The organism is Mesorhizobium sp. P2_D6 (genome assembly GCF_056404315.1).
The window spans coordinates 166,364-224,034 of the sequence record NZ_JBFUEG010000006.1; the positions used below are offsets into that span (position 1 = coordinate 166,364).

The 57,671-nt window shown below is 61.8% G+C and carries 48 protein-coding genes and 1 tRNA gene (2 of these 49 running past the window's edge); 35 read left to right on the plus strand and 14 right to left on the minus strand.

Features of this window, described 5'->3' with window-relative positions:
• On the minus strand, window positions 1-527 hold the 5' portion of the coding sequence (locus tag AC1D1L_RS15190) for a LacI family DNA-binding transcriptional regulator (RefSeq protein WP_477342412.1). It extends 487 nt beyond the left edge of the window; the window shows 527 of its 1,014 coding nt (coding positions 1-527); the start codon lies at window positions 525-527; its stop codon lies beyond the left edge, outside the window.
• Window positions 528-723: 196 nt separating this feature from the next.
• Here AC1D1L_RS15190 and AC1D1L_RS15195 point away from each other — a divergent pair, with 196 nt between their 5' ends.
• Genes AC1D1L_RS15195 through AC1D1L_RS15215 form a run of 5 tightly spaced genes read left to right on the plus strand, consistent with a single transcriptional unit; the run spans window position 724 to window position 5,435 of the window.
• Window positions 724-1,767, plus strand: coding sequence for an ABC transporter substrate-binding protein (locus AC1D1L_RS15195; RefSeq protein ID WP_477342413.1), 1,044 nt, complete (start codon window positions 724-726; stop codon window positions 1,765-1,767).
• Window positions 1,768-1,794: 27 nt separating this feature from the next.
• Window positions 1,795-2,832 (plus strand): ABC transporter ATP-binding protein, encoded by a 1,038-nt coding sequence (locus tag AC1D1L_RS15200; RefSeq protein ID WP_477342564.1) that lies wholly within the window; start codon window positions 1,795-1,797, stop codon window positions 2,830-2,832.
• The gene (locus tag AC1D1L_RS15205; protein ID WP_477342414.1) at window positions 2,829-3,716 is read left to right on the plus strand and encodes an ABC transporter permease; all 888 of its coding nucleotides are present in this window, start codon (window positions 2,829-2,831) and stop codon (window positions 3,714-3,716) included. The genes AC1D1L_RS15200 and AC1D1L_RS15205 overlap by 4 nt, the downstream gene beginning before the upstream one ends.
• On the plus strand, window positions 3,709-4,500 hold the full coding sequence (locus AC1D1L_RS15210; RefSeq protein WP_192256411.1) for an ABC transporter permease: 792 nt from the start codon (window positions 3,709-3,711) through the stop codon (window positions 4,498-4,500). The genes AC1D1L_RS15205 and AC1D1L_RS15210 overlap by 8 nt, the downstream gene beginning before the upstream one ends.
• Entirely contained in the window at window positions 4,443-5,435 is a 993-nt protein-coding gene (locus tag AC1D1L_RS15215) for a phosphorylase family protein (RefSeq protein ID WP_477342415.1), read from the plus strand. The genes AC1D1L_RS15210 and AC1D1L_RS15215 overlap by 58 nt, the downstream gene beginning before the upstream one ends.
• Window positions 5,436-5,533: 98 nt before the next feature.
• Here AC1D1L_RS15215 and AC1D1L_RS15220 read toward each other — a convergent pair whose 3' ends face one another.
• Complete coding sequence (locus AC1D1L_RS15220) at window positions 5,534-6,442, minus strand: MBL fold metallo-hydrolase (RefSeq protein WP_477342416.1); 909 nt, start codon at window positions 6,440-6,442, stop codon at window positions 5,534-5,536.
• 114 nt (window positions 6,443-6,556) lie between these two features.
• On the opposite strand from AC1D1L_RS15220, the gene AC1D1L_RS15225 reads away from it, so the two are divergent.
• Window positions 6,557-7,150: a biotin transporter BioY gene (locus AC1D1L_RS15225; RefSeq protein ID WP_112564008.1), complete on the plus strand. Its 594-nt coding sequence runs from the start codon at window positions 6,557-6,559 to the stop codon at window positions 7,148-7,150.
• A gap of 53 nt (window positions 7,151-7,203) precedes the next feature.
• Here the strand turns inward: AC1D1L_RS15225 and AC1D1L_RS15230 are convergent, their stop codons facing one another.
• A complete protein-coding gene (locus AC1D1L_RS15230; protein ID WP_477342417.1) occupies window positions 7,204-8,145 on the minus strand; it encodes a UDP-glucuronic acid decarboxylase family protein in 942 nt (313 codons plus the stop codon).
• A gap of 322 nt (window positions 8,146-8,467) precedes the next feature.
• Between AC1D1L_RS15230 and rfbA the strand changes: the two genes are divergently transcribed.
• The 10 genes from rfbA (at window position 8,468) to AC1D1L_RS15280 (ending at window position 19,094) form a co-directional block, all read left to right on the plus strand.
• A complete protein-coding gene (gene rfbA, locus AC1D1L_RS15235; RefSeq protein ID WP_477342418.1) occupies window positions 8,468-9,349 on the plus strand; it encodes a glucose-1-phosphate thymidylyltransferase RfbA in 882 nt (293 codons plus the stop codon).
• Between the two features lies 1 nt (window position 9,350).
• Window positions 9,351-9,905 (plus strand): dTDP-4-dehydrorhamnose 3,5-epimerase, encoded by a 555-nt coding sequence (gene rfbC, locus AC1D1L_RS15240; protein ID WP_477342419.1) that lies wholly within the window; start codon window positions 9,351-9,353, stop codon window positions 9,903-9,905.
• A gap of 25 nt (window positions 9,906-9,930) precedes the next feature.
• Window positions 9,931-11,055 (plus strand): dTDP-glucose 4,6-dehydratase, encoded by a 1,125-nt coding sequence (rfbB, locus tag AC1D1L_RS15245; protein ID WP_477342420.1) that lies wholly within the window; start codon window positions 9,931-9,933, stop codon window positions 11,053-11,055.
• A gap of 246 nt (window positions 11,056-11,301) precedes the next feature.
• Window positions 11,302-12,168: an SDR family oxidoreductase gene (locus tag AC1D1L_RS15250; protein WP_477342421.1), complete on the plus strand. Its 867-nt coding sequence runs from the start codon at window positions 11,302-11,304 to the stop codon at window positions 12,166-12,168.
• An 11-nt stretch (window positions 12,169-12,179) separates the two neighbouring features.
• The gene (locus AC1D1L_RS15255) at window positions 12,180-13,469 is read left to right on the plus strand and encodes a rhamnosyltransferase WsaF family glycosyltransferase (RefSeq protein WP_477342422.1); all 1,290 of its coding nucleotides are present in this window, start codon (window positions 12,180-12,182) and stop codon (window positions 13,467-13,469) included.
• 24 nt (window positions 13,470-13,493) lie between these two features.
• On the plus strand, window positions 13,494-14,279 hold the full coding sequence (locus AC1D1L_RS15260; protein WP_477342423.1) for an ABC transporter permease: 786 nt from the start codon (window positions 13,494-13,496) through the stop codon (window positions 14,277-14,279).
• 2 nt (window positions 14,280-14,281) lie between these two features.
• On the plus strand, window positions 14,282-15,001 hold the full coding sequence (locus tag AC1D1L_RS15265; protein WP_477342424.1) for an ABC transporter ATP-binding protein: 720 nt from the start codon (window positions 14,282-14,284) through the stop codon (window positions 14,999-15,001).
• 531 nt (window positions 15,002-15,532) lie between these two features.
• Window positions 15,533-17,521, plus strand: coding sequence for an SDR family NAD(P)-dependent oxidoreductase (locus AC1D1L_RS15270; RefSeq protein ID WP_477342425.1), 1,989 nt, complete (start codon window positions 15,533-15,535; stop codon window positions 17,519-17,521).
• A gap of 80 nt (window positions 17,522-17,601) precedes the next feature.
• Complete coding sequence (locus AC1D1L_RS15275; protein WP_477342426.1) at window positions 17,602-18,534, plus strand: glycosyltransferase family 2 protein; 933 nt, start codon at window positions 17,602-17,604, stop codon at window positions 18,532-18,534.
• A gap of 17 nt (window positions 18,535-18,551) precedes the next feature.
• Window positions 18,552-19,094 (plus strand): sugar transferase, encoded by a 543-nt coding sequence (locus AC1D1L_RS15280; RefSeq protein ID WP_477342427.1) that lies wholly within the window; start codon window positions 18,552-18,554, stop codon window positions 19,092-19,094.
• Here the strand turns inward: AC1D1L_RS15280 and AC1D1L_RS15285 are convergent.
• Both AC1D1L_RS15285 and AC1D1L_RS15290 read right to left on the minus strand, forming a co-directional pair.
• Window positions 19,082-20,035 carry an NAD-dependent epimerase/dehydratase family protein gene (locus AC1D1L_RS15285; protein WP_477342428.1) on the minus strand — a complete coding sequence of 318 codons (954 nt, stop codon included), beginning with the start codon at window positions 20,033-20,035 and terminating at the stop codon, window positions 19,082-19,084. The two genes, AC1D1L_RS15280 and AC1D1L_RS15285, sit on opposite strands and share 13 nt — an antisense overlap.
• Window positions 20,032-21,315 carry an O-antigen ligase family protein gene (locus tag AC1D1L_RS15290; RefSeq protein WP_477342429.1) on the minus strand — a complete coding sequence of 428 codons (1,284 nt, stop codon included), beginning with the start codon at window positions 21,313-21,315 and terminating at the stop codon, window positions 20,032-20,034. Before AC1D1L_RS15290 ends, AC1D1L_RS15285 begins: the two co-directional genes overlap by 4 nt.
• Before the next feature lie 476 nt (window positions 21,316-21,791).
• On the opposite strand from AC1D1L_RS15290, the gene cysD reads away from it, so the two are divergent.
• The 3 genes from cysD to cysQ are packed head-to-tail and all read left to right on the plus strand — an operon-like array spanning window position 21,792 to window position 25,439.
• Window positions 21,792-22,697 carry a sulfate adenylyltransferase subunit CysD gene (gene cysD / locus AC1D1L_RS15295; protein WP_112564045.1) on the plus strand — a complete coding sequence of 302 codons (906 nt, stop codon included), beginning with the start codon at window positions 21,792-21,794 and terminating at the stop codon, window positions 22,695-22,697.
• 2 nt (window positions 22,698-22,699) lie between these two features.
• Window positions 22,700-24,637: a sulfate adenylyltransferase subunit CysN gene (gene cysN, locus AC1D1L_RS15300; RefSeq protein WP_477342430.1), complete on the plus strand. Its 1,938-nt coding sequence runs from the start codon at window positions 22,700-22,702 to the stop codon at window positions 24,635-24,637.
• 10 nt (window positions 24,638-24,647) lie between these two features.
• Entirely contained in the window at window positions 24,648-25,439 is a 792-nt protein-coding gene (cysQ, locus tag AC1D1L_RS15305; RefSeq protein ID WP_477342565.1) for a 3'(2'),5'-bisphosphate nucleotidase CysQ, read from the plus strand.
• A gap of 158 nt (window positions 25,440-25,597) precedes the next feature.
• On the opposite strand, the gene AC1D1L_RS15310 is transcribed toward cysQ, so the two are convergent.
• The 4 genes from AC1D1L_RS15310 to AC1D1L_RS15325 all read right to left on the minus strand — a co-directional run bounded on the left by AC1D1L_RS15310 (window position 25,598) and on the right by AC1D1L_RS15325 (window position 29,627).
• Window positions 25,598-26,740, minus strand: coding sequence for a DegT/DnrJ/EryC1/StrS family aminotransferase (locus tag AC1D1L_RS15310; RefSeq protein ID WP_477342431.1), 1,143 nt, complete (start codon window positions 26,738-26,740; stop codon window positions 25,598-25,600).
• Between the two features lie 293 nt (window positions 26,741-27,033).
• Window positions 27,034-27,957, minus strand: a complete 924-nt coding sequence (locus tag AC1D1L_RS15315; protein ID WP_477342432.1) for a carbohydrate kinase family protein — start codon at window positions 27,955-27,957, stop codon at window positions 27,034-27,036.
• Window positions 27,954-28,400, minus strand: a complete 447-nt coding sequence (locus AC1D1L_RS15320) for an RbsD/FucU family protein (protein WP_192256452.1) — start codon at window positions 28,398-28,400, stop codon at window positions 27,954-27,956. Before AC1D1L_RS15320 ends, AC1D1L_RS15315 begins: the two co-directional genes overlap by 4 nt.
• Window positions 28,401-29,627 carry an ROK family transcriptional regulator gene (locus AC1D1L_RS15325; protein WP_112564057.1) on the minus strand — a complete coding sequence of 409 codons (1,227 nt, stop codon included), beginning with the start codon at window positions 29,625-29,627 and terminating at the stop codon, window positions 28,401-28,403.
• Between the two features lie 263 nt (window positions 29,628-29,890).
• Here AC1D1L_RS15325 and AC1D1L_RS15330 point away from each other — a divergent pair, with 263 nt between their 5' ends.
• The 10 genes from AC1D1L_RS15330 to bglA all read left to right on the plus strand — a co-directional run bounded on the left by AC1D1L_RS15330 (window position 29,891) and on the right by bglA (window position 46,077).
• Window positions 29,891-30,868 carry a sugar ABC transporter substrate-binding protein gene (locus AC1D1L_RS15330; protein ID WP_434221238.1) on the plus strand — a complete coding sequence of 326 codons (978 nt, stop codon included), beginning with the start codon at window positions 29,891-29,893 and terminating at the stop codon, window positions 30,866-30,868.
• Between the two features lie 159 nt (window positions 30,869-31,027).
• Window positions 31,028-32,089: an ABC transporter permease gene (locus tag AC1D1L_RS15335; protein ID WP_477342433.1), complete on the plus strand. Its 1,062-nt coding sequence runs from the start codon at window positions 31,028-31,030 to the stop codon at window positions 32,087-32,089.
• Between the two features lie 2 nt (window positions 32,090-32,091).
• On the plus strand, window positions 32,092-32,874 hold the full coding sequence (locus AC1D1L_RS15340) for an ATP-binding cassette domain-containing protein (RefSeq protein ID WP_477285648.1): 783 nt from the start codon (window positions 32,092-32,094) through the stop codon (window positions 32,872-32,874).
• Window positions 32,875-33,015: 141 nt separating this feature from the next.
• A complete protein-coding gene (locus AC1D1L_RS15345) occupies window positions 33,016-35,478 on the plus strand; it encodes a glycogen/starch/alpha-glucan phosphorylase (RefSeq protein ID WP_477342434.1) in 2,463 nt (820 codons plus the stop codon).
• 58 nt (window positions 35,479-35,536) lie between these two features.
• Complete coding sequence (gene glgB, locus AC1D1L_RS15350; protein ID WP_477342435.1) at window positions 35,537-37,750, plus strand: 1,4-alpha-glucan branching protein GlgB; 2,214 nt, start codon at window positions 35,537-35,539, stop codon at window positions 37,748-37,750.
• 57 nt (window positions 37,751-37,807) lie between these two features.
• Entirely contained in the window at window positions 37,808-39,073 is a 1,266-nt protein-coding gene (gene glgC / locus AC1D1L_RS15355) for a glucose-1-phosphate adenylyltransferase (RefSeq protein ID WP_112564064.1), read from the plus strand.
• An 80-nt stretch (window positions 39,074-39,153) separates the two neighbouring features.
• On the plus strand, window positions 39,154-40,599 hold the full coding sequence (gene glgA, locus AC1D1L_RS15360) for a glycogen synthase GlgA (protein ID WP_352559959.1): 1,446 nt from the start codon (window positions 39,154-39,156) through the stop codon (window positions 40,597-40,599).
• Window positions 40,600-40,602: 3 nt separating this feature from the next.
• The gene (locus tag AC1D1L_RS15365; RefSeq protein WP_477342436.1) at window positions 40,603-42,231 is read left to right on the plus strand and encodes an alpha-D-glucose phosphate-specific phosphoglucomutase; all 1,629 of its coding nucleotides are present in this window, start codon (window positions 40,603-40,605) and stop codon (window positions 42,229-42,231) included.
• A gap of 199 nt (window positions 42,232-42,430) precedes the next feature.
• A complete protein-coding gene (glgX, locus tag AC1D1L_RS15370) occupies window positions 42,431-44,431 on the plus strand; it encodes a glycogen debranching protein GlgX (RefSeq protein WP_477342437.1) in 2,001 nt (666 codons plus the stop codon).
• A complete protein-coding gene (gene bglA / locus AC1D1L_RS15375; protein WP_477342438.1) occupies window positions 44,431-46,077 on the plus strand; it encodes a beta-galactosidase BglA in 1,647 nt (548 codons plus the stop codon). Before glgX ends, bglA begins: the two co-directional genes overlap by 1 nt.
• Before the next feature lie 18 nt (window positions 46,078-46,095).
• On the opposite strand, the gene AC1D1L_RS15380 is transcribed toward bglA, so the two are convergent.
• Both AC1D1L_RS15380 and AC1D1L_RS15385 read right to left on the minus strand, forming a co-directional pair.
• Window positions 46,096-47,865 (minus strand): pilus assembly protein TadG-related protein, encoded by a 1,770-nt coding sequence (locus AC1D1L_RS15380; RefSeq protein ID WP_477342439.1) that lies wholly within the window; start codon window positions 47,863-47,865, stop codon window positions 46,096-46,098.
• Window positions 47,865-48,227, minus strand: coding sequence for a TadE/TadG family type IV pilus assembly protein (locus tag AC1D1L_RS15385; protein WP_477342440.1), 363 nt, complete (start codon window positions 48,225-48,227; stop codon window positions 47,865-47,867). The genes AC1D1L_RS15380 and AC1D1L_RS15385 overlap by 1 nt, the downstream gene beginning before the upstream one ends.
• 372 nt (window positions 48,228-48,599) lie before the next feature.
• Between AC1D1L_RS15385 and AC1D1L_RS15390 the strand changes: the two genes are divergently transcribed.
• The 4 genes from AC1D1L_RS15390 (at window position 48,600) to AC1D1L_RS15405 (ending at window position 54,047) form a co-directional block, all read left to right on the plus strand.
• Window positions 48,600-50,192 carry a peptide ABC transporter substrate-binding protein gene (locus AC1D1L_RS15390; protein ID WP_477342441.1) on the plus strand — a complete coding sequence of 531 codons (1,593 nt, stop codon included), beginning with the start codon at window positions 48,600-48,602 and terminating at the stop codon, window positions 50,190-50,192.
• Window positions 50,193-50,366: 174 nt separating this feature from the next.
• The gene (locus AC1D1L_RS15395; RefSeq protein ID WP_023684574.1) at window positions 50,367-51,290 is read left to right on the plus strand and encodes an ABC transporter permease subunit; all 924 of its coding nucleotides are present in this window, start codon (window positions 50,367-50,369) and stop codon (window positions 51,288-51,290) included.
• Entirely contained in the window at window positions 51,283-52,410 is a 1,128-nt protein-coding gene (locus AC1D1L_RS15400; RefSeq protein ID WP_477342442.1) for an ABC transporter permease, read from the plus strand. Before AC1D1L_RS15395 ends, AC1D1L_RS15400 begins: the two co-directional genes overlap by 8 nt.
• Window positions 52,411-52,427: 17 nt before the next feature.
• Entirely contained in the window at window positions 52,428-54,047 is a 1,620-nt protein-coding gene (locus AC1D1L_RS15405; RefSeq protein WP_477342443.1) for an ABC transporter ATP-binding protein, read from the plus strand.
• A 41-nt stretch (window positions 54,048-54,088) separates the two neighbouring features.
• On the opposite strand, the gene AC1D1L_RS15410 is transcribed toward AC1D1L_RS15405, so the two are convergent.
• Complete coding sequence (locus AC1D1L_RS15410; RefSeq protein ID WP_477342444.1) at window positions 54,089-54,433, minus strand: hypothetical protein; 345 nt, start codon at window positions 54,431-54,433, stop codon at window positions 54,089-54,091.
• A 176-nt stretch (window positions 54,434-54,609) separates the two neighbouring features.
• Window positions 54,610-54,686: transfer RNA gene (locus tag AC1D1L_RS15415), tRNA-Pro, on the minus strand.
• 200 nt (window positions 54,687-54,886) lie between these two features.
• Here AC1D1L_RS15415 and AC1D1L_RS15420 point away from each other — a divergent pair.
• Complete coding sequence (locus AC1D1L_RS15420; RefSeq protein WP_477342445.1) at window positions 54,887-56,407, plus strand: phosphomannomutase/phosphoglucomutase; 1,521 nt, start codon at window positions 54,887-54,889, stop codon at window positions 56,405-56,407.
• A 30-nt stretch (window positions 56,408-56,437) separates the two neighbouring features.
• Here AC1D1L_RS15420 and AC1D1L_RS15425 read toward each other — a convergent pair whose 3' ends face one another.
• Complete coding sequence (locus tag AC1D1L_RS15425) at window positions 56,438-57,325, minus strand: NmrA/HSCARG family protein (RefSeq protein WP_477342446.1); 888 nt, start codon at window positions 57,323-57,325, stop codon at window positions 56,438-56,440.
• 98 nt (window positions 57,326-57,423) lie between these two features.
• Here AC1D1L_RS15425 and AC1D1L_RS15430 point away from each other — a divergent pair, with 98 nt between their 5' ends.
• Window positions 57,424-57,671: the 5' portion of a LysR family transcriptional regulator gene (locus AC1D1L_RS15430; RefSeq protein ID WP_477342447.1), read on the plus strand. Its footprint extends 652 nt past the window's final position; 248 of the gene's 900 nt are visible here — the first part of the coding sequence; the start codon lies at window positions 57,424-57,426; its stop codon lies off the right edge, out of view.

Consider the following 57,671-nt stretch of genomic DNA (forward strand, 5'->3'; position numbering starts at 1 on the left):
TCGTAGGCAATCTGCTCATTGTCGATATCGACATAGGGATACGCGATGTCCAGGTCGGTTCTTCCAAACGCCACGAACGGGATGCGTTGATCCAGCAGCAACTTGACGCGCGGATCACCCGAGACCATGCGCGTGATGATCAGGCCGTCCGCGCTGCGCGCGTCGAGCAGGCGCTGTACGCTTTCGACGGGATCGTCATCGGGCGTGGTCGAATAGATGGACAGACTGTAGCCTGCTTGCCGCGCCGCCAGCGTCATGCCTTCGATCAAGGGAAGCTTCGCCAGATCGGACAGGTAGTCGCGTGTCTCCATCGGCAGCACTGCCGTCAGCGTCAGGGTTCGTCCGGTTTTGAGCGCGCGACCGTGATGATTGGGAACATACCCGACCCGCTTCGCCACTTCCTTGACGCGGGCTATGGTCGACGGCTGCACTTCCGGCCCATCCTTCAGAGCGCGGGACACCGTGGTCACCGAAAGGGAAAGTTCTGCCGCGATCTGTTTTAAATTGGCCATATCGCCCGACTTCATTTGCGAAAGCGCCGGCTGATCCTGCTGGGCATCGCAACGTTACCGGATTCGACCTGAGGGTCAAATCCAGGCCTCCAGCCTGAACGGAGCTGCCGGCGTCAGCTTGACTATAGGGCGATTTTCGGTAATCGTAACGTTACGATTGTTAAAAAAGCTATCTTTTCGGCATTTTGATAAATCCGGAGGAGGAGAAATCATGTCCCGGTTACTACGCATTTCCCTGGCAGCGATCGCAGTCTCGGCGGCCTTGCCCGTCTATGCCCAAACAGTCACCATCACCACGGCGGGCGGCGACTATGGCAACGCCATAAAGGAGGCCATGTGGGCTCCCGCTGCAAAAGAGCTCGGCTATGATGTCCGCGAGGAGACGCAAAGCGACGGCCTGGCTGCCCTCAAGATGCAGGTAACCTCGGGTGCGGTTACGACCGACATCATCCACCTCGGCTCACCGGAAGGCGCGCAGGCAGCCGCACAGTCGCTGCTGGAGCCGCTCGACTACAAGATCATCGATCCCAACTCCGTGCCGGCCGGCGCAAAGTCCGACTACTGCTATCCGTTCGACTCCTATGGCACCGTCATGTCGTGGAACACCAAGACCTATGGCGACAATCCACCAAAGACCTGGGCGGAGTTCTGGGACGTCGCCAAATTCCCGGGCCGTCGCGCGCTGCGCGCCAATGCGCAGGACTTGATCGAGATCGCGCTGCTCTCGGACGGCGTGGCACCGGCGGACGTCTATCCCGTGCTCAGCACGCCGGAGGGTTTGGAGCGCGCCATCAAGCGGCTTGACGCGATCAAACCAAATGTCTCGGTGTGGTGGACCTCCGGAGCGCAGTCGGCGCAATTGCTGAAAGACGGCGAGGCGGATCTGGTCGTCACCTGGAATGGGCGAGCCCAGACGGTGAAGACGGATGGCGGCGCGATCGACTATACGTTCAAGGGTTCCGTCATCGGCACGGACTGCCTTGCGGTGCCGAAGGGGGCGCCGAACAAGGAAGCTGCCATGAAGCTCATCGCGGCGATGACGCAGCCCGCACGGGTGGCGAAGCTGACCGACTTCATCGCCTATGGTCCGGTCAATCCTGCCGGCTATGAGGGTGGTCTTATCCCCAAGGATCGCCTCAAGACCCTGGCGACGGCGCCTGAAAATGCCGGCACTTCGGTGTTTTCGAACGCCGACTGGTGGGTCAAGAACGGCGAGGCCGCCCAAAAAGCTTTCGATGAGATGATGACCCGCTGAGTTTCAGCTCTAAGGCTGAAGCACATGATGAAGTCGCTCCCGATCACCATCGACAGCGTGCGCAAGACCTATGGATCTTACGTCGCGCTGGACGATGTCTCGCTCGACATTCAGGCTGGCGAATTCCTCACGCTGCTCGGGCCCTCCGGTTCGGGCAAGACCACGCTGCTCATGGCTCTGGCCGGTTTTGTCCGGCCCGATTCCGGTAAACTCCTGTTGGATGATCGCGACATTACCCGCCTGGCCCCCAACAAGCGGGACATCGGCATAGTGTTCCAGAACTACGCCCTGTTTCCCCACATGAACGTTCTGGCAAATGTCGAGTATCCGTTGATGCTGCGCAAGACGCCGAGAGCGGAGGCGCGTCAGCGGGCGCTTGACACCTTGGCCCGCGTGAAGCTGGAGGGTTTGGCGGAGCGCAACATTGCCGCATTGTCCGGCGGCCAGCGCCAGCGGGTGGCGCTGGCACGGGCAATCGTCTTCGAGCCACGCGTGATGCTGATGGACGAGCCGTTGTCGGCGCTCGACAAGAACCTGCGCGAGACCATGCAGTACGAGATCCGGCGTCTGCACGACGATCTGGGGATCACCACGATCTATGTGACGCATGACCAGCACGAAGCACTGATCATGTCAGACCGGGTTGCGGTAATGAATTCCGGCCGCATTCAGCAGATCGACACGCCACAGCGGATCTATGATCGTCCGTCGACCCGCTTCGTCGCGGAGTTCATGGGTGAGGCCAACATTGTGGCTCCGGGCGCGGTGCGCAGAATAGACGGCACCGATGCGTCAAGCGAAGCTGTGATGATCCGCGCGGAAAGCTTCCATCTTGATGCGAAGCTCGTTGGGCGGGACGGGGTGGCGCTTGAGGGAACGCTGCGCGCCAAGGCGTTTCGCGGCGAGAACTGGCTTTTGACGCTGGCGCTTGACGGCGGGCAAGAGATTCTTGTCTGCATTCCGGCGGCGCTGGCCAGTGGCTGCGCCGAGCTTGCCACCGGTCAGCGGGTGACCGCCTATGCACCAGCGGCGAAAGTTCACGCGATACCGGGAGCGAGAGCGTGACCGTCATCGCCGATCCTGCGCTCGCGGCAGACGCTCGACGCGAGCGGCGGTTCTTCCTCTCGCTTTCGCTGCCGGCGCTTTTCATCGTTGGACTGGCGGCGATACTGCCCATCCTCTGGATCATCCGGCAATCCTTCCTGACCACGGGGGGCGAATACACCGTCGGCAATTACGAGAAGGTGCTGTCGAGCGGACTGACATGGTCGGCGCTCGTCACAACCCTTGAGCTATCCGTGGGCACGCTGGCGATCTGCATTCTTCTCGGCACCCCCCTGGCGCTCGCCCTGGCCAGCGCCAGACCGAAGGTGGCCAATTTGCTGATGGCCTTCGTCATGCTGCCGTTGTGGACCTCCATTCTGGTGCGGACCTATGGGTGGCTCGTGCTCTTGCGGCGCGATGGCCTGATCAACGCGGCATTGACCGGTTCAGGCCTGACAGCGGAGCCATTGCCGCTGGTCTACAACTTCACGGGAACGCTCATCGGCATGGTTCACTACATGCTGCCGCTCTTCCTGCTGCCCGTTTATGCAGCGATGCGCGATATCGACGCAAACCTCATTCGCGCGTCGGCGAGCATGGGCGCTACCCTCGGGCAAGCGATCCGCACGGTCATTCTGCCGCTTTCTGCCGGCGGCATCATCTCGGGTTCGATGATCGTCTTCATCTACACCATAGGTTTCTTCATAACGCCGGCGGTGCTTGGCGGCGGCAAGGTAAATCCGCTCTCCATCCGGATCGAGCGCACGCTATCGACCTTTCAGGATTGGGGGTCGGCGAGCGTCTTGGGTATTCTGTTGCTCGTTCTCATGGCGCTGATCGGCATGATGTTCCTGGCGGCGCGGCGACTGATGGCGCGCAACAATGTCGGCGCGACCGATGCTTGAAGCCTATCCGGACAACAGGCTGGCCCGTATCCTTCTGTGGAGCTTCTGCGCGCTCGTAATGATTTTCCTGATGCTGCCGACGCTCGTCGTCGTCCCGCTCTCCTTTTCGGCATCCAATCTTCTCGAGTTCCCGCCGCACGCATACTCGTTGCGCTGGTACGAGACGTTCTTCGGCTCGGCGACATGGATGGCCGCGCTCAGGACGAGCCTGATCCTGGGGACATTGACGGCGACGGTCGCGGTGCCGCTGGGGCTGCTGGCCTGCATCTCGATGAACAGGCTCGGCGGAAAGGCCGCCCTGACCATTCAGGGCGTTCTGCTCACCCCGTCCATTGTGCCGGGCATCCTGCTGGCGATCGGTCTGTTCTTTGTTCTGGCGGCGCAACGTCTGGTCGGAACGCTGTTCGGCGTGCTGGTTGGACACGTGGTGCTGGCCATCCCGGTCGCGTGCATTGTGTTGCTGCCGGCACTGATCCGCTTTGACTGGAACCAGGTTCAGGCGGCGCGCAGCCTGGGCGCAAACTGGGCAAAAGCCATTGGCGGCATAATTGTCCCGCAACTCCGGATCAGTCTGTTGTCGGCCACGCTGATGGCCTTCCTGACCTCGCTCGACGAGTCAGTCATTTCGATCTTCGTCGCCAGCGGTCAAAACAGCACGCTGCCGAAGCTCATGTTCCTGTCGCTGCGCGATCAGATCGATCCAACGATTGCGGCGATCTCGACATTGTGGACCGTCATCGTCGTGGTCGCCGTCCTGATCGTGACCCTTCGCCAAAAATCCTGACCGAGACTGGAAACATGCCCACAAATCATCACGCAGCCGGTGCTCCGGCGGATCAATCATCCGACATTCCTCTGGTCGGGCTGGCGATCATCACCGGCTCGGCAAACTGGGGGCTTGCCTTCCCGGAAGATGTCGAATTCGAGGGCGTGCGCACCTTGCGCCGCGACATGAGTTTTGAAACGCCTTTCGGTCGTTCCGACAACTGGAAGCTGCTTGAGTTCGATGCGTCGATTACCGCCGAAGGCAAAGCGAAACGTGCCTTGTGCATGTATTCGCACGGCAATCCCCGCGACCATATCGACCATTCCTGCCATCGCCGCGCGTTCTGGGTGTTGATGAACGCGGGTGTACGGCAAGTGCTGTCCTGCTCGACCATCGGCGCCGTCAACAAGGCGATCAAGCCCGGTGACATGGTGGTGAATGCCGATATCATCGAACTGACGCAGACCCCGTTTTCACTGCTTCCCGGCCGCCAGAGCTTCGATTGCTCGGGCAAGCAGATTGTCTGCCCAAGATGTGCGGCAGCTCTGGTCGAAACCGCCCGGCGCCATTGGCCTGCCGAATGCCGGGTCCATGGCATTGAGCAGCAGTTGGTCGCTGCCCACTGCTACGGGCCGCGATTGACAACTCCCGCCGAAGCTCTGGCGTATCGAAACATGGGAGCGGACGTGCTCAACCATTCGATCGCCCCGGAGGCGACCTTGTCGCGCGAGATCGGTGCATGCTTCGTGCCCTTGGCGTTCGTCACCGCTGGCTTCAACGACTACATGGACCGCAATCGCCAGAAATTGCTGCAGGAGGACGTGTTGCCGAGCCTCTCCATGACAGCCTCGCGGGTCGCGCTGGAGACCGCGGCACGACTTCCGGTCAATCCGGAATGCACCTGCCACGGTTTGAAGTCGCCTCAACCGGAAGAACGTTCCAGCCGGTTCTAGAGCCTGCCCCATCCCGATGGAATCGGGAGGGGGCTCTATCTCTCTGTTTGAGCATGATCTTTTCCGAAAAAGCGGATTCCACTTTTCGGGACCATGCCCTAGCCAACCGGCGCAAAAACGCCGTCAATGGCCGGGTCGCCCTCCGTCCTGACCAGGCCGCGCGTGACCATATCCTCGAGATGGGCAAGCACCGACAGGCCGGCGGCGCCGTGCAGGCGCGGGTCGGTGTCCCTGTAGATCGCCTTTACCATGTCCGGAATCGTTCGGTCACCGCCCCGAATCCGTTCCAGGATCGCCCGTTCGCGCATCTTGCGGTGGGTCTTCAGCCCGCGCATGAAGCTGCGCGGCGTGGTCACAGGGCCGCCATGGCCGGGCAGCAGCAGGCGGTCGCCGCGCGCGATCAATCTGTCGAGCGAGGCCATGTAGTCGGCCATCGCCCCGTCCGGTGGCGCCACGATCGAGGTCGCCCACGCCATTACATGGTCGGCTGGAAACAGGATGCCGGTGCTTTCCAGCGCAAATGCCGCGTGATTGGCGGTGTGGCCCGGCGTCAGCACGGTCCGGATCGCCCAGCCGTCGCCCTCGACCAGCGCATCGTCGGGCAGCGCGATGTCCGGGACGAAGGCCGTGTCGGCGCTGGCGTCGAGCGGATTGATCTCGCCGATCCGCAACGGCCGCGCCGGGCGATGCGGGCCTTCGGCCAGCACGTCGGCCCCAGTGTGCGCTTTCAGCCGCGCGGCCAGCGGAGAATGGTCACGATGCGTGTGGCTGACGAAAATGTGGCTGACCGGCCGGTTTGCGATCACCCTTAGCAATGTCTGGAAATGCGCATCGTCGTCGGGACCGGGGTCGATCACCGCCAGCGTGTCGCGCCCGACAATGTAGCTGTTGGTGCCGTGAAAGGTGAACGGGCTGGGGTTTTTGGCTGTGACGCGCTGTACGTCCGGTGCAACGGTGACGCCCTGGCCGTAGGCCGGATCGAAGCTGGTGTCGAATTTGAGCGCCATGGCGTGTCGTTGAGCTCCGGTCGAGGGACGGCAAAAGCGATTGCCGCATAGCACGGAAGCCAATATAGGAAAAAGCGAGGCCGCGACCTGCGGCAATCCGGATTGGGGAAGACCATGGCACTTGCAACGACGATGCGTCCGCTTGTTTCTCTCGCTTTGCCTCAGGAGGGCGCGCTGCGCCTGGCAACCCAGCTTCTGCTGGCGATCGCCGGAACGCTGCTTTTGACCCTGTCGGCCAAGACGAAAGTCGTGCTCGGGCCGGTCGACATTTCGATGCAGACGCTGGCCGTCCTGCTGATCGCCACCGCATTTGGCCTGCGGCTTGGCGTCGCTACCTTGCTTCTCTACATGGCCGAAGGCGCCATGGGTCTCCCGGTCTTCCAGAGCACGCCTGAAAAGGGCATCGGCATCGCCTACATGATTGGCGGCACCGGGGGTTATCTCGCCGGCTTCGTCGTCATGGCTGCCATTGTCGGCTGGGCCGCCGATCGCGGCTGGGATCGCCACCCGATCAAGCTGTTCAACGCCATGCTGGTCGCCGAAATCGTCATGATGGCCATGGGCTTTGCCTGGCTGGCCACCCTCATCGGTGTGGAAAAGTCGTGGCAGTTCGGCGTCGTGCCGTTCATCGTCGGCGATCTGATCAAAGTTGCGCTCGCCGCCAGCCTGGTGCCGGCGGTATGGTCGCTGCTGCCCAAGCAACCCTGAAATCGCTTGAACGCAAATGAGCCGGCGGGTGCGAGCCCGCCGGCTTTTTGTTGTCATGCGTCCACCAGCCGGTGGCGGAAATAGGCGACGGTTTCCTTCAACCCGTCTTCGAGGCCGACTTTCGGCTCCCAGCCCAGCGATTTTCTTGCCAGCGAAATGTCCGGGCATCGCTGCCTGGGGTCATCCTGCGGCAACGGCCTGAATTCCAACCTGGAGCGGCCGCCGACGATGCCAAGCACGAGCTCGGCAAGTTCCAGCATCGTCGATTCGATGGGATTGCCGACATTGACCGGACCGGTGAACTCTGCCGGCGTTCCCATCAACAGCACCATGGCTTCGGTGAGGTCGTCGACATAGCAGAAGCTGCGTGTCTGGCTGCCCGTGCCGTAGATCGTCAGCGGTTCGCCCCTTATGGCCTGGACGATGAAATTGCTGACCACGCGCCCGTCATTCGGGTGCATGCGCGGACCGTAGGTGTTGAAGATGCGCATCACCTTGATCTCGAGCTGAACCTGGCGCCAATAATCGAAGAACAGCGTCTCGGCGCAGCGCTTGCCTTCGTCGTAACAGCTGCGGATGCCGACCGGGTTCACCCGCCCCCAGTAATCTTCCGGCTGCGGATGGATGTCGGGGTCGCCATAAACTTCCGAAGTCGACGCCTGCAGGATGACAGAGCCGTTCCGCGTGGCGAGATCTAGCATGTTGATCGCGCCAATCACGCTGGTCCTTGTCGTCTGGATCGGGTCGCGCTGGTAATGAATGGGCGCTGCCGGGCAAGCGAGATTGTAGATGCCGTCGACGTCGGCATCGAACGGCAGCGTGACGTCGTGACGCATCAGTTCAAACAACGGATTTTGCGAGAGGTGGCGGACATTGTCCAGCGATCCGGTCAGGAAATTGTCGGTGGCGACGACATGGTGCCCGAGGCCGACAAGTCGGTCGCACAAATGCGATCCGAGAAAGCCGGCGCCGCCGGTCACAAGCAATCTGGCCATGGAAAGTTCCTGCTGCCTAAGCGCGATGCGCGCATTGTGTTCGCCCTGCCGCTGTTTAGCACCGGAAGCCGGTTTGCCAAATCGCTTAGCGGGGTTGCATCGCCAGGTCGTGGCCGCTCGGCGCCGCGCCGATTGCATCGCCAGCCTGTGGCCGGTCGGTCAACAGCTTGTGGCTAGTCGGTCAAAATTGCCGCGAGACGGCAGATGCAGAGCAATTCTGGCGCAGATCCAGGGTCGAGATTGAATTGACAAGCCTCCGCGCGAAACCTAAGCACGGTCAACTTGATTTCGGGCGGGGGCCTGGCAATTCAAGGAGAGCTTGTTGAAAGGAATTATCCTTGCAGGAGGCAGCGGGACGCGTCTTTATCCCCTGACATTAGCGATCTCTAAGCAAATCCTGCCGATATACGACAAGCCGATGATTTTTTACCCGCTGAGCGTCTTGATGCTCGCGGGGATCCGAGAGATTCTGGTCATTTCGACACCACGCGACTTGCCGATCTTTCGCGAGTTGCTGGGTGACGGTTCGGAATTCGGGCTCGAATTGTCCTATGCCGAGCAGCCGCAGCCCAACGGGCTTGCCGAGGCCTTCATTATCGGCCGCGACTTCATCGGCAAGGACAATGTGTCGATGATCCTCGGCGACAACATCTATTTCGGCGAGGGCCTGTCGCAGCTCTGCCGCGCTGCCGCGCAGCGGGAAAGCGGCGCGTCGGTGTTCGCCTACCATGTCGAGGATCCGCAGCGCTATGGTGTGGTGTCGTTCGACAAGCTCAGCGGCACCGCTTTGACGATCGAGGAAAAGCCGAAGAAGCCGAAGTCCAACTGGGCGGTCACCGGCCTCTATTTCTACGACAACGAGGTCGTTGACATCGCTTCGACAATCAAGCCCTCGGCGCGCGGCGAGCTCGAGATTACGGCGATCAACAACGCCTATCTCGAGCGCGGGCAGCTGCATGTGCATCAGCTTGGCCGCGGCTATGCCTGGCTCGACACCGGCACGCATGACAGCCTGCATGAGGCCTCGTCCTTCGTGCGCACCATCGAGCACCGCCAGGGCATCAAGGTTGCCTGTCCTGAAGAAATCGCTTTCGAGCAGGGCTGGCTGACCGCCGACAAGGTGCTTGAGCGCGCGACCCGCCTGGGCAAGAACGAATACGCCGCCTACCTGCGCCGGCGTGTCATCGAACTGACGGAGAACTAGAATGCTCGAAATCAGGCAGCTCGGTTTGGACGGCGTACTGGAGATCGTCCCGAAGCGGCACGGCGACGCGCGCGGCTATTTCATCGAGACCTGGAATGCCGAGCGCTTTGCCGAGGCCGGGATCGATTTGCGTTTCGTCCAGGACAATCACTCCTATTCGGCGGCAGCGGGCGTCTTGCGGGGGCTTCACTATCAGCTGCCTCCACGCGCGCAGGACAAGTTGCTGCGTGTGATCAGAGGCAGGGTCCTCGACGTCGCGGTTGACATTCGCCGCAACTCGAAAACCTTCGGCAAGTGGATCGCGCTCGAAATATCGGCCGAGAAAGGCAACCAGATCCTGGTGCCGAAGGGTTTCGCGCACGGCTTCGTCACGCTCGTGCCGGACACCGAGGTTCTGTATAAGGTCACTGACACCTATTCGCCGGCGCACGACCGATCGATCCGTTTCGACGACCCCGACATCGGCATCGATTGGCCATCGCCCGCCGGCGGCTTCGAGCTCTCGGCCAAGGACCTCAAGGCGCCGACGCTCGCCAATGCCGAGGTGTTCGCATGACGCGCGACGATGTGAGGAGAGCGCCATGAATTTTCTGGTGACAGGCGGTGCCGGCTTCATCGGCTCGGCGGTGTGCCGGCATTTGTGCGCCAATCCGGCCTACCATGTGACCAATCTCGACAAGCTCACCTATGCCGGCAATCTCGCCTCGCTGCGCACGATCGAGAATGCGCACAACTACAAATTTGCGCAGGCCGACATTTGTGACGAGCGGGCGGTCCTCGACATCCTCCATCGCGACGAGATAGACGTCGTCATGAATCTCGCCGCCGAAAGCCATGTTGACCGCTCGATCGACGGACCCGACGCCTTTATTGAGACCAACATTGTCGGCACCTACCGGGTGCTGAATTCGGCGCTCGAATATTGGCGCGGCCTTGGCGAGGACAGGAAGGCCCGCTTCCGCTTCCACCATGTCTCGACCGACGAGGTGTTCGGCGATCTGCCCTTCGACGGCGGCATGTTCGTCGAGGAAACGCCCTACGCGCCATCCTCGCCCTATTCCGCCTCGAAGGCGGCGTCCGACCATCTGGTGCGGGCTTGGCACGAGACCTACGGCCTGCCGGTCGTGCTCTCCAACTGTTCGAACAATTACGGGCCCTATCACTTTCCCGAAAAGCTGATCCCTCTGGTGATCCTCAACGCGCTCGACGAAAAACCGCTGCCGGTCTATGGCGCCGGCGCCAATGTGCGCGACTGGCTGTTCGTCGAGGATCACGCGCGGGCGCTGGAGCTGGTCGCCACCAAGGGTCAGCCGGGCGAAAGCTACAATGTCGGCGGCAATTCCGAGCGCACCAATCTTGGCGTCGTCGAGACGATCTGCCACCTGCTCGACATCAGGCGTCCGCGCAGCGGCGGCAGGAGCTACCGCGATTTGATCAGCTTCGTCACCGATCGCCCCGGCCACGACCGCCGCTATGCCATCGATGCCTCCAAGATCAGCCGGGATCTCGGCTGGGCGCCGGCGGAGAGTTTCGATAGCGGCCTGGCGAGGACGGTCGACTGGTTCCTCGACAACAAATGGTGGTGGGGACCGATCCGCGAGCAGCGCTATGGCGGCGAGCGGCTCGGCAGAAAAGGTGAACTGTTGGATCGGCGAGAGCCAAGTGATCTGGGTCGATCGTCCCCCACATTTGGAAAATTGGGTTGATGAGCTGCTGACAGCTTTGGATACAATCTGGTTTGCGGGATGGGTTCATGACCCTTTCGTAAGGCGCAGAATTTCTCTACAAGGCCACGCGTTAGTCCGCCGAACATGAGCAATGCATTTTATGGAACGATTCTGTGGGCATCACGCCAATTGTTTCGACCGGGACGCTAAGGGAAAATTGGCCGGACGCCGATCACGTTGTTGATCGGTCTCGCACTAGTACCCTCTTAAGAAGGATATAAAAGTATGGCGAAGGTGCTCGTAACTGGCGGTAGCGGGATGCTCGGTGGTTACGTGTCCAAGGCATTGGAGCACGCTTCTCATGTCGTAGTCTTGGCGGATCGTGCAAAATTTGATCTAGCTGATCCCGATGCAGCTTACGACTACGTCCTGGCCGAAAAGCCGGACGCGATTTTGCATTTGGCAGCCGAGACAAATGTGGATTTATGCGAATTAAATCCGCAACAAGCCGGCATACGAAACCACCTATCGACCGCCAGCATTGCAAAGGCTGCGGAAAAATCCGGCGCCTGGATGTTGTACGTTTCCACATCCAACGTGTTTGGAGAGCGGGGCAGCTTCGAACACAACGAATTGGATCTGCCGTCGCCTGTAAATTACTATGGTCGTTCAAAGCTGATGGGCGAATACGCGGTCCGACAACACTGCCCATTGAATCACTTGATTGTGCGCGCAGGTTGGATGATCGGGGGTGGCGCAAGCGGCGATCATAAATTTGTTGGGAAGCTTATACAGCAAATCAGGGAAGGAGCCGTTTCGCTTCGGGCGGTAGGTGATAAATTTGGGTCGATTACCCGGGCGTCCCTACTTAGTGATTTCATCGTCTGGGCGCTGGAGTCACGTTATACCGGCACTTTGCATTATACAAGCAAAGGTACGGTAACTCGATTCAATATTGCTCAAATGATCGGTGAAATCATCGGTAAAGATGTAGTTATAACATCTGTAAAGTCTTCGGATTTTCCTCTCTCGGCCCCCCGGCCTTTTTCAGAAGGAATGAGTTCGATATATACGCCACTCTTGACGGCAGCGCCCCAGCCAGGCAATTGGCGCGACGATTTGGCCAGCTACGTCGCCACCTTCCTTGATTAATGCGAGACATCATGCTTCTAAAATTGCGCCTGTTTCTTGCTTACGCCCGCCAGTACGGCTGGAGTAATGCAATTATATTCTCACTGTTCAAGATATTTCCGCGGAAATTTGTTCTGCTCTCCCGAAAGCTCGGCGGAGCATCCAGCAGCGTTTCCCCCCTTATTGCCGCTTTGGATTATCGGGCCTCGTTTGATTCGGTCTATGACTACGTTCCTTGGACGAAGTTTGGAGGCGCAGAGAAGGCTGCGAAGCCAAGAAGCGACAAGCCGGTGTTTGTCTGGTTCGTGCCCGATTGGTCGAACGTTTGGGGCGGAGGCCATTTCACGCTATTTCGTTTCGCGCATCATTTTTCGAGTTTCGGGTGCCGCAACATCATCTACATTTATAACAACGAGCGCCATAGTAATCCAAGGGCCCTTCAGGCTGAACTCGATGGAGTCTTCGAAAATTGCACATTGGAGGTGATAACAGACCCAAAGCACTTGCCGAAGGCATATGTGGCATTGGCAACGACATGGCAATCGGCGTACCAGGTCCGGGCATTTCCTTTCGCTCTGAACAAATTCTACTTCATGCAGGACTATGAAAGCCAGTTCTATGCATATGGCACGGCATCAATGCAGGCCAATGCCACGTATACCTTCGGGTTTAGAGGCATTACGGGGGGCGGCTGGCTGAAAAGCCGTTACGAAGCCCATGCCGGGAAGGGAACCGCGCAGAACTATAGATTTGCAGCTGATAAGACCATTTTTTTCCCCGCAGAGCCTGATGGGAAAGTCCGATCGAAAATTAAGCGCCTATTCTTCTACGGGCGCCCGTCGACAGAAAGGCGCTGTTTCGAGCTTGGGATGGTCGCTTTGAAAAAAATTGCAGATCACTATCCCGATGTCGAGATCGTAATCGCCGGCTTGGATCTAGCGATGGCGCCGCCTTTCAAGGCTACGCTACTTGGCAATATGTCCCTTGCGAAGACGGGCGAACTTTACCGAACGTGTGACTTGGGCATGGCCTTCTCTGCCACCAATCTGTCATATCTGCCGGTTGAACTCATGCAATCTGGCGTTCCAGTGATCTCGAACAACGGAGATCATATTGAATGGCACTGCGAGCATGGCAAGAATGCTTACCTTGTGGATCCTACCCCGCAGGCGGTATTTGATGCTTTTGCCGCCCTTTACGATAACCGAGAACTTCGCCAGAAGTTGGCCGATGGCGGTCTTAAGACAATGGAGCCCATCACATGGGATGACGAAATGACCAAGATTTATGAGTACGTAACGGCGCATTCCGTTGCCAAGTGAATGGCTAATGGCGTCAGAGGGCTTATGAATACTGACGATCTAACCGGTGAGCTTGTCGCACTCAGACGACGATTGCCTCTTGCGATCAGTCTCGCCGTGAGCGAGACAAAAGCACGCTATCGGAGAAGCGTACTAGGCCCATGGTGGTTAACTCTCGGTGCGGGAATAGGCGTTCTGGGTCTGGGGATCGTTTGGAGCGCCCTTTTGAATCAGGCGCCAAGCGAACTGATGCCCCGCTTGGCTATCGGCCTCGTTTTGTGGCAATTCATTTCTGGTAGCCTGGTAGAGGCATCGAGTGTTTTCATTAGGCAGGCGCAGATAATTAGAAATTACAATTTGCCACTTATAATGCACCCGCTCCAGCTTGTGATGCGCCAGCTAATAACTTTGGCCCACAATATTGCAATTGTGATCCTCATGATCTTATGTTTTCCTCATGCGTTTTCGTTCTACGGGTTGGTTGGAATTTTAGGTTTGATCATCGTAACCGCCAACCTATTATTTATTGTTATAATAATAGGCATTGCCGGTACAAGGTTTCGGGACTTGGATCCGCTGGTTCAATCGCTTATGCCTCTTCTATTCTTTGTAACACCAGTCATCTACGAACCCAAGAATTTGGGGATCAGCCAATTCGTGATCTGGTTGAACCCTTTTACTTATTTTATGGAAATTGTCCGGGCACCTTTCTTTGGAAGAATACCAAGCCTTTGGGTCTATGGAGTGTCGCTTGTAAGCATGGTCGTTTGTGGCGTCGTAGCCATTTCGTTGTTGAGTGGCCGAGGACGGCGTCTGGCGTTCTGGCTCTGAGAATGGCAAAGTTAGAGTTTGATCGCGTAACCGTTCGCTATCCCATTTACAATGCTCGTTCGATGTCAGTGCGTAATCATCTGGTGCGCTTGGGTACCGGTGGACGTATAGGTGCCGAAGCTGGGAATGTTGTAACGGTCACCGCGCTAGACGACGTATCTTTTAGCCTGAGCGATGGTGACTGCGTTGGCCTTGTTGGACACAACGGCGCAGGCAAGAGCACCCTACTGAGAACAATGGCGGGAATATATGTCCCCCTCTACGGCAAAATTGTGCGGGAGGGATCGATCGGAACGGTATTCGAGCTTGGCGCGGGAATGGATCCTGAACTTTCAGGATATGACAACGTCACCAGAGTCATGATGTTGCTGGGTCGAACCAAGAAGGATGCAAGGGAAACCTATGATAAGATCGCCCAATTTACCGAACTCGGCGACTATCTTGACTTGCCTGTCCGGACTTATTCGGCGGGGATGATGACTCGTTTGATGTTTGCCGTTTCGACCATGTATGCTCCGTCGATCCTATTGATCGATGAGGTGTTTGGCACGGGAGATGCCGAGTTCCAGGAGAAAGCAAAACGGCGCATTGAAACTATGATTGATGCCGCAAAAGTTTTGGTATTTGCCTCTCACGACACCCAGCTTATCAAACGATTTTGCAACAGGATTTTCAAACTGGAGCACGGCTCTGTTGCTGAAGTGCCCCTTACGGATATCTAAGAGTACAGTAGCTATTGGGTCGCCGGTCAAACAGCATCCAGCGCTGCGTGGCTGAGGCAACTGGCGCGTCACCACTACTGCCGGCTCCGTGACCTCGGCAACCGCAACATCAATGCGGTTAAGAATCACCGTAGGACTCCAGTATCTTTACTCGCCTCCGCATGTGGGCGACCGAATTCTCTCATCATCAATCGAAACTGGCCTCAGGCGGGTCCGTGCAAAAATCACCAGGAGGCTGCAAGGGAACCGGTGAAGCTGAAACCGGGCCTCTTCGAAGCCTTCGTCTCGCCGGCTGGAGCACCCATGGCTTGAGGCAGGCCGCCCTCGAAAAGAGTGCCTGTTTGAGCGCCCGATACATCAGCGGACGCGTTTCCAAAAAAATATCTGGCGATGACCGTGACTCCACGCTATGCGATACAAAGCGGCGGGGCTGGGGATTGGCACTCTAAACTGGTGATCGGTGACGGGTTTCCGTCGCTCTCGCACTACGTTAGTGTCCAAGTCCTTGCGCCTGGAGTTCAGTACTACCCAATGACATCCTATGTAGAAGCCGTATCGGGACTTCGGCCGAAGATGCGGCGCGCCATTATAATGATCCAGGACCTGGTCATGGTCTTGGTCGCGGTGGCGCTGAGTCTGGGGCTTTCGCAGTCGAGACTTTCATTCGATGCGCTCTCCTGGCCGGGCCTGGCGTGCTGGGTGAGCATTGTTCTTCTCAGCCATCTCTTGTTTCGCTATTGCGGCCTCTACAACACCGTGTGGCGCTTCGCCTCCACGCCCGACTTCTTCAACATCCTGAAGAGCTGCGCGATCCTGACCGTCACGCTCTACGTCGTCTCGCTGGCGGTCCGATGGTTTCAGCCGGTGACCGGCCTCAACGAGCGCCAGTTTATCGTCTTTTTCCTCGTCTCCTTCACCATCATATCGGCGCCGCGGCTCTACTACCGCTTCCTGCGCGACGGGGCGAGCTGGCGAATCCTGAGCCGCAACGCAAACAATGTTGCGATCAAGCAGGCGCTGTTCGTCGGCAGGCTCGGCGAAGCCGACGTCATCATTAGGTTCACGCGCACGGCAGCGCCGGCCGAGTATTCCATCGCCGGCATCATGGCCATCGAGAACGGCGCGCCGTTGGGCACGCAGATCCAGGGCGTTCCGGTGGTGGCCGTGCGGCCCCACCTGGTCGAGGTGCTGGAAGAATATGCAAGAGGCACCAAAAGCCTCGACATGCTGATTTTCGGCAATGGCACCGAACGCGAGATCGAGGAGTATTCGGAGCTGGTCCGTGTCGCCCGTCACAGCGGCATCGCCGTCGTCCAGTTCTCCGGCGTCTCGGAGCTCGGGCAGGGCGGAAAGCTGGTCCTCGACGCTGTCGAGATGGAAACCATCCTGCGCCGCTCCACGGTTCCGTCGGACGTTGAGCGCATTGGCGGCTTCGTCAGCGGCAAGCGCGTCCTGGTGACCGGCGGCGCCGGCTCCATCGGTCGCATCCTGGTCAAGCGGTCGCTGGAACTCGGCGCCGAGGCGGTTCTGGTTGCCGATATCTCGGAGTTCGGGATTTTCCAGCTCGACCAGCAGGTCGACGAGAAAGATCATGCCCGGCTCAAGAGCCGCATCGTCGATGTCACCGACCGGCGCCAGATCACCCGCGTCGTCAGCGACTTCAAGCCCGACATCATCTTCCACGCCGCCGCGCTCAAACATGTGCCGCTGCTTGAGGAAAACTGGGAATCGGCGATCCAGACCAACGTCTTGGGTACTCTCGTCTGCGCCGAGGTTGCCGCCAAATGCGGCGTGCCGCAGTTCCTGTTGATTTCCAGCGACAAGGCGGTCGATCCGACCTCGGTGCTCGGCATGACAAAACGCGCCGCCGAGCAGATCGTCTCTTCGCTGCACGAAACGCACGCCACCGAACCCAATGGCCGTCGCTCCGGCACCAAGTTCATCGCCGTGCGGTTCGGCAATGTCTTCGGCTCCAACGGTTCGGTCGCCACCATCTTCCAGGCGCAGATCGAGGCCGGCGGTCCGGTCACCATCACCGATCGCCGCATGACCCGCTACTTCATGACGGTGGCCGAAGCCGTCGACCTCGTCATCATGTCGGCGGCCGATGCCGAGCGGCGCCAGGGCAAGGACGATTACGCCATCTACATGCTCGACATGGGCAAGCCGGTGCCGATCCTCGAAGTCGCCGAAACCATGATCCGCCTGGCCGGCAAAAGCCCCTACACCGACATTCCGATCCGTTTCACCGGGATCAGGCCGGGCGAGAAGCTTCACGAGGTGCTGCATGGCGGCAATGAGGAGATTGTCGCGCTCGATATCCCCAAGATCTTCGGCCTGCGAACCGATGTCGTGGGGTGGCCCAGGGTCCAGGCGGCGCTGACGTCGCTGCAGGCGGCCATGCGCGACCAGGACAAGGCCGCCGCGCTCGCCGTCATGGCCGGGCTTCATCAGGCGGAAGAGCCTCAAGCCGACGCACACCGCGAAATCATTGCGAAAACAGTCGGGCAAGCGGGTTAAGCCTGTCCTGATCGACCGGGATTGGCTATTGAAACCAATCCGATGGCCGTTCCCAGGCGCTTGCAGATGATTCTGAACCCGTGAGCAGACAAGATCAGCGCGTGGCCGTGCTGCTGGGCACGAAAGATGGCGCGGCTTTCCTTGACGAGCAGCTCGCCTCGCTGCTTGCGCAGTCGCATCCTCTTGTCGACCTCTGGGTCTCCGACGACGGGTCGACGGATGGCACTTCTGCCATCATCGGCGCCTGGCAGAGCCGCTGGCCCAAGGGCCGGCTGACCCTGTCGAACGGTCCTCGCCAGGGCTTTGCCGCCAACTTCCGCTCGATGATCATCGATCCGCGCATCGATGCCGACTACTACGCATTCTGCGACCAGGACGACATCTGGGAGCCGGGCAGGCTGGAGAGCGCTATTGCCTGGATGCAGGGGCACGATGCCGAAACACCGCTGCTGTTTTGCTCGAGGACCGCGACCATGTCCGAAACCGGAGCAGCGCAAGGCTATTCGCCGCTGTTCCTAAAGCCGCCGTCGTTTCGAAATGCGCTCGTGCAGAGCATTGCCGGCGGCAACACCATGATGATCAACCGCGCGGCGCGAAAGTTGCTGGCAACGGCATCGGCAAGGACCGAGTTCGTCAGCCATGACTGGTGGACCTATCTGATCGTCACTGCTGCCGGCGGCATTGTCCGCTATGATCCGCGGCCGCTGGTGCGCTACCGCCAGCATGAGGCAAACCTGGTCGGTGCCAACGTGTCGTGGAAGGCGCGGCTGTCGCGGCTGGGCCGTCTGTTCAAGGGCGAGTTCGCCGTCTGGACCGATCACAATCTAAGCGGTCTGGCGGTCAATCGCGACATCCTCAGCAGGGATGCCGCCGCTTGTCTCGGCCTGTTCATCAGGGCGCGCAAGGGCGGTGTCTTGCGACGCCTGCGTCTTCTCAGAAAAAGCGGCGTCTACCGGCAGACGCTGGCTGGTACGCTTGGGCTCTATCTGGCCTTCATCTGGCGGCGGATCTAGAGCATGCAGGGACGGCCATGAGGGGACCCAAGCGAGCTTTCGACCTCGTCGTGGCGGCGGTTCTCTTGCCGCTGACCTCGCCTGTCGTCCTGCTTGCCATGCTGGCAATCAGGCTGTCGTCGCCTGGAGCGGCATTGTTTTCGCAGGCCCGTGTCGGACAGAATGGCGTGCCGTTTCGCTGCCACAAGCTGCGGACGATGGTTGTCGGAACGCCGTCTCTGCCCTCGCATCAGGCGCCGGCAAACTCCGTCACTTCCGTCGGCGCGGTGCTGCGAAAATTCAAGATCGACGAGCTGCCGCAGCTGTGGAATGTGCTTAACGGCGAGATGAGCCTGGTCGGGCCGCGCCCATGCCTGCCCACGCAAACGGAGCTGATCGAACGCCGCAGGCAATTGGGCGTGCTTGCGGCGCTTCCGGGCATTACCGGGCTCGCGCAGATGAAAGGCATCGACATGTCCGACCCCAAACTCTGCGCCGAGACCGATGCCGAATATCTCAGGATGGCCTCGATCGGCCTCGATGTCCGCATTCTCGTCGGTACGATCTTCTACCGCGGTTGAGCAACGCCGGATTTATAGCGCCGCGCAAGCTCGGTCAGTTGTTCGAGCGTGTCGGTCCGCGGCGCCCAGCCTTCGGATACCAGGAGCGTCGGATCGCATATCTGCGTCGCTGTCATCGCTTCCCATGCCTTGCCTTTGCCCAGCAAGACCAGCACTGCCCGCATCAGCCGAGCAGGCACCCTAGACAGCCGCAATGTGTAGCCAAAACCGTCCCGGAACGCCCCGATGATCGCCGAGACCGGCAGCGGCGGCAGGTCGCAGGTGACATAGATGGGGCGAAGCGGCTGCTGACGGCTCAACAGATACACCGCGGTCCGCGCCGCCGCCTCGCATGACATCAGCGATCGTACGCCGCTGAAGGCCGCCGCCGGCAGCGACAAGGCCATAGGTATGCCGCCCAGGCGCATCAGCGTTGCCAGGTTTCCCTTCATGCCTTCGCCATAGATCGACGGCAGGCGCAGCGCCGTGGCATCGGTAGGTCTGGACGCATAGGCTTCCAGCGTCCTGATCTCGCCTTCGCGTTTCGAGCGCCCATAGGCGCATTGCGGGGCCGGCGGCGTCGCCTCGCTGATCGTCCCACTGAAACCGGGACCGACTACTGCCCGGATCGAAGACAAATAGATGAAGCGCCCGCTGGCCTGCGCGGCGGCCGCGCGCGCCAACTGGGCGGTCAGTGTCGCATTGGCGGCCAAGAAGTCGGCCTCGCTCGCCTTGCGGTCATTGTTGAGAGCCGCACAGTGGACGACATGGGTGATATCTGGCATCAGCGCCTGGAACGCGCTGGCGGGCGCGTCGAACTCCGGCAACTTGACGGCATCGCTCGCGGGATCGAGCGGCTCCGGGTGACGCGATGCCATGCGCACCTCGAACCCGGCTTCGCGAACCTGGTTGACGACCTGCCTGCCGATGAAGCCCGTCGCGCCTGTGACCAGCACTTTCACGGCTGGCTTGCCTGCGGCGTCGAGGCCGCTTCGGGCAACGCCTGTTGGCGGCCCGAAGCAAGATAGGTCCCGGATACCAGGAACACCATCAGTGTCGAATCGAGGATGTCGTGGCCGATCAGGATGCCGGTCAGGCCGGCGATCAGATAGGTGATCACGGTAGCGACGATCATCGTGGCACCGAACCGCTCGATGGTGTCGGTGCTGGTGCGCAGAACGATTGCTGCGTTTCTGGCGGCAACGACGAACACAGCCGCAAGCGTGATGGCGCCGATGAGCCCGGCCTCCACCAATGCGGTCAGAAAGCCGTTGTGGAAATGGCTGAAGCCTGTGTATGGCATGTTGAACTGATTGTTGAATCCATCCTTTATCAGCTCGTGGCTTGCAGCAATGCCATGACCGAAAATCGGCATGTCGTGGAAAGCGCCGAGGCCGATCTGCCAAAGCGCGGCGCGGAAGCCGAGCGCCGTGGCATGGTCACCTTTCGTGGCCAGCGCATCCCAGTCGCTGAACAGGAAAGCTGCGCGCTCGTAAATGATCGGGAATCCGATGGCGGCGATAACCACGCCGATCGCGCCAGCAATCAGCAGCAGACGAATGGCGTTTCGGCTGGTGAGCCTGCGCCGGTTGATCAGCAGGACGGCGATGCCGGCCACCGGCAGTGCCAGCCATATGATCCGCGACCCCGAGTAGAGGATGGCGACCGCCCCGGCCAGCGCTGCGCAGGCAAGCAGGACCTTGTTCTTTTCGACGTTTGAAAGGGCGCCCGCCAGGCACATCAGAACACTGAGGCAGGCGACCGTCGCGAATACGATTGGATTGCCGGCACCGCCTTCGGCTCGTACGCCCAGCCAGTAATGTTGCACGATCGCCAGCAGCAGGGCGCCAAAACATGCGGCAGCGCTCGCCAGCACGACGATGCGCGCCAGCATGGTTTTCTCGGTGATGCTCCAGGTTGCGTATGAGACGGGGAAAAACAGGAAGGTGATCAGCCCTGCCAGATGAGGCGCATCCTTGGCGATCGAATTGTTGACGATAGAGGCGAGCACGAAGGCTGCACAATAGGCATAGATGGCCACCGTCATCGCGACCATTGGCCGGTCGATGTTGAAACGCCGTCTTTTCAGGGCAAGCAGAAACACCGACCACAGGCCGCCGCCATTGAACACAAAGCTGACCGCCGACCCCAGCACAGGCGGGCAAAAGAAGCAGAGGATGGAGAAGGTGATGTTGATCCGTGACGGCGAGAGGTGCTGCTTGATGGTGGAAATCGGGGTCAATGCTCTGGTTCACAATGCGCTGGGTTCGCTTGGCGACGGACGGTGTTTGGCGGCGACTTTTTTTGCAGCATCCCGCCCGGCGCGGGTTCAGGAGCCGGTATAGCGGCTGGGTCCGGTTTTCGATAGTGCGGCGAGGATCTTGCAACCATCGAAATCCGTGGCGTGGCCGCATCGCATAGCGAAAGCATCCACCGGCCCGACCGTTTTCCCGAGGGTTCCGCCAAGATTTTTCACGGCCTTTGAGGGCTATCGATCTGCCGGGCAGAAATTTCCGGATTCCGGGCTTTTCATGGAAAATTCGTTCCTTATCGGCTTTGCCGCCGGCCTTTCCAGCGTTGTTATATCAGGTGGCGATCTGCTAGAACGCCGGCACGAACCGATAGTGTCCAGCAGTGAAGCTTGAACCGGGCGGCTGAAAAAGACGCCCGATCCATCTGATGCAAGGTCTGGATGGCACGAGAGAACGCTCACAGTCCATGAACATCGCGCTTACGCATTTGCAGCGGCTCGAGGCCGAATCCATCCACATCTTCCGTGAGGTTGCTGCCGCCTTCTCCAAGCCGGTGATGCTCTATTCCGTCGGCAAGGATTCCTCCGTGCTGATGCATCTGGCGATGAAGGCCTTCTATCCGGCCAAGCCGCCTTTCCCCTTCCTGCATGTCGACACCACCTGGAAGTTCCGCGAGATGATCGCCTTTCGCGATCAGATGGCGCAGAAGCTCGGCTTCGACCTGCTCGTCCACGTCAATGAAGACGGCGTGCGCGACGGCATCAATCCCTTCGACCACGGCTCCAACACCCACACCCATGTGATGAAGACTGTGGCGTTGCGGCAGGCGCTCGACAAATACGGTTTCGACGCCGCCTTCGGCGGAGCGCGGCGCGACGAGGAGAAGTCGCGCGCCAAGGAGCGCATCTTTTCCTTCCGCAACGCCCAGCATGTCTGGGACCCGAAGAACCAGCGGCCGGAAATGTGGAAGATCTTCAACACCCGCATCGCGCCGGGCGAATCGATCCGCGTCTTTCCGCTGTCGAACTGGACCGAACTCGACATCTGGCAGTACATTCTGCAGGAGAACATTCCGATCGTGCCGCTCTATTTCGCCAAGGAGCGGCCGGTGGTCGAACGCGACGGCATGCTGATCCTCAAGGACGATGACCGCATGGCGCTGCGACCCGGCGAGACGGTCGAGAACCGGCTGGTGCGTTTCCGCACGCTCGGCTGCTATCCGCTGACCGGCGCTATCGAATCCGACGCCGACACGCTGGAAGCCATTGTCGGCGAGATGCTGACGGCGCGCACCTCCGAGCGCCAGGGCCGCCTCATCGATCGCGATGAAGCCGGCTCGATGGAAAAGAAGAAGCGCGAGGGGTATTTCTGAGTATGCGCCACATCCTGGCCAAGAGCCTCGCCCCCACCGATGGCATCCGCGAATATATGGCGACACAGGAGAAGAAGTCGCTGCTGCGCTTCCTCACCTGCGGCTCGGTCGACGACGGCAAGTCGACGCTGATCGGCCGCCTTCTGTCCGACACCAAGCAGATCTTCGAGGATCAACTCGCAGCACTCGAGCGCGATTCCCGCAAGCACGGCACCACCGGCGACGACATCGACTTCGCGCTTCTGGTCGACGGCCTCGAGGCCGAGCGCGAGCAAGGCATCACCATCGACGTCGCCTACCGCTTCTTCGCCACGCCCAAGCGCAAGTTCATCGTCGCCGACACGCCCGGCCACGAACAATATACCCGCAACATGGCGACCGGCGCTTCGACCGCGGATCTCGCGATCGTGTTGATCGATGCGCGCCAGGGCGTGCTGCGCCAGACCCGGCGCCACTCGATCATAGCCTCGCTGCTCGGCATCCGCCACATCGTGCTGGCCGTCAACAAGATCGATCTCGTCGCTTTCGACCAGGCCGTGTTCGACCGCATCGTCGAGGATTACCGGCAGTTCTCGCATGAGCTCGGCTTCCAGACGATCGTGCCGATCCCGATGTCGGCCCGCTATGGTGACAACGTCACCAGCCGCTCGGACAAGACGGCGTGGTATTCCGGCCCGTCGCTGATCGAGCATCTCGAAACCGTGTCGGTCGACGAGGCCGCCGTCGGATTGCCGTTCCGGTTTCCGGTGCAGTATGTCAACCGACCCAATCTCGATTTCCGCGGCTTTGCCGGCACCATAGCGTCAGGCTCCGTCGCTCAGGGCGACGAGGTGGTCGTCGCCAAATCCGGCAAGGCCTCGCGGGTCAAGCGCATCGTCGCGCACGGCGGCGATCTCGCCCAGGCCGTCGCCGGCCAGGCCATCACCCTTGTGCTCGACGATGAGGTCGAGGTCTCCAGAGGCAACTTGCTGGTGTCGCCCGCGGCACGGCCGCAGGTCGCCGACCAGTTCGCCGCCAACATCGTCTGGTTCGACGAGGCAGCGCTGCTGCCGGGCCGTTCCTACATTCTGCGCACCGAAACCGACCAGACCAGCGCAACCGTCACCGACCTGAAATACCGCGTCAACGTCAACGACTTTGCCCGTGAGGCGGCGAAGTCACTCGACATGAACGAAGTCGGCATCTGCAACATCTCGACCCGCGCGCTGATCGCCTTCGACACCTTCGCCGACAACCGCACCACCGGCGCTTTCATCCTGATCGACCGCATCACCAACGCCACGGTCGGCGCCGGCATGATCCTGCATACGCTGCGCCGTGCCGAAAACATCCACTGGCAGTCGCTCGATGTCGGCAAGCGCGGCCGCTCCGACCTGAAAGGCCAGCGCCCCGCCGTGTTCTGGTTCACCGGGCTTTCCGGCTCGGGCAAGTCGACCATCGCCAATTTGCTCGAGAAGAAACTGTTCGCCTCGGGACGCCACACCTACATTCTCGACGGCGACAATGTCCGCCACGGCCTCAACCGCGATCTCGGCTTCACCGATGCCGACCGCGTCGAAAACATCCGCCGCGTCGCCGAAGTGGCCAAGCTGATGACCGATGCCGGGCTGATCGTCATTGTCTCCTTCATCTCGCCCTTCAGCGCCGAGCGCCGCATGGCGCGCGAGCTGATGGCCGACGGCGAATTCGTCGAGGTGTTCGTCGATACGCCGTTCGAGGAATGCGCCCGGCGCGACCCGAAGGGCCTTTACGCGCGGGCGCTGAATGGCGAGATCAAGAACTTCACCGGCGTCGATTCACCGTATGAAGCCCCGGAAAAACCGGAAATCCATCTTAAGACACTCGGCAAGACGGCCGAGGAGATGGTAGAGGCTCTGGAACACTGGCTGAACGAGCGCGACATTGCTGAAGACCAATACGAAGCCGGCGGCGGTATCTGACGACGAGGTGATGCTGGCCGTATTCGAGCGCCTGGCGCTCGATGCAGGACGCGAGGTGATGCGGGTCTTCAAGGCCGGCTGCGCGGTCGACAAAAAGTCCGACTCCTCGCCGGTGACGGAAGCCGACCGCGAGAGCGAGACGATCATCCTTGCCGGTCTGCGTGCGGCTTATCCCGATATTCCCTGCGTGGCCGAGGAAGAGGTCGCCGCCGGCATCGTGCCGCCTGATCTCGATGGCGCCTTCTTCCTGATCGATCCGCTCGACGGCACCAAGGAATTCGTCAACCGCAGGACCGATTTCACCGTCAACATTGCGCTCATCCGCGACGGGGTGCCGGAAGTCGGCGTCGTCTTCGCGCCCTGTAGCGGGCGGTTCTTCTCTGGACGGCCGGGCAGGGCCGAAGCAATCGAGGTCGATGGCGACTTCCGGATCGTCGGCCGGCGACGGATTTCGGTCAGGACGGCGGTGACGCCGCTCGCCGTCGTGGCCAGCCGCTCGCACAACACACCGAAGACCGAAGCCTTCATCAGGGACCTCGGCGCCGCCGAGATCGTCTCGGTCGGCTCATCGCTGAAATTCTGCCTGCTCGCCGCCGCCGAAGCCGACATCTATCCGCGCTTCGGCCGCACCATGGAATGGGACACCGCGGCCGGCGACGCCGTGCTGCGCGCCGCCGGCGGCATGACACGCACGCTGGACGGCGAGCCGCTCACCTATGGCAAGCGCGAGCAGAGCGACGACGCGGATTTCGCCAACCCGCATTTTATTGCGAGCGGGAAGGCAGCGGAAGCAAACGCGTAATCTCCCCCCTTGAGGGGGAGATTACCGGCAGGCCAGAGGGGGTCGCCGCGAGTAAAAGCGCCAACCTCTTTCTGTAGTAAGGAGGCCGAGCCCGGTCGAACCGACCCCCTCTGTCGCCTTCGGCGACATCTCCCCCTCAAGGGGGGAGATCATTAGTCCTACGCCGCCGCTACATGCGCCGAGTTCGACCCAATATAATTGCGGATCGTCTCGATGATGCGGTCCTGATCGGCTTCGCTGAGATAGGGGTGCATCGGCAGGCACAGGATACGCTTCGGCAGGTCCTCCGACACGGCGAGGCCGGTCGGCGTGCGCGGATAATTCTTGTAGGCGATCTGCTGGTGCAGCGGCTTCACATAATAGATCACCGACGGGATGCCCTTTTCGCCAAGATGCGCCCGCAAGCCGTCGCGCTTCGACGTCTCGATGGCATATTGCGCCCAGGCCGAGCGGCCGCCACCCAGATTGCGTGACGCCTTGACGATGTCGCCGAGACCTTCGGCATAGCGCTTGGCCACCACCTGGCGGGCGACCATCTCGTCTTCGAGGATGGCAAGCTTCTCGATCAGGATCGCCGCCTGGATCGTGTCGAGGCGTGAATTGATGCCGACGCGAACATTGTCGTACTGCGTTTCGCCCTTGCCGTGGAAGGCAAACGATCTGAGCTGGTCGGCCAGCGCATCGTCATTGGTGAACATCGCGCCGCCATCGCCGTAGCAGCCGAGCGGCTTTGCCGGATAGAAGCTGGTCGAACCGACATGGCCGAAGGCGCCGCACATTGTGCCGTCTGACGAGCCGCCGATTGACTGCGCCGCATCTTCGATCACCAGCAACCCTTCGCGCTTGGCAATCGCCATGATCGCCTCGTAGTCGGCGGCAAGCCCAAACAGGTCGACCGGAATGATCGCCTTCGGCTTCAGCCGGCCTTCCTTCTTGATCATCATGATCGCCGCCTCGAGGCTGGCGATGTCGATGTTGTAGGTCTCGGCGTCGACATCGACGAACACCGGTTCGGCCTTGGCCAAAGCCACCACTTCCGCCGTCGCGGCGAAGGTGAAGCTCGGTACGAACACCGCGTCGCCCGGGCCGATGCCGGCGGCAAACAGCGGCAGCAGCAGCGCGTCGGTGCCATTGGCGCAGGCCACGACATGCTTGGTGCCGACATAGGCGGCGAGCTTGTTTTCGAATTCGGTGACCTGCGGCCCGAGGATATAGCGGCCTTCCTCGACGACATTGTCGATCGCGGCCTTCAGCCGGTCGCGGATACGTTCGCGCTGCGCGCCAAGATCGATAAACTGCATGTTGGCCTCAAAACGGTAATGCGCGCGGTCCAGGGAACAACGATACGCGCAGAAACAACAACTTAACCGGCCCGCTGGTACCAGAGTTGGGCCGGTCGAGAAAGCCGGGCCGGCCAGGCGGCCGGAAGCCGAGGTGTCGCAGCCCGTTACCTCAGATTTTTGCCGCGCTGCAGCAAGATGCCGGAAATCCGGGCTTTCCAGGACGTGACGTGGCTAATTTATCGCGTCTTTCCGGCTCGCGGAAACATAAAGTGATCGGCTCATGGGCGGCTAGCGGCCGGATGAAGCATGGATCAGGCGATTTCATGCCGCCAGGGCGGATTGGCGCCGGCCCGTGACACCGTCACTGCCGCCGCCTTGGAACCGAGCGCCAGCGCCTGGCGGATGGCGTCCTCGGAAAGGCCGCCCATCTCAGCCTTGGTGAGCAGGCCTTGCTCGTGCAGCGAGGCCAGAATGCCGGCATTGAAAGTGTCGCCGGCGCCGACCGTGTCGACCACCTCCACCTTCTGCGGCATCACGGTGACCTTGTGCTCGCGGCTGTAGCCGACGGCGCCTTCGCTGCCGTGGGTGACGACGATCAGCTTCGGCCCCCGGTCCAGCCAGTTGCGGATGACATCTTCATGCGAGCCGGCCTCACCGAACCAGTGCAAATCCTCATCCGACAGTTTCACGATGTCGGCCATTGCCATCATCGTGCGGATGCGGCGGAGATGCCTGGCCTTGTCGGGGATGAAGTTCGGCCGGATGTTGGGATCGAGCATCATGACGCGGCGCTGATGCTCGCGCTTCATGAATTCCTCGTAGGCAGCACCCGCCGGGTCTGAGATCAGGCTGATGGCGCCAAACAGCATGGCTTCGATCTCGGCGCCAAGTTCCGGCAGATCCTCTGTCGTCAGCATGCGCCCGGCGGTGTTCTCGTCGTAGAAAGTGTAGGTCGCCTGGCCGTTGGTGAGCCGCACGAAGGCCAGCGTGGTTGGGCGAGGGGAGGTGTGCGCATAGGTGGAGCTGACCTTGCTTGCCCCCAGCGCCTCGCGGAACTGGCCGCCGAACAGATCCGACGACAGGCCGGAAAAGAAGCCGGCGGGGGCGCCGAGGCGGCCGAGCGCGATCGCCGTGTTGAACACCGCCCCGCCGACATAGGGCGCAAAGGCCGGCTCGCCCAGCGTCGTGGTGCGCGGCAGCATGTCGATCAGGGCTTCGCCGCAGCAGAGGATCATGTCTCAGGACTTTCCGGCGGATAGATCACGCCTTTGCGGATGATGATGTTGGCGTAGAGCCTGGGCTCACCGGTCGCGACGATCGCATACGCCGACCGGACGCGTGCATAGAAGTCGGCCCCGGCCAGCGCAACCACCTTGCGGCCCGGCGCACGCTTGGTGCAGATCGCCTCGATCTCGCGGTGGACCGGATCGGCAACGGAGGGATCGCCTTTGACCGAGGCGCGAAAAAGCGCTTCCGGCACGAAGTCGTCCACCGGCAGCACGCTCAATATGGCGTCGAGCACCGGTATCAAGTGATGACCGTCGGCTCGCACCAGCCGGTTTGCCTGTTCTTCCGCCGGGTAGTTGCCGTCGACGAGCGCAATTTCGTCGCCATGGCCCATGGCGCGCAAGGTCGCCAGAAGCTCCGGACCGAGCAGCGACGGAATACCGATCAGCATTCAGGTGCTCCTGGAAATCGTGGTCGAACCGATGAGGAAGCGTTCGGACAGAGGCAGGCTGGCGCCACCCAGCGCGCGGGCATGGATGCCGACGGTGCCTTCGCGCACGTCCGGCAGCTTCAGGCCTTCACCGTCGATCGTGCCTATCGTCTGCCTGACGGCATCGACGAGGCGACGCCGTACTGCGAGCGGCATCCAACCATCGATCACCGCGGCCTCGAAATCGATCACCGAGGACGCTGCGACAATGGCGTAGGCAAGCGCTCGCGAGGCGCTGGCGATCCAGTCGTCCAAATCGGCGCCAATGTCGCCCCATTCCTGCGGTGAGGTCCAGAGATAGGAGCCGTCGATGCCGCGCGCGCTGAGCGCCTTTTCCAGCATGGCGATCGAGGCGACGTCGATGAGCTGTGTCGGCTTGCCGTCCGGCCCCGGCACCGGCATCGAGCCCAGCGCCCCGGCATTGCCGGTCGGTCCACCAAAAAGCCGGCCGTTGAGCACGATGCCGCCGCCGGCAAAGGCGCCGATGTAGAAATAGACGAAGTCGCGCACGCCGCCCGTTTGGCCGAACACCAGTTCGGCGCCACAGGCTGATGTGGCGTCGTTCTGCAGATAGACCGGGAATTCGCATTGCGACTGGATGTCGGCGCGTATGTCGCGATGGCGCCATTCGTCCATGATGTCGCGTGGCGCACCCGCCGTATCGGCCCAGTTCCAAAGTTCGAACGGCATGGCGATGCCGAGCCCGGCAATGCGCTTATCCTGCGCCGGTGTCAGTTCTGCGCGCATCGTCTTCATGCCCGACGTAACGAACTCCACCGTCTCGCGTGGCGCCGGATAGCGGTAGGAGTGCTGCAGCATCGAGCGCACATGCCCAAGGAAATCGATCAGCACCAGTTCGGCGCTGCGGCGGCCGATTTTGAGGCCGATGAAGAAGGCGCCTTCGGGGTTCAGCGCCATCGGGATGGAAGGCTGGCCGATCTTGCCGCGCAACGGCGCCTGGCGCACCAGCAGGCTGTCTTCTTCCAGCTCGCGCATGATGACCGAGACAGTCTGCGCCGAAAGCCCGGTCATGCGCGCAATGTCTGATTTGGCCAGGCTGCCATGCTGGCGCACCAACGACAGCACCAGCCGCTCATTGTGGTCGCGCATGCCGCTCTGGTTGGTGCCGCGATGCAGGCGGCTGTCAGCCGCCTCGGGCGAACCGTGCCTTGCAGTGCCGGTTTCCACCCTTATTCCTCCCGTTGTTTCCCCTCACTGCTTTTGGGTTAGAATGAGTGAACGGTGCAACTGTGTCAATAATAAATAAGAGTGATTTAATTATTGACAGCTCCGGCCGACTGGTGTCTTTTGAGGGCGCGTCCACACTGGGAGAACTTCAGTGGATGCGCCCGAGATGCCGGTTGGCGGCATCCGCATGGTTCCATGGGAGGAAGATCGTGACCAAAGCATTATTGAAGTCCACCGTGTTCGCCGCGGCGGGCCTCGGCCTGATGGCCTTTGCCTCTACGGCATCTGCCGCCGGCGTCGGCGCCTGCCTGATCACCAAGACCGACACCAATCCCTTCTTCGTCAAGATGAAGGAAGGCGCGACCGCCAAGGCCAAGGAACTTGGCGTCGACCTCAAGACCTACGCCGGCAAGATCGACGGTGACAGCGAAAGCCAGGTGGCGGCGATCGAAAGCTGCATTGCCGACGGCGCCAAGGGCATCCTGATCACCGCGTCCGACACCAAGGGCATTGTGCCGACGGTGAAGAAGGCGCGTGACGCCGGTCTGCTGGTGATCGCGCTCGACACCCCGCTTGACCCGATCGACGCTGCCGACGCGACCTTCGCCACGGACAATCTGGAAGCAGGAAAGCTGATTGGCGCCTGGGCTGCCGCCACCCTCGGCGACAAGGCCAAGGACGCCAAGATCGGCTTCCTCGACCTGACGCCCTCGCAGCCGACCGTGGACGTGTTGCGCGACCAGGGCTTCATGATGGGCTTCGGCATCGATGTGAAGGATCCCAACAAGATCGGCGACGAGGATGACGCGCGCATCGTCGGCCATGACGTGACGAACGGCAACGAAGAGGGTGGCCGCAAGGCGATGGAGAACCTTCTGCAGAAGGACAACACCATCACCGTCATCCACACCATCAACGAGCCCGCCGCGGTCGGCGCCTATCAGGCGCTCAAGGCTGTCGGTCTCGAAAGTCAGGTGCTGATCGTCTCGGTCGATGGCGGCTGCCCCGGTGTCAAGTCGGTGACCGAAGGCGTCATCGGCGCCACCTCGCAGCAATATCCGCTGCAGATGGCGGCACTCGGCATCGAGGCGATCGCGGCTTTCGCCAAGGACGGCACCAAGCCGAAGCCGACCGAAGGCAAGAACTTCTTCGATACCGGCGTCAACCTCGTTACCGACAAGCCGGCCAATGGCGTGAAGTCGATCGACACCAAGGAAGGCCTCGCCAAGTGCTGGGGCTGAAGGCTGCCTGACAGCCCGCAAGAACCTGACGGCCGGGGGCTTGATCCCCGGCCACTTCGGGTGGACGATGTGTCACTGTAAACGCGAATAATCTCGGCAGCAGACCGGACAGGCGCGAACGGGTGTCGGCATGGAGCTGAGGCCCAGGGGAGAGGAAACATGGCTCAGGCTCAGGAATTCGAAAAAGTTCTCTCGAGCAGCGACACAAGCGTTGCCGCCTTTGACGAGCACAAATCGGCCGTCAAGCGCATCCAGCATTTCCTGCACTCCACGCCGGCGGCGGTGCCGCTGATTGTGCTGGTCCTGTCGATCGTCATTTTCGGCATCGCCATCGGCGGACGTTTCTTTTCATCCTACACGCTGACGTTGATTCTGCAGCAGATCGCCATCGTCGGCATCCTCGGTGCCGCGCAGACATTGGTCATCCTGACCGCTGGCATCGACCTGTCGATCGGCGTGATCATGGTGATTTCGGCCGTGATCATGGGCAATTGCGCGGTCAGCTATGGCATGCCGGCCGTGCTCGCGGTGCCCATCGGGCTTGCCGCGGGCGCGGCCTGCGGCCTGCTCAACGGCCTGCTGGTCGCCTACATGAAGCTGCCGCCGTTCATCGTCACGCTCGGCACCTGGAACATCGTCATGGCGACGAACTTCATCTATTCGGCCAACGAGACGATCCGCGACACCGACGTCGACACCCAGGCGCCGCTGCTGCATCTCTTTGCCCTGAGCTTCAAGATCGGCACGGCGGTGCTGACGCTCGGCGTCATCGCCACGGTCGTGCTTGTGATGATCCTCTGGTACGTGCTCAATCACACGGCATGGGGCCGCCACGTCTACGCCGTTGGCGATGATCAGGAGGCGGCGAAGCTGTCTGGCATCCAGACCAAAAAGGTGTTGGTGACGGTCTACACCCTTGCCGGGTTGATCGCCGCTTTTGCGGCCTGGGTTTCCATCGGCCGCAACGGCTCGATCTCCCCTTCAGCCGCCGTCACCGATTACAATCTGCAGGCGATCACCGCGACGGTGATCGGCGGTATTTCACTCTTCGGCGGACGCGGCTCAATCCTCGGCACGCTTTTCGGCGCGATGATCGTCGGTGTCGTCTCGATGGGCCTCAACATGCTGGGCGCCGATCCGCAATGGAAGGTGCTGCTGACCGGTGTGCTGATCATCGGCGCCGTGGCGATCGACCAATGGATCAGAAAGGTTTCGGCATAATCATGACCCAGGAACCCATCCTCACCGCGCGCGGCCTGATCAAGCGCTACGGCCGCGTCACCGCCCTCGACAATGCCGACTTCGATCTCTACCCGGGCGAAATCCTGGCCGTCATCGGCGACAATGGCGCCGGCAAGTCATCGCTGATCAAGGCGATTTCCGGTGCCGCCGTGCCCGACGAGGGCGAGATCCGGCTTGAAGGTAAGGCCGTTTCCTTCAAATCGCCGATGGAGGCGCGCGAAGCCGGCATCGAGACGGTCTACCAGAACCTCGCTTTGTCGCCGGCGCTTTCCATCGCCGACAACATGTTCCTCGGCCGCGAGATCCGTAAACCCGGTTTCCTCGGCGACTGGCTGCGCATGCTCGACCGGCCGGCGATGGAAAAGCGCGCCCGCGACAAGCTCACCGAGCTTGGCCTGATGACCATCCAGAACATCAGCCAGGCGGTGGAAACGCTGTCCGGCGGCCAGCGCCAGGGCGTGGCGGTGGCGCGCGCCGCCGCTTTCGGCAGTCGCGTGGTGATCATGGATGAGCCGACCGCAGCACTTGGCGTCAAGGAGAGCCGTCGCGTGCTCGAACTGATCCTCGACGTCAAGAAACGCGGGCTGCCGATCGTGCTGATCTCGCACAACATGCCGCATGTCTTCGAAGTCGCCGACCGCATCCACATCCATCGGCTGGGACGTCGCCTCTGCGTCATCGATCCCAAGCAATATACGATGTCGGATGCCGTGGCTTTCATGACGGGAGCCAAGGTTCCGCCGGAGGCGGCGCTCGCGGCCTGATCCGCTCGACGGATAAATTGCCGCAGGGGCAACCGGCGGCATATCGATCTAAATCGATTGAATGTATGTTGCAATGCACTAGGATGGGCTGGGACTGACAGCGAAAGCCGGTATGATCGCAGCACGATCACGAGAGGCAGTATGACGCGAACAATGACAGCCAAAGCCCCTGTTCTCGAAATCCCCGATCCCAAGACGCTCGCCGACGAGGTGCTGTCGGCACTCAAATACCGGGTCGGCAAGGGCACCTCCGTCGCCACCCAATATGACTGGCTGACAGCCTCGATCAAGGTCGTGCGCGACCGCATCGTCGATCACTGGATGCAGGCGACGCAGGAGGCCTACGCCCAGCAGGAAAAGCGCGTCTACTATCTGTCGCTCGAATTCCTCATCGGCCGGCTGATGCGCGATGCCTTCTCCAATCTCGGCCTGATGGACAATATGCGCGAAGCGCTGAAGTCGCTGGGCGTCGACCTCGACCTCATCGCCGGGCTCGAGCCGGACGCTGCGCTCGGCAATGGCGGTCTCGGCCGGCTCGCCGCCTGCTTCATGGAAAGCATGGCGACTGTCGACATTCCCGCGCACGGCTACGGCATCCGCTACGCCAACGGCATGTTCCGCCAGGAAATCCATGACGGCTGGCAGGTCGAACTGCCCGAGACCTGGCTCGACCACGGCAACCCCTGGGAGTTCGAACGCCGCGAGCGCGCCTTCGAGGTCGGCTTCGGCGGTTCGGTGGAATCGATCACCTCCAAGGACGGAAGGCTTGAACGTCACGTCTGGAAGCCGACCGAGCATGTCCAGGCCGTCGCCTACGACACGCCGGTGGTCGGCTGGCGGGCCAACCGCGTCAACACGCTGCGGTTGTGGTCCGGCATGCCGATCGATCCGATCCTGCTCGACAAGTTCAACGCCGGCGACCACATCGGCGCGCTTGCCGAAAGCAACAAGGCCGATGCGCTGTCGCGCGTGCTTTACCCCGCCGATTCCCACAAGGCCGGGCAGGAACTGCGGCTGCGCCAGGAATACTTCTTCTCCACCGCCTCCCTGCAAGACATCGTCCAGCGCCATCTCAGCCAGTATGGCGATCTCGTGTCGCTGCCCGACAAGGCGGCGATCCATCTCAACGACACCCATCCGGCGATTGCCGTGGCGGAGCTGATGCGGCTCCTGATGGACGTCCACGGCATGGATTTCGACCAGGCCTGGGACATCACCAAGCGTACCTTCGGCTACACCAACCACACGCTGCTGCCCGAGGCGCTGGAAAGCTGGCCGGTGCCGCTGTTCGAGCGGCTTTTGCCGCGCCACATGCAGATCGTCTACGCCATCAATGCGCAGGTGCTGCTCGAAGCGCGCGCCACCAACCAGTTCTCCAATGAGCAGATCAGCCGCATCTCGCTGATCCAGGAAGCCGGCGACCGCCGTGTGCGCATGGGCAACCTCGCCTTTGTCGGCTCGCACTCGATCAACGGCGTGTCGGCGCTGCACACCGAGCTGATGAAGGAGACGGTGTTTGCCGACCTTCACAAGCTCTATCCCGAGCGCATCAACAACAAGACCAACGGCATCACGCCGCGGCGCTGGCTGATCCAGTGCAATCCGGGGCTGACCGCGCTCACCCGCGAGGCGATCGGCGACCGCTTCCTCGACAATATCGACGCCATCAAGGGGCTCGATGCCTTCGCCGACGACGCCGCGTTCCGCGACAAGTTCGCCGCCGTCAAGCGCTCCAACAAGGTCAAGCTCGCCAATCTCGTCGCCGATCGGCTCGGCATCAAGGTCGATCCGTCGGCGCTGTTCGACATCCAGGTCAAGCGCATCCACGAATACAAGCGCCAGCTGCTCAACATCCTGGAAGCCATCGCACTTTACGACCAGATCCGCTCGCATCCCGAGCGGGACTGGATGCCGCGCGTGAAATTCTTCGGCGGCAAGGCCGCGCCCAGCTATCACAACGCCAAGCTGATCATCAAACTCGCCAACGACGTCGCCAAGGTCATCAACAGCGACCCGTCGGTACGCGGTCTGCTGAAAGTGGTGTTCGTGCCGAACTACAATGTCAGCCTGGCCGAGGTGCTGATGCCGGCCGCCGACCTCTCCGAGCAGATCTCGACTGCCGGCATGGAAGCGTCGGGCACCGGCAACATGAAGTTCGCGCTGAACGGCGCCTTGACCATCGGCACGCTCGACGGCGCCAATGTCGAGATCAAGGAGTGCGTCGGCGACGACAACATCTTCATCTTCGGCCTGACCACAGCCGAGGTCGCCGAGCGCCGCAGCAATGGCTACAACCCGCGCGCGGTGATCGAAGGGTCGCCGGAACTGGCGCAGGCAGTCGCCGCCGTGTCGTCGGGCGTGTTCTCGCCCGACCAGCCGGACCGTTACCGCGAGTTGGTCGACGGTCTCTACAACAGCGACTGGTTCATGGTGGCCGCCGATTTCGACGCCTATGCCGCTACCCAGCGCGATGTCGACGCCGTCTGGCGCAACAGCCCCGACTGGTACGCACGCGCCATCCGCAACGTCGCCCGCGTCGGCTGGTTCTCTTCCGATCGCACGATCCGCCAATATGCGAAAGAAATCTGGAACGTGCCCGCCTGATATGATTGCATGAGGCCACGAACAACGTGGCCCAACTCCCCGGGAGGGAAATCGGCTGATGAGGAAACCGCGCGTGACCGCTGCGACAAGCGGGCCGGACGGGCTGGCGCCAGCCGGCGATGTCGCGGCGATTGTTGCCGGTACGCATGGCGATCCTTTTGCAATCCTGGGCGTGCATGAAGCCGGCAAGGGCTTCGTCGCCCGCTGCTTCGTGCCCAATGCCGAGTTCGTCACCGCCTATACGTTGACCGGCAAGGAGGTTGGCGAGCTCTCACGCCGCGACGACGCCGGGTTCTTCGAGGGCAAGGTTTCGATCCGCAAACGCCAGCCGCTGCGCTATCACGCCAAAAATGTCGGCGGCGACTGGTGGCTGACCGATCCCTATTCCTTCGGTCCGGTGCTCGGCCCGATGGACGACTATTACATCGCCCAAGGGTCGCACCTCAGGCTGTTCGACAAGCTCGGCGCCCATCTCATCGACCATGAAGGCGCGTCGGGCGTGCATTTCGCCGTCTGGGCGCCCAATGCGCGCCGCGTTTCGGTGGTCGGCGACTTCAACGAATGGGACGGCCGCCGGCACACGATGCGCGACCGCCGCGACACCGGCATCTGGGAACTGTTCATTCCCGATATCGGCGCCGGTCACCCCTACAAATACGAGATCATCGCCCCCGACGGCGTGCGCCTGCCACTGAAGGCCGATCCATTCGCCTTCAAGTCCGAACTGCGCCCGGCCACCGCTTCGGTGACGGCGGTGCCGCCGGCGCATGAATGGGGCGACGATGCGCATCGCAGCTACTGGCGCAAGGCCGATCCGCGGCGCGAAGCCATCTCGATCTACGAGGTCCACGCCGGCTCTTGGCAGCAGCATGATGATGGCAGCTTCCTGTCATGGGACGAACTCGCCGACCAGCTGATCCCCTATGCTGTCGAAACCGGCTTCACCCACATTGAATTCCTGCCGATCTCCGAACATCCCTATGACCCGTCATGGGGCTATCAGACAACCGGACTTTATGCGCCGTCGGCGCGCTTCGGCGATCCGGACGGCTTTGCCCGTTTCGTCGACGGTGCGCACCGCGCCGGCGTCGGCGTCATCCTCGACTGGGTGCCGGCGCATTTCCCGGTCGACGCGCATGGCCTGGCCAATTTCGACGGCACCGCGCTCTACGAGCATGCCGACCCGCGCAAGGGTTTTCATCCCGACTGGAACACCGCGATCTACAATTTCGGCCGCCGCGAAGTGGTGTCGTTCCTCGTCAACAATGCGCTGTTCTGGGCCGAGAAATACCATGTCGACGGTTTGCGCGTCGATGCGGTCGCCTCGATGCTCTACCTCGACTACTCGCGCAAAGCCGGCGAATGGATCCCCAACGAGAAAGGCGGCCGCGAAAACCTCGAAGCGGTCTCCTTCCTGCAGAAGATGAACAAGGAGCTCTACGGCCACCATCCCGGCGTGATGACGATCGCCGAGGAATCAACCTCATGGCCGAAAGTCTCGGCGCCGGTGCATGAAGGCGGGCTGGGTTTCGGCTTCAAGTGGAACATGGGCTTCATGCACGACACGCTGGAGTATTTCGCCAAGGAGCCGATCTTCCGCAAGCACCACCACAACGACCTTACCTTCGGCCTGACCTACGCCTTTTCAGAGAATTTCGTGCTGCCGCTCTCCCATGACGAGGTCGTGCACGGCAAAGGCACGCTGCTTGGCAAGATGGCCGGTGACGACTGGCAGAAATTCGCGACTTTGCGCGCCTTTTACGCCTTCATGTGGGGTTATCCCGGCAAGAAGCTGTTGTTCATGGGCCAGGAATTTGCCCAGCGCCGCGAATGGAGCGAGGCGCGCGCGCTCGACTGGAACCTGCTCGACTTCCGCCCGCATCGCGGCGTCTGGCAGACGGTGCGCGACCTCAACTATCTCTACCGCTCGCGCCCGGCGCTGCATGCGCGCGACTGCGAGCCGGACGGCTTTTCCTGGCTGATCGTCGACGACAAGGAAAACTCGGTCTTCGCCTGGCTGCGCAGTGCGCCTGACGGCAATCCTATCGCCGTCATTTCCAACTTCACGCCGGTGCCGCGCGACAATTATCGCGTGCCGTTGCCCAAGGTCGGCAAATGGCGCGAAATCATCAACACCGACGCTTCGGACTATGGTGGTTCAGGCAAGGGCAATGGTGGCGTGGTCGAAGCCAGGGCGGAGGGAGGAGGCATATCGGCAACGATGCTTTTGCCGCCGCTGTCGACGATCATGCTTGAACTCGTTGCGGACTAGGTCCGTCACGCGTTGCGACTGAGCGATGCTCCAGACTGGTAATTTGGGAGGGTAAAAATGGCAGACTTGAAGAGAACCCAGCCGCTGGCGCGCGATGCCATGGCCTATGTGCTGGCCGGCGGCCGCGGCAGCCGGCTCAAGGAATTGACCGACCGGCGCGCCAAGCCTGCTGTCTATTTCGGCGGCAAGACGCGCATCATCGATTTCGCGCTGTCCAATGCGCTGAATTCCGGCATTCGCCGCCTCGGTGTCGCCACCCAGTACAAGGCGCATTCGCTGATCCGCCATCTGCAGCGCGGCTGGAACTTCCTGCGCCCCGAACGCAACGAAAGCTTTGACATTCTACCGGCCTCGCAGCGTGTCTCGGAAACCCAGTGGTATGAAGGCACGGCCGACGCCGTCTACCAGAACATCGACATCATCGAGGCCTACGGCCCCGAATACATGGTCATCCTCGCCGGCGACCACATCTACAAGATGGACTACGAACTGATGCTGCGCCAGCACGTCGACGCCAACGCCGACGTTACCGTCGGCTGTCTCGAAGTGCCGCGCATGGAAGCGACCGGCTTCGGCGTCATGCACGTCGACGGCAAGGATAACATCATCGCCTTCGTCGAAAAGCCCGCCGATCCGCCCGGCATTCCCGACAAACCGGAATTCGCGCTGGCCTCGATGGGCATCTATGTCTTCAAGACCAAGTTCCTGATGGAGCAACTGCGCCGCGATGCCGCCGAGCCGGGTTCGAGCCGCGACTTCGGCAAGGACATCATCCCCTATATCGTCCAGCACGGTAAGGCGATCGCGCATCGCTTCGCCAAATCCTGCGTGCGCTCGACCGCCGAGAACGAGGCCTATTGGCGTGACGTCGGCACGGTCGACGCCTATTGGGAAGCCAATATCGACTTGACCGATATTACCCCTGAACTCGATCTCTACGACCGCGACTGGCCGATCTGGACCTATGCCGAATTGAAGCCGCCGGCAAAGTTCGTGCATGACGAGGATGGCCGGCGCGGTTCGGCCGTCTCCTCGCTGGTATCAGGCGATTGCATCGTCTCGGGTGCTTCGCTGAAGCGCAGCCTGATCTTTACCGGCGCGCGCATCAACTCCTATTCGACGCTGGAAGAAGTCGTCATGCTGCCCGACGTTCATGTCGGCCGGAACGCAAAGTTGAAGCGCGTCGTCATCGACCACGGTGTAAGGATACCGGAAGGTTTGGTGGTCGGCGAAGACCCCGCTCTCGACGCCAAGCGCTTCCGCGTTTCGGAAAAGGGCATCTGCCTGGTCACGCAGGACATGATCGACAAGCTGAAGCTTTGAAGCAATTCCAGGAAAAGTGTGAAACGGTTTTCCGTCCGGAATTGCGCAAAACAAAGAGTTAGACAGGATACCATAAACGCATGCAGGTTCTGTCGGTCACGCCCGAAATTTTCCCGCTGATCAAGACCGGCGGACTTGCCGACGTGACCGGCGCACTGCCGATCGCCCTTGCCGCCAAGGGCATGACGATGCGCACGCTCATTCCCGGCTTTCCGCAGGTGATGGACGCCTTCAAGAAAAGGAAGGCCGTCTACCAGTACCCGCTGCTGCAGGGCGGCAAGGCTTCGGTCCATGCCGTCAAGATTGCCGGGCTCGATCTGTTCGTGCTTGACGCGCCGCATCTCTACGACCGTCCGGGCGGCCCTTACGGCAACGCGGCCGGCGCCGACTGGCCCGACAACTGGCGGCGCTTCGCGGCGTTGAGCCAGGTCGGCGGCGATATCGCCGGCGGCGCCATTTCCGGTTACCAGCCCGATCTCGTCCATGCCCATGACTGGCAGTCGGCGATGACGCTGGCCTATATGCGATACGGCAAGGCGGTCGGCGTGCCGTCGCTGATCACTGTGCACAACCTTGCCTTCCAGGGCCAGTTCGGCGCCGGCATCTTCGGTGAGCTCGGCCTGCCGGCGGTGGCGATGGCGCTTGACGGCGTTGAGTATTATGGCGGCGTCGGCTTCCTCAAGGCCGGCCTGCAGGCCGCCTGGGCGATCACCACGGTCAGCCCGACTTACGCGCAGGAAATCCGCTCGCCCGAATTCGGCATGGGCCTCGACGGCCTGATCAACATGCGATCCTCGGACCTCTACGGCATCGTCAACGGCATCGACACCGACATCTGGAACCCCGAGACCGACAAGCATCTGGTGTCGGCCTATTCCGCGCAGACGCTCAAGGCTCGCCTTCCCAACCGGGCGGTTGTCGAGGACCGTTTCAATCTGGAGCACGACGACAGCCCGATCGTCTGCGTGATCAGCCGGCTGACCTGGCAAAAGGGCATGGACATACTGGCAGCGGTGGTCGACGGCGTCGTCGCCACCGGCGCGCGGCTGGCGATCCTCGGCTCGGGTGACGCCGGCCTCGAAGGCGCGCTGCTTGCCGCCGCAGCCCGCCATCGCGGCCGCGTCGGCGTTGTCGTCGGTTACGACGAGGGTTTGTCCCACATTATGCAAGGCGGCTGCGACGCCATTGTCATCCCGTCGCGCTTCGAGCCCTGCGGGCTGACCCAGCTTTACGGCCTGCGCTACGGCTGCGTGCCGGTCGTTGCCCGTACCGGCGGCCTTGCCGACACCATCATAGACGCCAACGAAGCCGCGATCTCGGCAGGTGTAGCCACCGGTTTCCAGTTCGCGCCCAACAATGGCGGCGCCATGCTGCACGCCATCCGCCGGCTGGTCGACGCGCATGCGAGCCCGGCCGTCTGGGAACAGATCCAGCGCCAGGGCATGAAAGCCGATGTTTCCTGGGACAAGAGCGCCGACAAATACGTTGAACTCTACCGCCTGTTGCTTTCGAAAAGGGTTGCCTGAAGCATGATCCGGACCGTCGCCACCAAACCCTATCTTGACCAAAAACCCGGCACGTCCGGCCTGCGCAAGAAGGTGCCTGTCTTCCAGCAGGAGCACTATGCCGAGAATTTCATCCAGTCGATCTTCGACGCGCTCGATGGCTTCAAGGGCAAGACGCTGGTGATTGGCGGCGACGGCCGCTTCTACAACCGCGAGGTCATCCAGAAAGCCATCGCCATGGCGGCGGCCAACGGCTTCGGCAAGGTGATGGTCGGGCAGGGCGGCATATTGTCGACGCCGGCCGCCTCGCATGTCATCCGCAAATACAAGACCTTCGGCGGCATCATCCTGTCGGCCAGCCACAATCCAGGCGGCCCGCATGAGGATTTCGGCATCAAGTACAATGCCGGCAATGGCGGCCCGGCGCCGGAAAAACTGACCGACGCGATCTTCGAAAAGACCAAGACGATTTCGAGCTTCAAGACCGCCGACATCGCGGCGATCGACATCGACAAAATCGGCACCGTCGAGGCCGGTGGCATGACGGTGGAGGTGATCGATCCGGTCACCGACTATGCCGAGCTGATGGAAAGCCTGTTCGATTTCGACGCCATCCGCGCCAATTTCAAATACGGCTTTCGCATGCGCTTCGACGCCATGCATGCGGTCACCGGTCCCTATGCCAAGGAAATCCTCGAACGCCGGCTTGGCGCGGAGAACGGCACTTGCCGCAACTACAAGCCGCTGCCGGATTTCGGCGGCCATCACCCCGACCCCAACCTGGTCCACGCCAAGCACCTCTACGACGAGATGATGGGACCGGACGCGCCGGATTTCGGCGCCGCCTCCGATGGTGACGGCGACCGCAATCTGATCATCGGCAAGGGCATCTTCGTCACCCCCTCGGATTCGGTGGCGATGCTTGCCGCCAATGCGCAACTGGCGCCGGGCTACAAGGACGGCCTCAAAGGCATCGCCCGCTCGATGCCGACCAGCGGCGCTGCCGACCGCGTCGCCGAAAAGCTCGGCATCGGCATTTATGAAACGCCGACCGGCTGGAAGTTCTTCGGCAATCTGCTCGATGCCGGGATGGCGACGATCTGCGGCGAGGAAAGTGCCGGCACCGGTTCCAACCATGTCCGCGAGAAGGACGGGCTGTGGGCAGTGCTGTTGTGGCTCAACATCCTGGCGGTGCGCGGCGAAAGCGCCAAGCAGGTGGTCACCGAGCACTGGGCGACCTATGGCCGCAACTATTATTCGCGCCACGACTATGAAGAGGTGGAGACCGAACGCGCCAATGTCCTGGTCGACGAGTTGCGCGCCAAGCTGACCTCGCTGCCTGGCACCAGCGTGCGCGGCCTGAAGATCGCCAATGCCGACGACTTCGCCTATCACGATCCGGTCGACGGTTCGGTGAGCAAGAACCAGGGCATAAGGATCCTGTTCGAAGGCGGCTCGCGCGTCGTCTTCCGCCTCTCGGGCACCGGCACTTCAGGCGCGACGCTGCGCGTCTATATCGAGCGCTACGAGCCGGACGGAGCGAGGCACGATCTCGACACGCAAGAGGCGCTTGCCGACCTGATTGCGGCGGCGGATGATATTGCCGGGATCAAGAGCCACACCGGCCGCAACAAGCCGAGCGTGATTACTTGAGAGTGGTGCGGCGCGCCTCTCCTTCTCCCCTTGTGGGAGAAGGTGGCCGAGCGAAGCTCGGCCGGATGAGGGGTGCTCCAGCTTGGCGCACACCATCGTTTCAAGCACCAATGCCTCATTCCTTCCAGCACCCCTCATCCGTATCGGCGCTGCGCGCCGATCCACCTTCTCCCACAAGGGGAGAAGGGGAGCCGCGCCCATGACCCATCTCGGCGCAACCATCACCCGCGATGGCATCCGCTTCGCCGCCTGGTCGTCGTCGGCACGGCGTCTTTGGGTGTCGATCTTCGACGGCACCGGCGCCCGCGAAACCGACCGGCTTGAGCTTCAGCCGGAAGGCGAGGGCGTTTTTGCCTTGTCAGTCGCCGGCTTTGCCGGCGGCACCCGCTATGGCTTTCGCGCCGATGGCGATTATGCGCCCGAACGCGGCCTGTGGTTCGATCCCGACAAGCTGCTCACCGATCCCTACGCCATCGAAATCGACCGGCCGTACCAGTATCACTGGCGGCTCACGGCCAAACGCAACGAAGGCGCCGACACCGCGCAGCTCATGCCCAAGGCAATTGCCGTGGCTTCGCCCAAGGTCGTGCCGGCCAAGCCGCCGCTGTTCAAGCCCGGCGGCCTGATCTACGAACTCAATGTCCGTTCCTTCACCAGGTTGCATCCCGACGTGCCGGAAGTGCAGCGCGGCACCATCGCGTCACTTGCTCATCCCGCCATCATCGAGCACCTCAAGAAGATAGGCGTCTCCGCCGTCGAACTGATGCCGGTGACGGCATGGATCGACGAGCGGCATCTGCCGCCGCTCGGCTTGAGCAACGCCTGGGGCTACAACCCGGTCACCTTCATGGCCCTCGACCCGCGCCTGGCGCCGGGCGGCCTGACCGAATTGCGCGACACGGTGGCTGCGCTGCGCAAGGCCGGCATCGGCACCATCCTCGATCTCGTCTTCAACCACACCGGTGAGAGCGATCGGCTCGGCCCGACGCTATCGCTGCGCGGCCTCGACAACCGTGCCTACTATAGGCATGAGACCGACAACCGCCTGGTCAATGACACCGGCACCGGCAACACGGTCGCCTGTGACCATCCTATCGTTCGGGAGATGGTGCACGATACGCTCCGTCATTTCGTCCGCTACGCTGGCGTCGACGGTTTCCGCTTCGATTTGGCGCCGATCCTCGGCCGCGTCGATGGCATTTTCGATCCTGAAGCACCTTTGCTTCAAGCCATTGCTGCCGACCCGATCCTTGCCGATAGGGTGCTGATCGCCGAGCCCTGGGACATCGGCCCGAACGGCTACCAGCTCGGCAATTTCCGCCCGCCATACCTCGAATGGAACGACCGCTACCGCGACGACGTCAGGCGCTTCTGGCGCGGCGATGCCGGCGCGGTCGGCGCGCTGGCGACCAGGCTCGCCGGTTCGTCGGACGTGTTCGGCAGGGAGGGTCAACCGGCCAGCCGCACTGTCAATTTCATCGCCGCGCATGACGGCATGACTTTGGCCGACATCGTCACCTATGAGGCCAAGCACAACCAGGCCAATGGCGAGAAGAACCGTGACGGCCACAATGAGAACCTGTCGTGGAACAATGGCGTCGAGGGCGAGACCCCTGACAAGGCGGTTGCCGAGGCCCGTTCCGGTGACTGCCGAGCGCTGCTCGCCACCTTGTTTGCCTCGCGCGGTACGATCATGCTGACGGCGGGCGACGAATTCGGCCGCACGCAAAAGGGCAACAACAACGCCTACGCACAGGACAACGCCATCACCTGGCTCGACTGGGCCGGGCGCGACCTCGTGCTGGAAGCCCATGTGTCGGCGCTCGCCGCACTGCGCCGCGCTGCGCCAGCGCTTTCTGACACGCGCTTCCTGACCGGGGAGCCGCCGACTGGTTCTGATGTGCCCGATGTCGCCTGGCTGACCGAGACCGGCGCGCTGCTCAGTGAGGCCGACTGGAACGATGCCTCGCGCTACCGTCTCGTCATGCTGCTTGGCAATACGGCGGAAGGCCGCCTGGCCGTCATCGTCAATGGCGACCGCCGCCAATGCGTCTTTACGCTGCCCGTGCGGGAAGGATTCCAATGGCAGCCGGCCGTTGAAACGCAGGCGGTCGACCTTGCGCGCCCGCTGCCCGGCCGCAGTGTCAGTTTCATGATCGAGCGCCGGACCGCAAAGGTCCGCGCCAGGAAGGGTTCGTGATGGCCGATGGCAATGCCCAGTCGGGACCTGAAGAAGCCGACTGGTGGCGCGGCTGCGTCATCTACCAGATCTACCCGCGCTCGTTCCAGGATACGACAGGCGACGGCAGCGGCGACCTCGTAGGCGTCACATCGCGGCTGGCGCACGTCGCCTCGCTCGGCGTCGACGCCGTTTGGCTGTCGCCCTTCTTCAAGTCGCCAATGGCCGACATGGGCTACGACGTCTCTGACTATCAGGCGGTCGATCCGATGTTCGGTACGCTCGATGATTTTGACGCGCTGGTGGCCGAGGCGCACCGGCTCGGCCTGAAGGTGATCATCGACCAGGTGCTGTCGCACTCCTCCGACAAACATGAATGGTTCGTCGAAAGCCGATCGAGTCGCGACAACCCCAAGGCCGACTGGTACGTCTGGGCCGACACCAAACCCGACGGCAACGCCCCCAACAACTGGCTCTCGGTTTTCGGCGGCCCGGCCTGGGAGTGGGACGCGACCCGCCGGCAATACTACATGCACAATTTTCTCGCCTCGCAGCCGGACCTCAACTTCCACAATCCGGAGGTCCAGGACGCGCTGCTCGACACGGTGCGGTTCTGGCTCGACCGCGGCGTCGACGGCTTCCGCCTGGACACGGTAAACTACTATGTCCATGACCGCTGGCTGCGTAGCAATCCGCCTTTGGCGTCGAGCGTCGCCGGCACCAATGGCGAAACCAACACCTATCTCTTCCAGGAACATCTGTTCGACAAGTCGCAGCCGGAGAACCTCGGTTTCCTCCGGCGCTTTCGCGCTCTGCTCGACGAGTATGACGGCCGCGCCAGTGTCGGCGAGGTCGGCGACGAAAGCCGTTCGCTGCAGACGCTGGCCGCCTACACCTCCGGCGGCGACAAGCTCAACATGTGCTACACGTTCGATCTGCTTGGGGCACAATTCTCGCCTGCCCATGTGCGCGGCTGCGTCGAGGCGTTTGAAACAGCGGTTGCCGATGGCTGGGTCTGCTGGGCGTTTTCCAACCACGATGTCGTGCGCCATGTCAGCCGCTGGACGCGGCCGGGCGGCGATCCGGATGCGGTGGCGAAATTCTCGATCGCTCTGCTCGCCTGCTTGCGCGGATCGATCTGCCTCTATCAAGGCGAGGAGCTTGGGCTGCAGGAGGCGGAACTGACCTTCGAGGATCTGCGTGATCCCTTCGGCATCCGCTTCTGGCCGACGGTCAAAGGCAGGGACGGCTGCCGCACGCCGATGGTCTGGGAAGCGGGCGCCGACAATGCCGGTTTTTCCTCGGCCAAGCCCTGGCTGCCGGTGCCTGCAAGCCAGCGGGCCCGGGCGGTCGACGTCCAGAATGGCGACGAAAATTCCGTGCTCGCCGGCTACCGGATGATGCTGGCCTTGCGCAAGGCGCATCCGGCTCTGGTCAAGGGTTCGATCCGTTTTCTCGATACCGAGGGCGATGTTCTTGCCTTCATCAGGCAGGGCGAGGGCGAGACATTGCTCTGCGTCTTCAATTTCGCCGACGAGCCGGCCGACTGGCCACTGCCGCCGGATTTCGGGCCCGTCGTGGCGATAGCTCCGGGTGGCGGTGCGGTCCTACAGGATGAGGGGCTGTCGCTACCGGCGCTGGGCTGGTTTGTCGGACGAACCGGCTAGCTAACCTATAGATCGGGCCTATTGCACCAGAACGGAGCGGCCGCAGGTCGCGCCGGTGACCCGGACATCGGCCTGGCCGACGCTCACACCGAGCGCTGCGAGCACATTGTAGACCAGCGCGTCGACAGGCGCCGTCACGCTGTTCAGCAGTGCCACCACAGCCGGCTTGACCGTTCCAAGCAGGGCGCTGAGGTTGATCGGCAGGCCCAGCACGTTGGCCGTCAGCGACAGATTCTTGACCAGCGAGGTGGTCAGCGACTGCGTCAGGTTCTGCGTTGAGACGGTCTTGATCGTCTTGGCGGTGATGTCGCTATACTTGAAGACCAGATCCGTCGAGTTCATGTTGGTCATCGCAAACGCCGCAGAGCCCTTCACCGACAAGAGCGGGACGAGCAGCAGCCTCACCGTAGCGATTTCGGTGTTGTAGAAGGATTGCGGTTTGGTGAAATCGGCGAAGGCGCCGGGATTGCCGTCGGCACTGCTGGCCGCGAGATGCGCTTCGACGACACCGGGGCGCGTGGCGATGGTGACCTTGATGCTCTCGGGACGGCCCGTCGGACAGCTTATGTCCGTCAGCTTGGCCTCCGCATAGGCGATTTCGATATGCAGCGGCAGGGTGACGGAGAGCAGGCTGATGCCGCCGCCGATATTGCTGTTGCCGACGGTGACCGACGCCAGAAGCTTGATGCGTGTCTGCGCGGTGCGCACCACGGTGCCGGCCTCGCCGACAGCCAGCCATGGCGAGGATTGCATCGGCTCGCCAATGGCGACGTTGAGCGTCGTGGCGGTGAGGCCAGGCACGGTGACGCCAAGGTCGAGCTGGGCCTGGTTGGTGCCGTTGGCAAGGGAGGCTGCGGCCGTCAGCATCCCCATGGCGCTGGTATCGACCCCCAGACCCGAGGGCTTTTGCCCGAGACCCAGGCGGCCGACCGAGCCGAGGTCGACAAGGTGGCTGAGCGGAATCTGGACCGTGCTGGTGGCCTTCGAGGCCACCGACTGCAAGGCCAGCTTGGCCGTGTTGCCAAGCCCCGGGACATTGGCCATGGCGGTTGCGATCTGGCCGATGCTGGCCTTTGAAGCCAGCACATCCGAATAGGATACACCGGTCATGTTCAACTGAACCGCGAGCGCGTCGACAAAGGAAAGCACGTTGATGTCGGCCGCGATCAGGGAATTATAGTCCATCACGCTGAGCGAGATGTTGCCGCCCACCAGTCCCTTGAGGAGCGCATTGAGCAGGCCGTCATTGACGCTGACCAGCCTCGAGCCGACCGAGAATGTCGCCTGCGCCTGGGCATTTGCGGTGGCCATCGTGCCGATGACCGGCGGGGCCATGAGCGAGGTGCCGAAATAGAGCGTGCCCTGCTTCTTCAGGAACACGCGCACGGCGTTGTAGGGCAGCTTGCCCGCTTCGAACCGGCTGCCGGCGGCGATCGAACTCAAACCGGTGTAGCGCCCCGGCACAATCTGGACCACCGCCTTGGTGGCTGTTGGCGCGGCGGTTGTCCCGTCTTTCTGCACGGCAACCGAGCTGATGCCATTGTCCTTCAGCGTCGTCAGCACCGCCGTTTCAACGTTGGCAAGATTGGCCGCAGCAGTGATCGCCGCCAGGTCGACGATCGACTGCGCTGCGCGGCGCTCGTTGAATAGGGCGCCTTGGTCGACGGCGAACGCCGTCAGGACCAGCGCGACGGGCGCGCAGAGCGCCGTCATGACAGCGAAATTGGCCCGCTTCTCGCGCAGCAGCCGCCGGCATATCTGCCACATTCCAGCAACGGCACTACGCATCAGATGCCCCCGACCCGGATCGTCGATTGGCGTTGAATGGTCATGCCCGGCATCGCCAGATTGGGGAACAGATTCCAGATCGGCAAATTGCGTGCGTCGTAGCTGACCGAGACCACGAACTGACTGCCATCGGCGACGCTGTCCTTGGCGTCGACCGTCAGTTTCGTGGCATCGACGAAGGGATAACCATTGACATCGTTGTTGAAGTTGGTCACCAGCGTCTTGCGTTCAGTGGCGTTCAGCCCCGCAATCGCCGTTCGCGCCGCATCCGCCGCGATTTGCTGGACCGAATGGCTGGCGCCGAAATAGATGCCATATGCAACCATTCCGAGTAGAAGCAGGATGAACAAAGGCGCCAGCATGGCGAATTCGATCGCCGAGGTCCCCGAGGCGTTCGCCCGGAAACGACACCACAAAGCGGGGAGTTTTGGGTTCTGCAGCATACTGCCGAGTATGCCAAACTTCGCTTGCAAAAACAGAAAACCGATAAAGCAACCGCAAGGTGCAGCCAGTTGAATGGCATTTGAATTTTAGCTGGAACTATTTTAGCGCGGGACTACTCACTCTACGTCAAGCAGCGGGCGGTTGAAATAATATTTCCGTCTGTCTAGTGTCCTGGCCACCAGCTGCCGGAAAGGGAACCGGCGGCGCGCTCAAAGGGGCCAGAAATCGGTTCCGGGGCGTTAACACTCGAAAGGCGCGAGCCGCTGGGCCGCGCCGCAGGGAGAGACTTCATGCTGAAAAATATGCTGAAGGCGACGCTGGTCGCCACAACCATGACCTTTGCTGCAGGCACGTTCCTGACGCCGGCCCTTGCCGAGACCGTCTATAACAGAGGCAGCGCCGCCGAAGTGGAGACGGTCGATCCGCACAAGACCTCCACCACCTACGAAGCCGATGTCATACGCGACCTGTTCCAGGGACTGGTCATGCACGATCAGAAGACGAACCTCATTCCGGGCGCCGCCGAAAGCTGGACCGTATCGGATGACGGCACCGTCTACACCTTCAAGCTGCGCAAGGACGGCTTATGGTCGGATGGCAGCCCGGTGACGGCTGACGACTTCGTCTACTCCTTCCGTCGGCTGGAGGATCCGGCGACCGCCGCCGAATATGCTTCCATGCTCTATCCCGTGAAGAACGCAGAGGAAGTCAACACCAAGAAAGGCAAGCCCGAGGATATGGGCGTCAAGGCGATAGATGCCAACACCTTGGAGGTGACGCTGAAGGCGCCGACGCCATACTTCCTCGAGATGCTGACCCACCAGGCCACCTATCCGGTCAACAAGGCCTCGATCGACAAGCTCGGCGCCGACTGGATCAAGGCGGGCAATCTTGTTTCGAATGGCGCCTACACGCTGGCCGAGTGGGTTCCCAACGACCACATGAAGCTGGTCAAGAATCCGAAATTCTGGGACGCCGCGACCGTCAAGATGGACGTCGTCAACTATATTCCGACCGAAGACCGCTCATCGGCGATGAAGCGCTTCGAGGCCGGTGAACTCGACAGTTACGGCGACCTGCCGACCGAACAGCTCGCTGACCTGAAGACCAAGTTCGGCGATCAGGTCCGCGTCGGACCGTATCTCGGCACCTACTATTACGCGGTCAAGACCGACAAGGCGCCGTGGGACAATGTCGAGCTGCGCAACGCCATCTCGATGGCGATCGACCGCGACTTCCTGGCCGAAAAGGTCTGGCAGAACTCCATGCTGCCGGGCTATTCGATGGTGCCTCCAGGCATCGCGGGCTACACGCCGGCACTGGCCAAATACGCCGACATGTCGCAGATCGACCGCGAGGACGCCGCCAAGAAAATCCTCGAGAAACTCGGCTATACGCCTGAGCATCCGCTGAAGATGGAGATTCGCTACAACACCTCGGAAAATCACAAGAACACCGCGGTTGCCATCCAGGAACAGCTGAAGCCGCTTGGCGTCGAGATCACGCTGCTCAACACCGATACCAAGACCCACTATTCCTTCCTCGAGCAGAAGGGTAATTACGACGTGGCGCGTGCCGCCTGGATCGCCGACTACAAGGATCCGGAAACCTTCCTCGGCATCACACGCAAGGCCAGCGGCAACAACTATTCGAACTACAACAGCCCGGCATACGAGGCGGCCATGGACAAGGCCGCGGCAGCCGGCGGCAAACCCGAAGAGCGCATGAAGGACCTCACTGCTGCCGAGCGCATCCTTGTCGATGATGTCGGTAACATTCCGCTTCTCTACTACAGCTTCCACGATATCGTTTCCTCGAAGCTGCATGGCTTCGATGACAATGTGATGGACGTTCATCCGTCCCGCTTCATCTCCAAGGACTGAATCATCCTTGACTGGACCGCCGCGCCCCATCCGGGCGCGGCGGGCTGGTCGGTCATCGCATCGGTCCGAAAGTCGTGGTCGATTTTCGGCAAGCCCGGTGCGAAGATTTGGAGCGCCGGAGCGTGGCAATGCGTCCGCATGGACGTGTGGCGCTCTGGCCGAAGCGGGGCGCCGATGCTGCGATATATCTTACGGCGGCTTCTGACCGCCATACCGACGCTATTCGTCATCGTGACCATGGCGTTCTTCCTGATACGCGTCGCACCAGGCGGCCCGTTCAATCAGGAGCGGGGCTTGAGCCCCGAGATCAGGGCCAATCTTGAAGCCCAGTTCGGCCTCGACGATCCGCTCTGGCTGCAATATGCTCACTATCTCGGCAATCTTTTGCGCGGCAATTTCGGGCCGAGCTACAATTTGCCTGACTTCACCGTCACCGAACTCTTCGCCAAGGGCTTGCCGATTTCAGTCCAGCTCGGCACCTCCGCGCTGATCCTGGCGCTTCTGCTCGGCTCGGTGCTCGGCACCATTGCCGCGCTCAACCAGAACAAGCTTGGCGACTATACGGTCATCGCGCTGGCGACCGCCGGCAGCACCATCCCCACCTTCGTCATCGCGCCGGTGATCCAGTTGGTGTTCGGATTGACCTGGAAGCTGTTGCCGATCGGCGGCTGGGGCGACGGCGCACTGATCAACAAGATCGGGCCGGTGCTGACGCTCGCTTTGCCGCAGATCGCCATTGTCGCCCGCCTGATGCGCGGTTCGATGATCGAGAGCTTGCGCTCGCATCATATCCGAACGGCGCGGGCGCTCGGCCTGTCGGACTGGTCGGTGGTGGTCAAGCACGCGCTGCGTGGCGCCATCCTGCCGATCGTGTCTTTCACCGGTCCGGCGGCCGCGGCGCTGCTCACCGGTTCGGTCATCGTCGAGACCATCTTCTCCATTCCCGGCGTCGGCCGCTATTTCGTCGATGCCGCGCTCAACCGCGACTACACGCTGGTGATGGGAACCGTGGTGGTGATCGCGCTCTTCACCATCGTCTTCAACCTGATCGTCGACGTCATGTATGCGGTCGTCGATCCGAGGGTGCGCTATGACTGATATCGCAGCCACCGCCGCTCCGCCGGCCGTCGTCGGCCGCTCGCTCTGGGGCGACGCATGGGCGCGGCTCAAGGCCAATCGCGCCGCCATGTTCAGCCTCTATTACCTTGCCTTCATCGGCGTCATTAGCGTGTTCGGCCCCTGGTTCGTACCGCATCAATACACCACCATCTATGCCGACTATGTGCGCACGCCGCCGAGCTTCAGCCCCTATCCACGGACCGACATGATCGAGACGGCGCTTGACGATGCGATCAAGCGCATGCGCGTCGACATCAAGGAATGGAAACAGGACGGCAATCGCGTCACCGTCACCGTCACCTCGACCAAACCGATCGATGAGCGCAACATCCGCTATCTCGACCGCTCCGATGCCTTCGACGACACCAAGATAGAGAGCAAATCGGCCGACGGGCTCGAATTGACGATGACCGCGTCGGTCAAACAGCAGTATTTCCTGTTCGGCACCGACAACACCGGCCGCGATCTGTTGTCGCGCACGCTGATGGCAGGGCGCATTTCGCTGGCCATCGGCCTGCTTGCCGGCGTTGTCGCCGTGGTCATCGGCGTCCTTTACGGGGCGGCGGCCGGCTTTTCCGGCGGCAAGATCGACGAGGTGATGATGCGCATCGTCGACGTGCTCTATTCGCTGCCGTTCATCTTCTTCGTCATCATGCTGGTGGTGTTCTTTGGCCGCAACTTCGTGCTGATGTTCCTAGCGGTGGGTGCGGTGCTGTGGCTCGACATGGCGCGCATCGTGCGCGGCCAGGCGTTGTCGATCCGCCGTCAGGAATATGTCCAGGCCGCCGAGGCCATGGGCGTTGGCCAGCGCGGCATCCTGCTCCGCCATGTCATTCCCAACCTGCTCGGACCCGTGGTGATCTACATGACGCTCTTGGTGCCGCAGGTTATCATCCTGGAAAGCTTCCTGTCTTTCCTCGGCCTTGGCGTGCAGGAGCCGATGACCAGCTGGGGCGTGCTGATCTCGGTCGGCGCCAAGAACATCGGCACCGCCAACTGGCTGCTTTTGTTCCCGGCCTTCTTCCTCGTCTCGACGCTGTTTGCGCTGAACTTCGTCGGCGACGGCCTGCGCGACGCGCTCGACCCGAGAGATCGATAAAGATGGGAACCGTCGAGATGGGAAATCCCGAAACGATCCTCAGCGTCAAGGACCTTCGCGTCCGCTTTCGCACGCTCGACGGCGCCGTCGAAGCCGTCAAAGGCATCAACATCCACGTCAATGCCGGCGAGACCGTCGCCGTGGTCGGCGAATCCGGCTCCGGCAAGAGCCAGACGATGATGGCGGCAATGAGCTTGCTGGCGTCCAACGGCGAGGCGACGGGTCACGTCGACTATCGCGGCCGCAATCTTTTGACCATGACCAAGAGCGACCTCAACAAGGTGCGCGGCGCCAAGATCAGCATGATCTTCCAGGAGCCGATGACCTCGCTCGATCCGCTCTATTCGATCGGCAACCAGCTGATTGAACCGATCCGCAAGCACCGCGGGCTGAACGCGGCCGAGGCGCGCGAGGAGGCGCTCAAGCTGCTCAGGCTGGTGCATATTCCCGATCCCGAGCGGCGGATGAAATCCTATCCGCACGAAATGTCGGGCGGCCAGCGCCAGCGCGTCATGATCGCCATGGCGCTCGCCAACGACCCCGATATTCTGATCGCCGACGAGCCGACGACGGCGCTCGACGTCACCATCCAGGCGCAGATCCTGGTGCTGCTCGCCGAACTGCAACGCAAGCTCGGCATGGCCATCGTCTTCATCACCCACGACCTCGGCATTGTCCGGCGCTTTGCCGACCGCGTCTATGTCATGCGCTATGGCGAGGTGGTCGAGGAAGGCGAGGCCGAAGCGCTTTTCGCCAACCCGCAGCATGCCTATACGAAAATGCTTCTGGCCGCCGAACCGACCGGCACCAAGGCGCCACCGCCGGCCAACGCGCCGGTGCTGCTCGAGGGCCGCAATGTCGAAGTGACGTTCAAGATCGGCGGCGGCTTCCTCGCCGGCGAGCCGTTGATGCTACGCGCTGTCGACCACATTTCGATTCGGCTGAAGCGCAACCAGACCATCGGCATCGTCGGCGAATCCGGTTCCGGAAAATCGACGCTCGGCCGCGCTTTGCTCAGGCTGTTGCCGAGCGACGGCGTCATCCGCTTCGGCGACCGGGATATTTCCACCGCCGACCGCCAGGCGATGCGGCCGCTGCGGCGTGAGATGCAACTCGTCTTCCAGGATCCGTTCGGCTCGCTGTCACCGCGCATGACTGTCGGCCAGGTCATCACCGAAGGGCTTTTGGTGCATGAGCCGAACCTGTCAGGTAAGCAACGCGACCAGCGCGCCGTCGAGGCCTTGCTGGAGGTCGGCCTCGACCCCAATGCCCGCAACCGCTACCCGCACGAATTCTCAGGCGGCCAGCGCCAGCGCATTGCCATCGCGCGCGCCATGATCCTGAAGCCCAAACTGGTGGTGCTGGACGAGCCGACCTCGGCCCTCGACCGCTCGGTGCAGAAACAGATCGTCGAGCTCTTGCGCAAGCTGCAGGCCGACCACGAACTGTCCTACCTCTTCATCAGCCACGATCTCGCCGTGGTGCGCGCCATGGCCGACTACATCATCGTCATGAAGCAAGGCAAGATCGTCGAGGAAGGCCCGACGGAAGAGATATTCAGCAACCCGCAGGCAGCCTACACACAGACGCTGATGAATGCGGCGATCGATGTGACGCGGTTCCGGTTGAGTGCTTGAGGCGTGAAGTGAAGCAGATATTCAGGGCAGGACCAGTTCGCTTAGCCCGCTGACTTGGGGCATCTGCCGGCTCTTGTCGTGACAATCACCTCTTCCCGCTGCTTCAGCTTTTCGATCCTGGCCGTCTCACGGTTGGCGACGGCGGTCTTGACGCGTGCGCCGCCGAGCAGCCAGTTCGGCACGCTGGTGTTGGCGACCTTGCCGCGGGTGATGGCGGTTTGCGAGATTTCACGCGCGATATCGCCCACGGCATTGTTGAGCTCGGCGCATGTCATGCTGTCGTATTTCGCCGGGTTGACCGTACCGCCCAGCGATGAGCAGCCTGTCGCCAGCGACAGAGCAAGCAGCGCTGACAGCCGGCCTGCGATCGAAATCAACAACTTCATCTTCCGCACACCTCGTTTCGGGCCGCTGTTTCGGCGGTTGTCCCATTATCGAGGTAGCGCGGATACTTGTCTCGTCAAAACACCATGCCGACGCCACACGCCGATGCGGCCGGTTTGCCTTTAAGGTGTCTTGTGGGGATGTCGGGAGAAACGGACACCTAAGTGTCTGTTTTTTCTGGTCGGAGTGGCAGGATTTGAACCTGCGACCCCCTCGTCCCGAACGAGGTGCGCTACCAGGCTGCGCTACACTCCGTGACCAGACCGCGGGCTTATAGCCGCCGTACTTCGTTCCTGCAAGCGGCAATGGCAGCGCTTCCGTCGCATTTCGTTCGCTTTCGTCGGGCATTGCCGCAAAGCTTGGATTTCCCGCCCGGGATAAACCCCGCTTAAAGCCTTGCGTGCTAGGCAGCAGCCTCGATAAATCGTGTTTTCGCCATCTGGAGCTCTGCTGTCTTGCCCCTGAAAATCGTAGGCGACGCCCGGCCCAACAGCTTCGAATTCGAAACGGAAGCGCTGATCAAAGCGTCGGGATTTCGCGAGTACGATGCGCGCTGGTGGTTCGGTCACCCCGGCTCCGCGCAGCCGCCGGAGCTCAACCTGATCGGCGTCCAGGCGCTCGGCATGGGGCTGGGCACGTTGATTCGGCGTCTTGGCGCCGGGCCTGGCATCGTCACCGGCCACGATTTCCGCGCCTATTCGCTCGGCATCAAGCTGGCGCTGGTGTCCGGCCTGATGGCTGCGGGCGCCAGAGTAAAAGACATTGGCCTGGCGCTGTCGCCGATGGCCTATTTCGCCCAGTTCGCGCTCGACACACCGTCCGTCGCCATGGTCACGGCCTCGCACAATGAAAACGGCTGGACCGGGGTCAAGATGGGCGCGGCGCGGCCGCTGACTTTCGGGCCGGAGGAGATGAGCGCACTGAAACAGATCGTGCTGTCGGGCGATTTCCATCTTGCCGGCGGCGGCTCCTATGAATTCGTCTCTGGTTTTCGCGAGACCTATCTCGACGACCTTGTCGGGAACAAACGCATCGCGCGAAAGCTGAAGGTCGTGGCCGCATGCGGCAATGGCACCGCCGGTGCCTTCGCGCCGCAGGCGCTGGAGCGCATCGGCTGCGAGGTGATCCCGCTCGACGTCGAGCTCGACCACACTTTTCCGCGCTACAACCCGAACCCGGAGGACATGCAGATGCTGCACGCCATCCGCGACAAGGTGCTGGAGACCGGCGCCGATGTCGGTCTCGGCTTCGATGGCGATGGCGACCGTTGCGGCGTGGTCGACAATGAGGGCAACGAGATCTTCGCCGACAAGGTCGGCGTCATGCTGGCGCGTGACATTTCCAGCCAGCATCCGGGCTCGACCTTCGTCGTCGACGTCAAGTCGACCGGCCTGTTCAACACCGACAGCGTGCTCAAGGCCAATGGCGCGACCACCGATTACTGGAAGACCGGCCACTCCTATATCAAGCGCCGCGTTGCCGAGCTCGGCGCCGTCGCCGGTTTCGAGAAGTCGGGCCATTTCTTCTTCAACCCGCCGATCGGCCGCGGCTACGATGATGGTCTCGTCACGGCCATCGCCATTTGCGAGATGCTCGACCGCAATCCAAGGAGTTCGATGGCCGATCTCTACCGCGCGCTGCCGCTGACCTACGGCACGCCGACCATGTCGCCGCATTGCGCCGACGAGGTGAAATACGGCGTGGTCGAGCGGGTGGTGGCGGATTTTCAGGCCATGCAGCGGGAAGGCATCACCTTTGCCGGCCAGAAGATATCGGGCCTTATCACCGTCAACGGCGTGCGCGTCATTGCCGAGGACGGCACCTGGGGCCTGGTGCGGGCATCGTCGAACAAGCCGGAGCTTGTCGTGGTCGTCGAAAGCCCGGTATCGTCCGACCGCCGCCGGCAGATGTTCGAGGCGGTCGACGCCGTGCTGCGCCGCAGCCCGGACGTCGGCGCCTACAACCAGACCTTTTAGGTTCCCACGTTTCGGTTCAGACCAGAATAGTCAGGCGGCGGAAGTCGCCTGCCCAAGCACACCCCAATCGAATTCTCGTGCCCAGTCGGCAAAACTGTGCCAGCGGACCTCCGGAAATTCCTTGCGCAAGGCGCCGATGTCGACATCGTAGCCGACGCGGTCGAACCATTCGAACATCAGCGCGGCATCCTCGCTCTGCTGGCGTGCCACGGCGATCGGGATTTCCTGATAGCTGATGGGGCGGCCTATGGCCTGCGACAGGATCTTCGCCTCGTCTTCACCCGACAGTTCGTCTCCGGCGAAATCGAAACGCTTGCCGAACACCTGTTCGCGCCGCTCGGCCAAGGCGGCGACGAAGGCGCCGATGTCGGCCAGAGCGACCAGCTGGAGGGCACGCTTTGGCGGAACCGCGAAGGCATAAGTGCCCTGGCTGAGCGCGCTGATCGACCACGGCGCGACGACATTCTCCATGAAGGCTACCGGCGCACTGATCGTGTAGGGGATGCCGAGCCCGACGACATGTTTCTCGACGAGATACTTGCTGTCGAAATGCGGAATGCCGGTTTTCTTGTCTGCACTGGCAACCGATGAATAAATCAGATGCCCGACGCCGGCAGCCTTCGCCGCATCGGCGGCAAGGATCCCTTGGCGGGTTTCTTCCTCCATGTCGGCCTCATAGCTGTTGCCCATCAGGAACATGGTGTCGACGTCTCCGGCGGCTCTCACGACGGAGGCTGTATCGGCGAGATCACCTGCCGCAACTTCGGCGCCCGCTGTCGCCAGCTGTCGCGCGGTTTCGCTGTCTGGCTTGCGCGTCAGCGCCTTCACCCGATGTCCTTTCGACAGCAACGCGCGCGCCACCGCGCCGCCTTGCTGGCCGGTAGCGCCGGTCACAAGAATGGTTCGTTTGCTAATCATCTCGTCTGCTCCTTTTGTTCGCTGGAGTAGAATTAGGATTTGTCGTATTGATGCATAACTGCCTATAATTGGAAAACATCGTACCGTTTTTGGATACAATGCTCGACCTCAATGACATCGTCGTATTTGCGCGCGTCGTCGAAGCCGGCAGCTTCACGGCTGCGGCGCGCGTGCTGGCCATGCCCAAGACGACGGTCAGCCGCCGCATTGCCGCGCTCGAACGCGAGGTGGGTGTCCGCCTGCTCCAGCGCACGACGCGCAGCCTCAACGTGACGGATGCCGGGCGCCTCTATTACCAGCAGAGCAGCCAGGCGCTGCGGACGATCGAGGAAGCCAATCTGCGCCT

What these genes read in the sequence shown, in the direction of transcription:
- glgB (WP_477342435.1), top strand. Translation starts at nt 35,537, where the DNA reads ATGAGGAAACCGCGCGTGACCGCTGCGACAAGCGGGCCGGACGGGCTG.
- AC1D1L_RS15230 (WP_477342417.1), bottom strand. Translation starts at nt 8,145, where the DNA reads ATGGCCAGATTGCTTGTGACCGGCGGCGCCGGCTTTCTCGGATCGCAT.
- bglA (WP_477342438.1), top strand. Translation starts at nt 44,431, where the DNA reads ATGGCCGATGGCAATGCCCAGTCGGGACCTGAAGAAGCCGACTGGTGG.
- AC1D1L_RS15270 (WP_477342425.1), top strand. Translation starts at nt 15,533, where the DNA reads ATGACATCCTATGTAGAAGCCGTATCGGGACTTCGGCCGAAGATGCGG.
- cysN (WP_477342430.1), top strand. Translation starts at nt 22,700, where the DNA reads ATGCGCCACATCCTGGCCAAGAGCCTCGCCCCCACCGATGGCATCCGC.
- AC1D1L_RS15195 (WP_477342413.1), top strand. Translation starts at nt 724, where the DNA reads ATGTCCCGGTTACTACGCATTTCCCTGGCAGCGATCGCAGTCTCGGCG.
- AC1D1L_RS15250 (WP_477342421.1), top strand. Translation starts at nt 11,302, where the DNA reads ATGGCGAAGGTGCTCGTAACTGGCGGTAGCGGGATGCTCGGTGGTTAC.
- AC1D1L_RS15380 (WP_477342439.1), bottom strand. Translation starts at nt 47,865, where the DNA reads ATGCGTAGTGCCGTTGCTGGAATGTGGCAGATATGCCGGCGGCTGCTG.
- AC1D1L_RS15225 (WP_112564008.1), top strand. Translation starts at nt 6,557, where the DNA reads ATGGCACTTGCAACGACGATGCGTCCGCTTGTTTCTCTCGCTTTGCCT.
- AC1D1L_RS15265 (WP_477342424.1), top strand. Translation starts at nt 14,282, where the DNA reads ATGGCAAAGTTAGAGTTTGATCGCGTAACCGTTCGCTATCCCATTTAC.
- glgC (WP_112564064.1), top strand. Translation starts at nt 37,808, where the DNA reads ATGGCAGACTTGAAGAGAACCCAGCCGCTGGCGCGCGATGCCATGGCC.
- AC1D1L_RS15335 (WP_477342433.1), top strand. Translation starts at nt 31,028, where the DNA reads ATGGCTCAGGCTCAGGAATTCGAAAAAGTTCTCTCGAGCAGCGACACA.
- AC1D1L_RS15255 (WP_477342422.1), top strand. Translation starts at nt 12,180, where the DNA reads ATGCTTCTAAAATTGCGCCTGTTTCTTGCTTACGCCCGCCAGTACGGC.
- AC1D1L_RS15345 (WP_477342434.1), top strand. Translation starts at nt 33,016, where the DNA reads ATGACGCGAACAATGACAGCCAAAGCCCCTGTTCTCGAAATCCCCGAT.
- glgX (WP_477342437.1), top strand. Translation starts at nt 42,431, where the DNA reads ATGACCCATCTCGGCGCAACCATCACCCGCGATGGCATCCGCTTCGCC.
- AC1D1L_RS15315 (WP_477342432.1), bottom strand. Translation starts at nt 27,957, where the DNA reads ATGATCCTCTGCTGCGGCGAAGCCCTGATCGACATGCTGCCGCGCACC.
- AC1D1L_RS15390 (WP_477342441.1), top strand. Translation starts at nt 48,600, where the DNA reads ATGCTGAAAAATATGCTGAAGGCGACGCTGGTCGCCACAACCATGACC.
- rfbC (WP_477342419.1), top strand. Translation starts at nt 9,351, where the DNA reads ATGCTCGAAATCAGGCAGCTCGGTTTGGACGGCGTACTGGAGATCGTC.
- AC1D1L_RS15365 (WP_477342436.1), top strand. Translation starts at nt 40,603, where the DNA reads ATGATCCGGACCGTCGCCACCAAACCCTATCTTGACCAAAAACCCGGC.
- AC1D1L_RS15200 (WP_477342564.1), top strand. Translation starts at nt 1,795, where the DNA reads ATGAAGTCGCTCCCGATCACCATCGACAGCGTGCGCAAGACCTATGGA.
- cysQ (WP_477342565.1), top strand. Translation starts at nt 24,648, where the DNA reads ATGCTGGCCGTATTCGAGCGCCTGGCGCTCGATGCAGGACGCGAGGTG.
- AC1D1L_RS15410 (WP_477342444.1), bottom strand. Translation starts at nt 54,433, where the DNA reads ATGAAGTTGTTGATTTCGATCGCAGGCCGGCTGTCAGCGCTGCTTGCT.
- AC1D1L_RS15310 (WP_477342431.1), bottom strand. Translation starts at nt 26,740, where the DNA reads ATGCAGTTTATCGATCTTGGCGCGCAGCGCGAACGTATCCGCGACCGG.
- AC1D1L_RS15220 (WP_477342416.1), bottom strand. Translation starts at nt 6,442, where the DNA reads ATGGCGCTCAAATTCGACACCAGCTTCGATCCGGCCTACGGCCAGGGC.
- glgA (WP_352559959.1), top strand. Translation starts at nt 39,154, where the DNA reads ATGCAGGTTCTGTCGGTCACGCCCGAAATTTTCCCGCTGATCAAGACC.
- AC1D1L_RS15395 (WP_023684574.1), top strand. Translation starts at nt 50,367, where the DNA reads ATGCTGCGATATATCTTACGGCGGCTTCTGACCGCCATACCGACGCTA.
- AC1D1L_RS15425 (WP_477342446.1), bottom strand. Translation starts at nt 57,325, where the DNA reads ATGATTAGCAAACGAACCATTCTTGTGACCGGCGCTACCGGCCAGCAA.
- AC1D1L_RS15340 (WP_477285648.1), top strand. Translation starts at nt 32,092, where the DNA reads ATGACCCAGGAACCCATCCTCACCGCGCGCGGCCTGATCAAGCGCTAC.
- AC1D1L_RS15280 (WP_477342427.1), top strand. Translation starts at nt 18,552, where the DNA reads ATGAGGGGACCCAAGCGAGCTTTCGACCTCGTCGTGGCGGCGGTTCTC.
- AC1D1L_RS15330 (WP_434221238.1), top strand. Translation starts at nt 29,891, where the DNA reads ATGGCCTTTGCCTCTACGGCATCTGCCGCCGGCGTCGGCGCCTGCCTG.
- AC1D1L_RS15260 (WP_477342423.1), top strand. Translation starts at nt 13,494, where the DNA reads ATGAATACTGACGATCTAACCGGTGAGCTTGTCGCACTCAGACGACGA.
- AC1D1L_RS15385 (WP_477342440.1), bottom strand. Translation starts at nt 48,227, where the DNA reads ATGCTGGCGCCTTTGTTCATCCTGCTTCTACTCGGAATGGTTGCATAT.
- AC1D1L_RS15405 (WP_477342443.1), top strand. Translation starts at nt 52,428, where the DNA reads ATGGGAAATCCCGAAACGATCCTCAGCGTCAAGGACCTTCGCGTCCGC.
- AC1D1L_RS15210 (WP_192256411.1), top strand. Translation starts at nt 3,709, where the DNA reads ATGCTTGAAGCCTATCCGGACAACAGGCTGGCCCGTATCCTTCTGTGG.
- AC1D1L_RS15320 (WP_192256452.1), bottom strand. Translation starts at nt 28,400, where the DNA reads ATGCTGATCGGTATTCCGTCGCTGCTCGGTCCGGAGCTTCTGGCGACC.
- AC1D1L_RS15400 (WP_477342442.1), top strand. Translation starts at nt 51,283, where the DNA reads ATGACTGATATCGCAGCCACCGCCGCTCCGCCGGCCGTCGTCGGCCGC.
- rfbB (WP_477342420.1), top strand. Translation starts at nt 9,931, where the DNA reads ATGAATTTTCTGGTGACAGGCGGTGCCGGCTTCATCGGCTCGGCGGTG.
- cysD (WP_112564045.1), top strand. Translation starts at nt 21,792, where the DNA reads ATGAACATCGCGCTTACGCATTTGCAGCGGCTCGAGGCCGAATCCATC.